Genomic DNA, 52,395 nt, shown 5'->3' with positions numbered 1-52,395 from the left:
CGAATCGATGTAGACGATGTCGATGGCGAAGTCCATCTCCCGCATCACGAACGTCAGGTTCCGCTCGCCGCTGAAGACGAACAGCATCCCGCGGTCCTCCGGCAGCGACTCGGTGTTGCTCAACCCGGTGTATTGGAGCGACCCGTTGTCGGCGATGGCGGCCTCGACGGCCCCCAGTTCGGCGTCGCTGTCGCCGTCCAGTACCGTCACCGTCGTCTGCTCGTAACTGCTGTGGACCGGCGTGGCCGTCGGCGTCGGGTCGTCCGTCGCCGTCGGTTCAGCCGTCGACTGCTCGCCGCCGTCGAACGGGCCGACACAGCCGCCGAGGGCCGCAGCGATGACTACCACGACGAGCGCCCACGTCCGGTGTCGCGTCATTTCCACTCCCTCGGGACGGAACGTGCCTAAACGTTCCGTCACCGACGATGACCGGTTGACCCGGAAGGCAAGCGTTAACTCTACGGGGCGGTTTCGGCCGAGTGCGGGCGCGTGGTCTAGTGGCTATGACGCGTCCCTTACAAGGACGAGAAGATGGTTCGATTCCATCCGTGCCCACTTTTCGGCGGTCCTCACCCGCGAAAAGCCTATGCGCGGCGACGACTCACTTCGTAGTATGTCAGGACGTGCCGGTTCGGACTGCCCGGAGTGTGGCGGACGACTGGAATCCATCGATGGGATGGAGTACGAATGCGGCGACTGTGGCCGAACGTTCGACTCCGCAGACGTGTTCCTCATCTAGCCCCCGATTCAGTCTCATCGCCGCGCCGGCTTTCGAAACCCTTTTTGATAGCGTCGGCGTCGTTGCGTCTGCAAGCCGCCTTAGCTCAGACTGGGAGAGCACTCGACTGAAGATCGAGCTGTCCCCGGTTCAAATCCGGGAGGCGGCATTTTCCTGCGAACGAAGTGAGCAGTGAAAATGCTCCTGAGCGCGATTTGAACCCTAGAAGACACGCACAACGAGCGAAGCGAGTGAGTATGTCTTCCTCCGGTTCACAATCCGGGAGGCGGCATCCCTGCGACCAACGTAAATACCGGTCAGTCAGTGGGCTCGGTCGCCCTCGATGAACTCCTCGGCGGTCCGATCGCCGGCCGCGAACGCGGCTGCTCGAGTGTCGATTGCGTCGGGGTCGAGGATAGCATGAGAGACGAGCAACCGTTCGAGTGCCGTATGCCACTGGTCGTAGTAGATGCGTTCGGTTGCCGCGGCGTCGGTCCCGGTGTCGCGGTTGCCGTCGGTAGCGTATGCGTCGGTGGGTGTCGCCTCGATCGCCTCGATCAACCGCCGCTGGAAGGCCGACCAGTCGAAACTGTCGCCCCCGTCGTACAGGGTGACAGTTACGCCGAAGGCGCGTGCCTGCCACGGCTCCGAGAACGTCGGCTCCGCGTCGACGCCGAGGAGGTCCGCGAAGGCGCCGTCGGGATCCGCGTGTCCACCATCAGCTGTCGATTCCGCGTCCGTCGTCTCGTGGTCGAGCCGTTCGACGCCGATCATCGAGTCGCGGGTGACGAGATTCGCGAGTTCGTCCTCGTCGTATCCGTCCGTCCCCTCGGGGCGTCTCGGCAGGACCATGTACCTGATTTCGGAGCTGGAATCCCAGACATTGATGTCGATTCCATCGTCGATTCCGAGGCCGAACTCCTCGAGGACGGCTCGCGGCTCGCGGACCATTCGGGACCGATAGGACGGCGTCTTGTACCACGTCGGGGGCAACCCGAGCAGCGACCACGGGTAGCACGAACACAGCGTACAGACGACGGCGTTGTGGACATCGGCGGTGTTTTTCTTCACGTCGATATGCTGGATGCCGACGTCGAAATCGAACTCGTCGATCGCGGCGGGGGCGTCCTCGAGGAGTCGCTCCTCGAAGGCGGGATCGGTCCACGCCCGGGCGACGACCCGAGCTCCGTTCTGTGGGCCGATATCGCGTTCGTAGGCGGCTATCGCATCGTCAACCGCGTCCGTCGAGATGATTCCTTTCTCGACGAGCAGCGATTGAATCGCTCGAACGCGGGGACGCGGATCGGCGGCCGTTTCGTCGTGGTCGTGTCCGGAATCGTGCTCGTGTTCGTCAGTCATCGTTCGTCCTCCGCGGGTCGCAGATACGGTTCCCAGAGATCGACGTGAATCGTATCGTCGGGATCTTCGGCATCGGGGCCCCACACATCCTCGGCGTCGAAGGCGACGGTGTACAGCGGCTCGTCCCGTTCCTCGCCGTGGGCGCTGGCGTCGGGGAAGACATGGTTCCCGTGGACGGATCGGATTTCACCGGCCGTTCGCCGGACGTAGCGCGGACAGCGAGTGTGGCCCTCGGGGTGGTTGTTGCGAACTCGAACCGCGTCTCCTTCAGCGAACTGGGGCTTGTCGTTCGGCCGATTGAACGATGCTGGCCGCTCGAACGCCGCTCTCACTCGCTCTGCAAGGTCGGGATCCCGTCGCTGGGGAACCAGTTCCGCGGGGTCCTCGAGGTCACGTGCTCGCTGGTAGGCAGCCTCGATCTCGTCCACGGTGAGGTGGCCCTTCTCCACGAGGTTCCGCTCGAGGCTCGCCAGCCAGCGTTCGAAGTACGATGCCGCGAGGTAGTCCGCCGGATCCATCCGCTCGATTCCGTGGCGACTCTCGTCGATGTTATAGATGCCCTGCGGTCTTATTGTGCGCACTAGTGCGAAGACGACCCGTTCCCAGTCCGCGTGGAACTGGGCGTCGTCGTCGACGGGGACGGCCCCGAATCCGTGCATCCCGCCCATGTCGTGGATGCCGTTCATGCCAACCATGTTCGCCGCGTCCGCGCAAATAGCTTTGGACGATAGGAACGCCGACTGTGCGGGCCTCACCTCGCCTTTCCCTCATCTGACGTTGAATTGTCGCTTTCCTGTGAGCGAAACGACCGGGCAGCCAAAAGGATCGGTCGGACTCGTTCTTCAGAAGTGTACGAGTCAGGTGGCAAGACCGCTCTGTAGTTAGCACTCTCGACGGATAGTGTGGAGGGACCGGAAGCGGCCTCAGACCATCACGCGAGCGCCTCGAGACAGGCCTCGTGGACGGTCTCGTCGTTTTCGTTCGGCCTCCGGCCTTGTCCCGTGACGATGGGTTCCTCGCAGATTGCACAGTACAGTTTATCGGCCTCGCTCGTTGGTTCGGTCCCGAGACTCTCCGAGAGCTGCTCCACCACGTCATCGGATTCGGTCGACGCGCTGTAGCCGAGCGCAACAGCACCAACCCCCGCCAGCACACCGCGCGGTCGCTTGCCTCTCCGGAACGACCAGAGGGCGAATACTGCCAGGCCGACGGCGATGAGTTTTCGAGGAAGCCGGTTACGTTCGTCAAGGTTCTCTGTCAGTCCCATACCCTTCCCTTCGTGCTCCGTACCCTTGTACTCGCCCGTGCCTCGGGACAGGATCCGATGTCCCCATCTAGGGGGGCGACCGAGAGAGCATTCGACTGAAAATCGAGTTGTCCCGTCCCCGCGAACGGAGCGGACGCTTGAGTCCGTACTCTCAAGTGTCAGCCACGCCCCTCCTTCTCGGCCACAACCCACAGCAAGCGGCGGTGTTCGCCGCCAGTAAGACAGGGTTACGGACGCGCGTTCGCTGGCAGGCCGATTCAGCGGGACATAACAATAGTCGAATGTGGGCAACGTGTGGTCGATGGGAGACCAGATTACGAGCGTACCGTTATCCGGATCACGGTTCCAGGTGACGAGGCTGTGCTCGAACGCAACCGGACGTAGCGCCACTCGATTACAATGAAACGCCCGTCACTCAAAGACAGGTTTGGGGAGCGCAACTCCAGTATGGACGATCAGATAACGGAAGCGATAGTCGATGCCCTCTCGGCGAACGACAAGGTCATCGAAATCAGGCCCGCGAGACGGTCGAAAGGGATCGGACTGAAAAGACTCCTGCTGTTGGGCGCGGGTGCGGTCGGCTTCGCCTACTGGGTCCAGAACTCCCAGCGGCCGGACGACCTTATCGAGAGTGTGAAAGAAAAGACGGCCAACCGGACCCACCAGGCCGCAGAGGCGATCGAAGAGGGAAGCGAGACCGCCTCCAAACGGATCGAGGACGGCTCAGAGCGGGCCGGCGAGGCGGTCCAAGAGGCCGGCGAGAAGGCAGCGGAGCGGACGGAGGATGCTGGCGAGAAGGCAGCGGAGGGGACCGACAGCGACGCCGGGGGTTCGAGGACGTAATCCCTCCGCGACGCCGAGACCGCTCCTAACCAGTACACCGTCCCGAACACCCCGAACCTCCCGCCACGTCTTCGTACCACGTTCCAGCAAATCCGAGATTTCGACATCCGACGTTGAGGGAGGTCGCGATACCGAACGTGCCCCGACGGGCGGTCCTCCCTCGAAGTAATCGCCCCCGGTCTGATTGGTCGCCTCTGGGAAGACGGCCAAGAGAAACTGTTTCGGTTTGACTCTCGGGAGCAATCCCTACGAACCCACCAAATGACCGCAGCGTCGTATCGTCTCCGGTTTTCGAACTCACCGGAGGTCATCTGGTTCGAATAAATATCAGATTTATTTTATTTTTGGAGGTTCGGGAGATGAGAAAAATAGCGAGAAAGAGGTAGGCCGAGTGTACGAGCGAACGGGTGTGATTCTCGGAATCGCCGTCTTCAATCGTTATAACACAGTTCGGCGATGGAGTTGATGAGCACTCCGCCGGCGACGTACGTTCCGACTTCGCCCGGGATGTGGACCTCAGGATCGCCGTACGGTGGAAGTAACACGACCTCAAGCTGATTGTACGTCGGCCGGACGAGTGGGCGTGCATCGGCGAGCTGCTGGTAAGCTTCGACAACTGGGCGGTACATTTGCTGGTCGAGGGGAGATAGCGAAGTCAACGATAAAAACCCCTACCTAAAAAGTCAGAACGTCGATATCTAGCAGAGGGAATCACAGATGGGTAGTCGCCCTCGGCGGAAAGAACGAATTAAAAACGAGGTCCAGCGGGTTGTGGAAGTCAGTACCATATAACAATACACGGACGAACCCAACGGGCCGTTGATGGAGAAACAGAGAGAGAAAGGAGCGGCCAAAGAGATCGGGAAGCGAACAGGCTACGATCCAATAATCTTAGCGGCGGTTGGGTCCGTACTGCTGTCGTGGTACCAGTTCTACGTGCGTGGAAACAAAGAACACGGCTTGTTCATCGGTCTGTGGCCACCGACGCTGTTGGCGTTCTCGAACGCGACCCGTATCAACGATATCAGCGAAAAAGTCGAGAGCAAGGCGACGAGGCTGTTCGACCGCTTGATGTAAACGAGAGGTCCACAGTACGGCATGTACGATTAGCTTCGTTTTTCAGTAGGTTCAACTAGTCAATCTCGCGGAGGCCCGAACTGAACCGTTCTCGTATGCAGCGAAGTGCGGTTACCAGAGTTCCTGTAGATGCTTCCCACCGGAGAACACACTGCCGAGTAGGCTTATTGTGTCCGTCACCGTACATCCAACATGGTTCGGAAGCGCACAATCGCCCTCGGGGTCGTCGGTGGTGTCATCGCTGGGTTCGGGGCGGCGAAGCTCTATCAGCGCGCCGCCACGGAGACGGTTCCCTACACCGTCGTCGCGCGCCTCGACGACGTGGAACTGCGGCGGTATCCGGAGTCGGTCGTCGTCGAAACGGTCGCGGATTCGCGGCCGGCCGCATTCCGACGGCTGTTCAAGTACATCACGGGGGAGAACGCAGGTACGACTGAAATTGAGATGACTGCGCCGGTCGAACTGTCCGCGAACGGAGCGACGATTTCGATGACCGCACCGGTCGAAATCGGTGGCGAGGACGGCAGTCGGATGCGGTTTTATCTCCCGGCGGAGTACGACATCGAGAGCGCGCCTCGGCCGACCGAGGATTCCGTCGAACTTCTCGAAATCCCGGAGCGAACCGTAGCTGTCCGTCGGTTTTCGTGGCGGCCGACCGAGGCACGCATCGACAGCGAGACCGAGGCGTTACTCGATAAACTCGAGGCGGCGAACGTTCCGCTCGCGGGTGAGCCGTTTTTCATGGGTTACGACGCGCCGTGGACGCTCCCGTTCCTGCGCCGAAACGAGGTCGCTGTCGAGGTCGAAAGCTCGTTTTGAGCGGCGATGGCCGGCTCACTCCTCGCTTTCACCGTTTTCCGACGTTGTGTTCAGTTCAAGATCCATCCACTCGACGGTGCCGTGCTCGACGATTGCCTCCGGTTGGAGGTTCGGGTCCGTCAGCACCTGCCGGGCGAGGCCGACCGGACCGGCCCGCGGTGGAGGCAACTGTGAAGCGTCGGACGTTTCGAAGGCGGTTTCGGTTTCCTCGCCGACGACGACGCGCATCGCCATCCCGAACGCCTCGTGTGGGGCACACTCCAGGTCGTAGACGCCCGGCGTCTCGAAGGCGTAGAGCCACGTACTCGGTTGGGGTGGGCCGTGTCGCTCGTCGTCGGTGCCGTTTTCATCACCGGCGTCGTCTTCGCCGTTCTCGTCGTCCGCCTCGGTGTTCTCGGAGTCGGCTCCGTCGCTCTGCTCCTCGCCGCCGTTCTCGGCCGGTGGCATGACGATGTCGTCCGGAAGCGAGTTCGGGTCCCAACCGAGCAGCGGCGACGAGATGGGCTGGACGCCGAGGGGGAGTCGACGCTGCATCCCGAATGCGGGGTGATACGACGTGACCGTGTGGTCGGGCGTCTCGAAGACGAACTTTACCACGTCACCGGGGTCGACGTGGAGCCCTGTCGGCTGATAGAAGAAGTCCGCGGGTCGCTCGGGGTTCGTCGACGGTCGGATGAGCGTGCGAACGACGTGGACCGTGTTTCCGACGACCGCACTGTCGTCTTCCTCGCCGTCGTCGGATTCGTGTTCGTCTGCGGCAGCGACGCCTCCGACGCCCCCGACGACGCCAAGGGCGGTTCCGGCGCCGACGAGCTTCATCACGTCACGTCTGTAGGTTCCGCGACCCGTCGTCGGTGTCTGTGCGTACTGGTCGTGTTGGTGGTGCTGCGGTCCCATGCGAGGGGTACTGCAACCGAGAAGTTAGTTATAAACCAGAATCCGGAACACCGGCGAAACGTATGTTCGCGCTTATTTTCTGCCCCCATCGAAGTCGGCACGGCGTACCGCGAACGGTGTCGACCTTACTGACGATACGTTTGCCTTACGCGCACAGCGAATGTTGGACACTGCGGCGGTGTGGTTGCGTAATATTACTCTGCTCGTTCGGCGACGATTCTGTTCGACCCATCGACGCGGAGGCTCCGGCTCCGAAAGCCGGCGTCTTCCAGCACTGTCTCGATGGTGGCCTCGTTGTCGTGCGGTTCAACGACGAGCAGTCGACATTCCGGACGGGCGAGGGTAGCGTCCATCCCCTCGAGCACGGCTGGAGCGGCTCCTTCGACGTCTATCTTGACGACGTTCGGCGGTGGGTAGATGTCCGCTTCGACCACCCGGTCGGCGGTCGTCGTCTCGACGGTGATGGTCCGGACCGCGTCGGTGGCCGCCGCATAGCTGTCCTCGATGGAGCCTTCCCTGCTTCCGGCTTCCTCGGTTCCCATCACGAAGAACGTCCGTTCGTCGTCGGTATCAGACAGTGCCCGGGGCTCTATGGCGTATGGAACGCCGTTGCGCTGGAGGTTTCGCTCCAACTGCTCGACGTTCGGCGGGTACGGTTCGAAGGCAACGACGGTGCCTGTCTCGAGTACGTCACCGGCGATACACGAGAAAGTGCCGACGTTCGCGCCGACGTCCCAGAACACCTCGTCTTCGTTCAGTTCCTCGACGATGGTTCTGGCTACGGGGCGTTCCTTCCCGGAGATGCTGACGATGTTGTCCAATTCGGCGGCGCTTCCGATTCCGATGTCCGCCGTGGCGGGGCCGATTTCGACGGTAATCGCCTCTCCGTATCGGAGTCGGTACAGCGCCACGTACAGCGTTCTCAGGTGGGCGTCGATGCCGATCCGGCGAACGATGTCTTTCAGCCTCGGTCGATACAGCCACGACTGGACCGAATCGAGGAGCGAATGTCCGCTCATACTGCCCGAAACTCAACTGGAAATAAAGTTATGCGTCGGATAGCCCGGCCGGAATGCGGTGTCAGTTTCCCTCTAGGGCGTCGATAGCGATGGCAGCGGCGACGAGGCTCTCTTTCGGTGCGTCCCCGGAGTCGCCGACGTGGAGGTCATGGGTATCCCAAAGCGAGAAGCGGCCTTCGAGTCGACCAAACGCCTCGCCGTTCGGGCCGGTGATGGTGTACTCGCGTGGCCGCCAGCCGATGACTTCGACGACGTTCCGTGCGGCGTCCAACAGCGTGCGCTGTGATTCGATGACCGCCCAGAGGTCGCCGTCGGGCGAGCGGACCCGCCAGACGTGTTTGAACGAGGTACAATCCCTTTCGAGGACGGCGATGACGTCGTCGGTGCCGGCCTCCGTGAGCGTGTAGTCGCCGGCGAACTCGAAGACGCTCCCGGCTTCGACGTCGTACGCCGGCCGGCCCGATGAGTCGAGAAGCGGGAACGTCTCTCTCATCTCGAACCGCTTCCGTCTCGTCTTCAACACGAGGGTCCCCGAATCGTCGTAGACGCGGAACTCGGTTCGAAACAGACTCCGTTTGATGACGTAGTCGCTACCCGTCAAATCGACGTTAGCGATGGGGTCGGTGTCCGTCACGTTCGACTTACTCGATGTCGAGGTCCGCAGGCAGTAGGAGCCAGTTCTCGGCGTCCAGTAGCCCCACCCCGTCGATATCGAACTCCCGGTCGGTGGTCGGGTCCCCTTGCTGGGGGCCTCCCAGTGGACGCACGACGTGCGTCGAAGGGGCGGTCACGCGGGAGAGCGGAAACGCGGCGTCGGACAGGAACCCGTATCGACGGAGCAGTTCCGGTGATGCTGTCGTCGGCGCTCTCAACACGTCGACGCTCCGGTGGTCGGCAATGACCTCGGAGACGAGCGCCTCGAAGGCGTCGGACGACGCTCCGGGACCGAAGTCGTCCATCGGTTGGATATCGAGGAGGTTCGTTCGAGTACAGGAACCCAACTGCTCGGTCGCGGTCACGATGCTCCCGACGGGGGTGCCATCTCGGACAGCGACGTAGGTCGTCGTCTCCCAGCAGGGGTTCCCGAAGCGCCACTCCAGGAACGCTTCGTCTCGGGGGATGTGAACCCGCTCGGGAACCGCCGACGCGTACAGTTCGGCGAGGGTCTCGACGGGAAGCTCGGAGTGCCGTTCGACCGTCACATCACCCGGTGGCGTGGTGATGCGGTCGAGGAGCGCAAGTCCCCCGTTTGCGGCTATATCGAGGGGGGCCGACAGCACGTCCGCGAGAGCACCGTCGGCTCCGGTCCACGAGAGGAGTTTGGACGGACGCTGGACCCGGTGGCTCATCGAGACCTCGCCGGCCACGGTCCAGTCGAATTTCTCCAGTCCGGGACGGAGGGCATCGCTCGGGAAGTTGAACAGCAAATCGGTGTCGTCGTACTGTTCGAGGAGGAAGGTCGTCATCCGGCTAAAGATTCCCTTTCGTTGGTGGTCCGGATGGACGATCCAATCGACCGGCTGGTCGGCATCGAGCGTCCGCGAGCCGACGCGCAGACGGAACGGGAGCAACGGCTCGGCACCCACCATCTCGCCGTCCACCTCGGCGATCACCATCCGGATATCGTCCCCATAAGGGTTCGCCGAGAAGCGCCAGTCGAACCACTCCCGTCCCTTTCGACGCCCCCAGACCGTCTCGTACAGTGAGAGGAACTGCTCTCTGTCCGCCGGTACGTACGGTCGAACGACCACGTCAGACGACTTCGTGGGAGTGGCCAACCGCTGTCGGGAAGCCATACCGACCCCGAGTGGTGACCCCTGCTTCGTTATCTAGCGCCTACTGGATGGTTCACTGCAACTACATGCAAACAAAACGAATCCATCCACGCGTTCCCTGCGAGGACCCTCGGGACCAACGGGAACCGCCCAACTGTGTCGCCGTCGGCCACCGTCATCGTCGGTCGAACGGGCCGGTAGGTGGTTCGTAATCGATGGCTTTCCGTGCGACCGCTGAAACTAATGGTCGTCCGCGGAAGTACGTTTCACGGTACCACGAACCAAGAACTGAAGTACGTCTCCCTCGTCGGCTCGGATATGGAGACGACCGAGCGGCCGACGTTCGAAACGGAGGCCGGAGAGGAAATTTACCAGTACGTCGAACGGCACGGCACCGCGGCGCGGCATCGGGTTCGAGAGGTCACGTCGCTGCCGCCCGAGGAGTTCAGCGAGGCGCTCGAACAGCTGGAATCGAGGGGGTATCTCGAAGACGACGGCGGGACGCTACAGGTCGCTCTCGACGTGGGGTCGGTGGAGTCCTACACCGCCGGCGACATCGAGTACACGATTCGGCCGGCCAAGCAGTCGGATTTCGACGGGCTCATCGACACTATCCGCGACGTGACGGCGAAAGATACCTACGTCGTCGCCGAATCCATCGCCGAGCAACTGCTGTACGAGGACGCCGTGACGCGGCACAACAGCGTCGAATCGCGGGTGTTCTTCGTCGCCACCGTCGACGGCGACGTCATCGGGTGGGCACACCTCGATTTGCCGCAGGTCGATAAACTCCAGAGCACCGCCCAACTCACCGTCGGCGTCCGTGGGGACTACCAGGACAACGGCATCGGGAGCCGACTGCTCGAACGCGCCCTCGATTGGGCGGAGGCCAACGGCTACCGGAAGGTGTACAACAGCGTCCCGACGACCAACGACGAGGCCATCGTCTTCCTCGAAAACCACGGCTGGGACACCGAAGGCATCCGCAAGGACCACTACACCATCGACGGCGACCACGTCGACGAAGTGATGCTGGCGTACACGTTCTGAGCGCCGCGCGTTCGATGTACCTCTTGAATGGACCTTCAGTGCGGGGTGTAACCTCTATACTGGTTCGTGTGAAACGTCATGGAGACTCATGAATATAGATAGCACACGACACCTCCAACTCGACCGAGAGAGTCGGGGGACGCGCTACTACCGCAACGCCGTCGAACGACACTGGGACCCCTTCGACATCGACCTCGAGGCCGACCGCGAGGCGCTGGTCGAGTCCCTGGAGTCCGAACCCGACGCCGAAGCGCGATTCGACAACTTCCGGATGGGTGTGGCCCGCTTCGGTGCCGGCGAGCAGGCGGTCACCGAGGACCTCGCGCCGCTTGCGACGGCGCTCGACGACATCGACGACCAACTGTTCATCACGACGCAGTTGTACGAGGAGGGCAAACACACCGACCACTTCGACCGCTACTGGCGGGAGGTCATCCACCCCGTCGAGGAGGAGCTCGGCTTCGAGACCTCCTCGCCGACCGACGAGAAGTGGTTCAACGAGGAGTACAACGACCTCTTCGAGCGCAACGAGGAAGCGATGCACCGGCTGCTCGATGAGCCGACGCCGGACAACTTCGCACGCGCGTACTGTCACTATCACCTCGTCATCGAGGGCATCCTCGCTCAGACCGGCTACTACGGGCTTCAACAGGCGTACTCGAAGGACAACCATCCCGACCTTCCGCACCTGCCCGGGCTGTACGAGGGCTTTACGCTCATCCGACAGGACGAGGGGCGACACGTCGGCTTCGGGATGGCGAAACTCAAAGAACTCGTCTCCGAGGGCGACGTCGACCCCTCGCTGCTCGACGAGACGGTCAACGAACTCCTGCCGTTGGTCGACGGCATCGCCGCCAACCCCGACGAGGAGTACCGCGAGGACATCGGGCCCAGTCCCGAGGAACTCCAGCAGTTCGCCACCGAAAAACACCTCCAGCGAATGGAGCAAATCAAAGACGCCGCCGAGGAGGTGCCCGACCTCGAATCGCTCACCGAACTGGAGGGCGTCGGCGACTAACTCGACTCAGTACCGATAGACGGCATCGGCGATTCCCGCGGTTTGACCGACGCCGACGAGTGCGAGTGACGCCGCGAGCGCGGGGTCGGTTCCGGTGGCGACGCCGAGCGCGTAGCCGACCGCACCGAGACCGCATAGCACCGCCCCGCCGAAATAAATCCACGCGCCCTCCTGTACGCGTCGACCGGTGTAGACGAATCCGGCGGCGGGCAGGAGCATCCAGCCGTACAGCGCGACCGAAAACAGCACTCTCGCGGACTCCTCAACGCGGAAACCGACCGTTCCGGCCACCGTAATGAGGAACCCCACTGCGATGACGGTTCGCCACGCCCACAGCACCCCCTCGCTCATCTCCCGCCAGGAGGTGACGGCGAAGGCCGCGAGCAGGACGCTCATCACGACGTGGGCGACGAAGAGGGTATACGAGTCGACGATACCGATGTGGGCGGCGGTGACGAACGCCCACGCCAGCGGGACCAACACGACCGGTCCCGTCTCTCTCGCGTTTCGGAACACACTACCGCTTCGTGTCGAACCGACAAATAGCTCCGCTCACGTCGGCTCGATTCTGAGGATTCGGTCGTCGGAGTCGACTGGAAAATCGGTGAGCGTCCGACCGTCGCGGTTCGAGGTGAGCAGGTACAGTGCGCCGTCGGGGCCTTCCTCGACGTGGCGTAGGCGGCCGAACTCGCCGTCGTACAGTCGGTGTGCGGTCGCCGTGTAGCGGTCGTCGAGCCAGTCTGCGTCGAAGCGTCTCCCCCCGTCGGGGCCGGCGCCGTCGGCGTCGAGCGTCATACAGAACAGCGTCTGGGAACGCAGGCCGGCGACGAACAGTCGGTTGTGCCACGCCGATATTGCGTCCCCCGTGTAGAACGTGCTGCCGGAGGGCGCCCACGTCGTGTCGGCGCCGGTGTTGAGAAGCGGCGGCGTGAACGCCTCGTCCTCGCCGTAGGCGTTGTACTGGACCCCGCCGGGGCCACCGCGGGCGACGTTCCAGCCGTAATTGGCGCCGGGGCGAAGCGCCGACACCTCGTCGCGGTTCAGCGGCCCGTGTTCGGCGACAAGTGGCTCCCCGTCCGGCGTGAACGCGAGGCCCTGAGGGTTCCGGTGGCCGAGCGTGTACGTTCGGGGGTCGCCGCCCGCCCCGAAGTCGGGGTTGTTGGGTGCGGGGTCGCCGTCGAGGGTCACTCGAAGTACCGCACCGCCGAGGGAATCGGGGTCCTGTGCGATGTCGGCGCCTTCCTGTGCGTCTCCGGCCAGTATCCAGAGGTGGCCGTTGGGGCCGACTTCGATGCGGCCGCCGTTGTGCCAGTCGTTGGCCGGAATCCCGTCGACGACGACCGAGACCTCGTCGGCATCGATGTCGTAGCGGACGACTCGGTTCCGGAGGTCGTCGGCGGCGGTGTAGTAGACGAACAGCGCCCGCGGGTCCGGGTATTCGGGGTGGGTGGCGAGACCGAGGGTGCCGCCCTCGCCGGGGCCGGTTCGGTCGGGGAGGTCACTCGCCGAGAGCACGGCCCTCGCGTCGTCGGGCTGTAAGCCCGTCTCCGTCGCCAGTGTTTCGGCCTCGAACAGCCGGACACCGCCGGTCCGTTCGGTGAAAAGTGCCTCGCCGCCGGCGAAGGTCAAATCCCACGGAATCGAGAGGTTCTCGACGGCGGTCGTCGCCGTCACCTCGGCGTCCAGTGGCGACCCCTCGGCCGGGCCCCACGTCGGCGTCGCCGGCCACGTCGCTTCGCCCTCGCCGGTGGGGAACTCGTCGGCCTCGCCCGCGAAACAGCCGGCGGTCGTCGTCAGGCCGGCAACACCACAGGCGAGCAACGTCCGTCGCGTCGGCCGATGCATACCCGCCATCGGGGGTCGAGACGGATACGTTCTCTCCCACCGGCGAACGTTCCTACTCCCGAGGGCTCAGAACACGGAGTCGGCGGTCGCGGCGCCGACGACGCTGAACACCGCGCCGACGGCGATGGCGCGAAGGGTGACGACGACCATCTCGACGCCGGCGAGGTCATCGAGGAAGGTGCCGGGGGCGCCGAACGCCATCGCGAGAATCGCGACCGAACCGTAGGAGACGAGCATCAACGAGACGAATCGGGCGGGAACACCCGCGAGCTCCGTATCGTCGTCGGGGTCGCGTCCGGCGGCTTTGTACAGCGCCGCGTAGCCGATAGCGAAAACGATGGTGACCGTCAGCAGCGACTGGAGCAGGTTCATGTGGCGTGCCAGCGTCCACACCTCCTCGGTGACGACGAACGGCCCGGCGAGCAGGAACCCGCCAACGACTTGCTGGGCCGAGTCGGCGAGCCGGAACCGCCGTTGAGGCCGGATTCGGCGCATACTCGCCCCGTCGGCAGCGATAAGTAAAACGGCACCGTTGTCCGAGGCGATGGTCGACCGAGCGGGAATTCGGGCCGCCCTGTCGGAAACGCGGGGGTATCTCCTCGCGCATCACGGCCCCGACGAGCACTACCGGTGTTACGCACCGGTCGTCTTCGGCCGTCGCGTCCGCCTGTGTGCGCGGTGTTTCGGGATTTACCCCGGTATCGCACTGGGTGTCCTCGCGGCGCTTCTCGGGCCGACGGTGCTCGGCAGCCTCGCCGTCGTCGCTTTCCTCCCGATTCCGGCGCTGCTCGACTGGGCGGCGACGACGTTCACCGACAGACGGGGGCACAACGTCATTCGGACCTCCAGTGGCGGCCTCCTCGGGTTCGCCTACGGCGTCGGGCTCGTGGGCCTCCTCGTCGACGGCGACACTCGGATACTCGCGGTCGGCGTCGTCTACGCCGCCGTCGCGGGCGTACTTCTCGCGGTTTCCCGCCGTGCCGATGGTTGATTTCGGGGGTCAGTTATATACGGTCGCGCGGAGCAACTCCGAGTATGTCGACCGAACCTGGAGACGCTGGCGGCCCGGCAGAGGACGAACAGTACTGTTCGAGTTGTGGCGAGATAATCAAGATGGAAGCCGAAATCTGCCCGGAGTGCGGCGTCAGACAGAAATCCCCCGCACAGGACTACGATAAGGACCGCGTCACGGCGGGCGTTCTCGCCATCCTGCTCGGCGGTCTCGGCGTCCACAAGTTCTACCTCGGCGAGACGGGGATGGGTGTGCTGTATCTCTGTTTCTTCTGGACGGCCATCCCGGCCCTCGTCGGTCTCATCGAGGGCATCCTGTATCTCACGAAGACCGACGAGGAGTTCCAGCGGAAGTACGTCAATTAGGTCGGTCGTCGCTTTTCAGCAGAACAGTTGCGTGACGTAGACGGCGTCCTCGCCCAGTGCGACGCCGACGCCCTGTCTCGTGTAGCGGTCTCGCAATAGCGTCCGGCGGTGCCCCGGCGAATCGAGCCACGACCGGACGACGTGGTCGGCGACGGCGCGCTCGGAGGTGGCGATGCCGCCACGGGGCGTCTGGTAGATGTTCTCGCCGACTCGACAGTCGAGCCCGGCAGCGTCGACTCTGTCTTGCGGACTCTCACCGTCGGGGTTCGTGTGGTTGACGAACCCTCGGTCGCGCATGTCGCGGCTGTGTGCGCGGGCGACCGCGGCGAGTGATTCGTCGTGTTCGGTCGTTCCCACGCCAGCGTCAGCCCGCGCAGCGTCGCTTCCGTCCTCGATGTGGGTTTCGACCGCGTCGGCGTCGAGTCCGCCACTGTCGAAGGGGCCGACGGCGGCGACGGCACCTAACGCGAGGCCGACGACGACGAGCGTCAACACGGCGAGGCCGACGCCCGGCCGGAACAGCGACGACAGCGATGGTGTCTCGCGGTCGGTGTCTTCTCGCCCCCTAGCTGCCCCGTCGAGGTCGAGTCGCCATCCGGTCGTCGTTCCGGCGGCCGTCCCCGGACAGTCGTGGGCGTCGGGCGGGCGGTGGTCGGGACAGTACGCTCCACCGCAGTGCGGGCAGGCGTCGCTGACCGTCGCGTCGTCGCCACAGACGGCACACTCGGAGGCCACGGTCGGCCTACGGTCCGGTCCCTCAAAACTGCGGTGTCGAACTACAGCGTCAACTCGGCGTTCGGCATCTGGAGGAATGCCGTCTCGTAGCCCTCGTGGCGGGCCACCTGCGGGTGCGTGACGACTTCGAGCGTGAGTTCGTCGCCCGCCTGCACGTCGTCGATGGCCGCGCCGTAGTGGTAATCGAGGCCGTCGTCGAAGGTGCGTTCGAGCGCCCCCTCGAAGACGGTCTCGCCGTCGCGTTCGATTGTCGCGTCCAGGGCCATCCCCGGCAACACGAGTTCGTTGTACGGCGTTCGGGCAGATATCGCGAGGTAACCGCCGTCACCGTCGACGCCCTCTGGTCGCTCCGAAAGCGAAAGGACTGCCAGTTTCGCCTCGTCGCTCTCGGTGGTTCCGTGATGGGTTCCGGGTAGTTCCTCCGGGTCAGGTGCGACGCCGAGGGGGTGGTTCATCTCCATGACCGACGGGACGGCGGCCTCGCCGGCCCGGTCGCCCGCCCGCTCGATGCCGAGTTCGTCGCGCTTCTCGGTGGTGAACTCGAAGGGGACCGTGACGCTGGCCGGGTCGTCGAAGCGGCCCACGTACTCGCCCGTCCGGCGGACGTTCGTGCCGCCGACCGACATCGTCACGTCGTAGGTGCCCTCGCCGTCGAGTTTGAAGTTGGCGCCGTAGTGAAAGCCCATCCGCGCCGACAGCATCGGGTAGATGACCTGTTCGTCCAGTGCGTCGCCGTCGCGGGCGATGTCGACGCTCATACCCGTATCCGGGAGGACCCGGCCCGTCTGAGGGTCCCAGACGACCGCCATGAGGTGGATGTCGTTGCTCCCGTCGACGTCGTGGAGGTTGGCCTCATCAGGTTGGGTCGTCGTCGCGTCGACCCGCCAGAAGCGGTGCGGGTAGGTGTACATCAGCGCGAAGGCGTACTCGCCGTCGTCGGTTTCGGCCATGTCGACCATCGCCATCCCGTCGACGTGCGTCGGGTAGTACACGCGGTCGGGTCGGTCCTCGAGAATCGGTGGCGTGGAGGTGACTTCCCGCGTCCGGATGAGGTCCGAACAGCCGGCCACTCCGACGGCACCGGCACCGAGGCAAGCACGAACGTAGTCGCGGCGTTGCATTACGTGTGCGTCGGTTCGGGACCCGTATTTGGATTCTGGTCCGACCGTCGAATCATGCGGACTGTCGTCGTCCGTTATTCCAACAGCGCGTCGACGAGTCGCGTAAAGCGGTCGACGAGTCGCTCGGGGAGCCGCGGGTCGGCGGTGTCCAGCAGTTCGGCGGTCCGGTCGGCGTCGACGACGGCGAGTTGGTGGCCGTCGTAGCGCTTCTCGAGTAAGCCGGCCTCGGCGAGTCGCTCGGTGTGCCACGAGAGCGTGCTGCGAGCGATACCGACCGATTCGGCGATGTCGACGGGCCGGCTCGGTCCCTCGTCGAGCAGCGCCGCGACGATTTCGGCGCTCGTCTCCCGGCGCAGCAGTGCCAGTGCCGCCCGCTCCCACTCGTCGTACTCCGGCGGGTAGTAGTGGGTCCGACCGAACAGTTCGTCGGTGACGACGGCGCTTCGACGCCGGAGCTTTCGGACGTGATACTGGACCTGTCCCGGCGCGAGGTCCAGCGTCCGGACCAACTCGTTGAAGTGGACGCCCGGGTCCTCCCGGATGTGTCGCTCGATGCTGTCGCGGGTGTCGCTCACCGTATCTCACCTCCGATGCGGTCACCGAGAGTGTGGGCCGACAGCACGGCGGCGATGACGAGGGCGGCCATCACGATGTCGAGTCCGTGTTCCAAGAGGTGGTGTGCTTCCAGCGAGAGTCCGCCGGTCATGTATCCGACGCCCGTCACTGCGCGGACGAAAAGCGCCGCGAGCGCGAGGGCGACCAGCAGATACGGCCACGAGCGTCGCTGGACGAACGCGGCGAGGCCGACGCCGAGGATGCCGGCGGCACTCACCGTCCCGAACGCCAGCAGAACGCCGAGTATCAGTGTGTAAGCCATGGTTTGAGTGTGGCTTCCACCGTTCGTCTCACGGTGAAAGCGAGTCGTCGCCCGTCGCTAGGGATTCGAGTCGAATATGGGTTCCGTCGCGAGTCACCGTCCGACCGTAGCGGTGGCTCTCCAGTTCGAGTAATAATCAGAATCAGCCGTCACCAACCGCTCACAGCTCGATTTCCTGTTCCTCGTACAGTTCCTCGAAGTCCCGCTCGCGCTCTTGCGCCTCGAGTTCCCGCTCGATTTCGTATTCGCGGCGCTGCTCTCGCTTCTTCCGACCCTTCTGTTCGCGGCCTCGCTTCGTATCCGGCATGGCTATGTGTGGGTATAACACGCATACATATATGCGTAACGCCACCGGCGGCGTCTGCGCTCGGGAGAACGGAGGTCGACGATTTCAGACCGGGGATTCGCCGGCGAGGGCGTCGCGGTCGTGCGGTGCTTCGAAGTCGGGGTTCGGCCCCTTCGGCACGATTCGTTTGGGGCTCACGTCCGGGTGAGTGGTGTAGTAGTGTTCCTTGATGTGGTCCATGTGGGTCGTCTCGCCGAATCCCGGTGTCTGATACAGGTCTCGCAGGTACGGCCAGAGGTTGTCGTACTCGCGAATGAGTTCGTGGTTGCACATGAAGTGGGTGTGGTACACCTCGTCGAAGCGGACGAGAGTTGTGTACATCGCGATGTCGGCCTCGGTGAGGCGGTCACCGACGAGATACCGCTGGTCGGCTAATACTGAATCCCAGCGGTCGAGGGCCTCGAACAGTTCGGTGACGGCCTCGTCGTAGGCCGACTGCGTCTCGGCGAACCCGGTCCGGTAGACGCCGTTGTTGATGGGTTCGTAGATGTCGTCGAGAACCGAGTCGATGTCCGCTCTGCGGTCCGCGGGCGCGAGGTCGACGCCGTTGCCCAACTCGGCGAACGCCGTCGTCAGGTTCCGCATTATCTCCCGAGATTCGTTGTTGACGATGGTCTCCTCGTTTTTGTCCCACAGCACCGGCACCGTGACGCGGCCGGTGTAGTCGGGGTCGGCCTCGACGTACACCTCCCGGAGGTAGTCGGCGTCGTTGACGGAGTCCTCGGTGGCGCCGTCCTTATCGGGGGTGAACTGCCAGCCCCCGTCGTCGCGGTAGGGGTCGACCACGTCGACGGAGATAGCGTCCTCCAACCCGAGCAGTTTCCGGGTGACGAGCGTTCGGTGCGCCCACGGACACGCATAGCAGACGTAGAGGTGATAGCGACCTGCTTCGACGTTTTCGGCGTCGACGCGGTCTCGGAACGTCGTGGGTTGGCGCTGGAACGAGCCGTCGTCAGCGGTTGGGTCGTACTCGGTTACCCACTCGCCGTCGATGAACTGATTGACCATACCCACCCTTGGTGTTCTCGGGGGATATGCTCCCGGGCGATGACGGGGGTTGCCGGAATCGGTGACGGTAGGATCGATGTCGCGTAATTTCGTGGTAGTGGGCAGGTATCCAGGTCACTCCGTTGCGGTACGCGGAGGCGGCCGGAGGCCGCCGGAGCGCTTTTTCATCGACGTTTTTCGAGTTGAGCGGGACCCCCGGTCCCGCTGACCATGCGAACGGCGACGAAGTCGCCGTGAGCAGAGAGTGGTTCCCGCAGCGAACGAAGTGAGCGAGGAAACCCGACGATGAAAAAGGTCGAATCACAACGCTATTGAAGGGCCTTTACTAACATCGAATATGGTCACGACAGTGGGTATCGTTGGCGGGGCGGTGCTGACACTCGCCGCGGTCGTCCTGCACTTCTCGAAGGGCTCGGAATGGACGCCCCGAGAGGACATCTCCGACGAGGTCGTCGAACAGCGGGCCTCGGCGGTCCCGGAGACGGAGTTCCCCGAACCGGGCAACCGCAGTATCGGCGGTGGCGGTGCGGCCGCCGCGGCGGTCGCTGCCGGTGAGGGTGAGAGCGAGGGCGAACTCGAAGACGGCGAGGCGGGCGACGACAGTCCAGCCGCCATCCCCGACGACGAAGCGGAAGTGTTCGAAATCGAGTACGTGAAGGAAGGTACCACCATCGAGGTCAAAGAGAACGAGACCGTCCTCGAAGCGGGCGAAGACGAGGGCTGGGACCTCCCCTACGCCTGCCGGGAGGGCCAGTGTATCTCCTGTGCCGGCCACATCACCGACGGCGGCAACGCCGAAGATTACGTCGAACACCACACCAACCAGATGCTCGGCGAACCCGAACTCGACGACGGCTACACGCTCACCTGCGTCGCCTACCCCATCTCGGACTTCTCCATCGAGACCGGCGAATCGCCGTAACGCTCGACTTTCTTTGGCCGTCTGTAGTTCCGTTCACAATAGTTACATCGCGGCTTCGACTACTTGCGAACAAGAGTCCGTAGCTCAGTGGACAGAGTGCTTGGCTCCGGACCAAGATGTCGCAGGTTCAAATCCCGTCGGACTCGTTACGAATCGTAACGGTGGGGGTCTACCGTACGGCGCGGTGGTGTTTATAAACACCCAACCGATTTTGCCCTTCGAGGCTGTTTTCCCACACCTGCTGGCCTGCCTCGTCCCACGCTGCGCCGTGTTTGAGGCGGCTCAGTGATTTCATCGTCATCCGGCCGATGTCGAACGGGTCACTCTCGTACCACGTGAGGGAGCGGTCTGCGATATCAGCCGGTGCGAACGCCTGCTGTTCAGCAAGGCTTCGCGCGATACACAGTCACAGTGCCTGTTCGGTGTCGTCGGTAATCGTCCCAGCGGGCTGATTCCACGTTCCGTTCCCGACCATTTCGTCGAGCCGCCCGTGTTCAGCAGCAATCTCGGAGGCAGTCGCGAACTTCACAGGCCGTCCGAGTGCATCGCCACACGCAAGCCTCAGTAGGACCTCACGAGCCTGATCCAGCTCCATGCGTGGGTCAACGACGACCGCTGGAAAAAATGTAGGGTGGCAGTCACTCGCCGGGTTTCGTCCCCGTTCGGAGGTTCTCTCGATACGCTGCCAACGCTTGGTACATCTCGACTCGTTCTTCTTTCGTCATCGTGTCGTGTTCGTCCGCATCGTAGAACGGGAGTTCGTCTTTTTCGGGCATTGCCATTACTCTCCCGAGTGGGTAGAGTTGCTCGTAGTAGTACTCCAGTACCCACTCTTCGCCGTGCTCGTCGACGGCTCGCTGGATGTACGGGGTGGCCTCTGGGTACTCTTCGGCAAGGGTTTCGAGTGTTTCAGTCATCGAGAGTCACGCATTGCTCGGTTTGTCTGGTCCGTCGTTCGCGAATCAGTGCTCAGGCGTCCGTGAATTCGGTGAGCGAGTGGTTCGGGCTGTCACTGTTCCACTTACCGATTTGAATGAGGTCGAACACCTCGATGGATGCGTCAATCTCGTCGGCGATTCGTGCTCGGACTGCAGTAGAGAGACTGTCGACTGGGATTACGGTGAGCGTGTGCTGGGTGAGGAGGTAACTCGTTGCGAAGCTCGTCGGGGCAACGACGATGACGTCGGACCCATCGACATCGGCGAGTGCGAGTTGGGCATCTCGATGCTGGAGCACAGTCGCTTCGAGTTCCTCGACGGGAAAGAGGAACCCAACATCCCCGTATTCGACACTCGTCCCCGCCGACTCGAAATGCCCATTGAGCATAATTAATATTCTATTTATGCTCTATATGTATTACATTTGCGGTGGATCGAGTGCCACGACCTCCCCTCAAACGGCAGATGCGAGCAGGGTGGCTCCAAACCATTACGGGGGTTCGGTTCGAGCGGACGGTAGCGATGATTCGAGACGAGCCGGAACTACTGGCACTCGTCTCTCGACTCCAACACGCCGAACAGGCGGGAGCGGACTTCTTTGCGAATCATTCGCTCCCGGAGTACACGGTCGTCGAGGAGTTGGACCTCACGACGACCGAGGCCGCTCGGTTCCTGACGCTGTCGCTCGTCCCGTTTCACGCCCATCCATCCGGCCGGCCAAAACCGCAGATTGGGCGGGTAGGGTTCTGGCGCGTCTGCAAGACCCTCTGGCAACAGCATCAGTGGGTGTACGACCCACACCGGCTGGTCGCCACCGAAGGGGAACAGGAACTCGAGGCGTTCTTCAATCGGCTCGATATCATGGACGCCTACGACGCTCACTGGTGGTTCACCTCCGCCGTCACGCTGTACGAGCGCTTCGATGGGGGCCCAGAGGGACTCCTGCGGCAGGCCGACTATGTCGCACCCCATGCGGCGCGACTGGTCCGCGGCGCTGATTTGCCGGGCATCGCGGACGCCGTCAGTACGCCGCTCTGGGTGCGGTTGATGCACGACCGCGTTGCGTCGCTGGCGGGGATGGGGTGGGTCTCGCTACCGGTCGACCACACGCTGTTCGCTGTGACGGAAGCCCTCGGCGACCTCGATGTCGACATCGGGAATCGCGAGGACCGCGAGATGGTCCAAACGTTCTGGGAGGTGTTCTGCGAGAAGCACGGACTGGTCCCATATCGCGTCGAGAAATCGCTCCGGGTGGTCGGCCTGTACTGGCACCGTGGCGGCCGGGACTACGTGGCGTCGGTGATTGAAGATTACCGGTAGGGCGAACACTCGAATGCACGCCCTCCCGTGAGACATGAGGTGTCGTCTCCCACTGCTTGCGGTACGCGGTTGATTCGTCCCTTTGTGCCAGATGGGGTTTCTTTCGCCGCACCCCATTCGTGCACTCCCGCCGGCCTCGTTTTCCGACTCTCGTCAGTGTCACATCCACCTCAATTAGGTCTCGGAGGAATCCGGGTCCATCTCCGGTGGGGTTCCGGCGTGTCTGATTCCCGTCTGGGTCTGTATCTCGAACCGATACACAGCGACCTCCTCCGATTCGCTCGCGTCGTCCAGCGCCTCGGGGCGCTGGAGTGGTTCGAGAGCGTCTCCGAGCGAATCCCATTCCCGTTCCGGGACCCGACTGATGATGCCCTCGAGGCTGACGCTGCTCCACATGTACTCGGTATCGGCGGAGTACACAAGGAAACTGGCCGCGGCGGTTTCCTCGGTCAACAGCGCCTTCTGGCTTACGTTCCCGACGACGTAGGTGAAATAGAGGTTCGTTTCGCCGTCGAACCCGTAGGACAGCGGCACCATGTACGGCAGGCGCTCGGTCGGGAGGCCGAGTACGCCGGTGGCCTGCGTTTCGAGGAACTCCCGAATCGTCTCCTCGTCCATGCGTTCGACGCCGTGGTCGGCGAGTTCGTCGATTGTCATGGGGCGTATACGACTCCGTCCTCATTAAATTGGACGGGCGAAACGGGGTCTGGACACCACGCTGTTCGTGCAGCGGGCCAGCGTTCGCATCGGTCCTTTTGGCCCCGTCAGACGCGTGGCCGACTGGTCTTTTTATACGATGCCGTCCAAGCCGATACTCCACAGCATGCCTCGTGATACGGATGACGGCGAGCGTCCGACATCGGGAACCGACGGTCACGTTCCAGTCGAGGTCAGCGTCGGCGCCGACACGGACGAACAGCCGCCCGTCGAGTCGAACACGCGCATCGACATCATCGTCGACCGGGAGTCGTATCCGACGGCGCGACTCGACGACGGTCGGTACGTCGCGTGGTGGTTCACCACCGACGCTCCCGAACCCGATGCGGCGGTGACAAGCGAGTGGGTGACTGCACCCACGCGCTTTCTCGCGGCCGGCACGTTACACGAACTCTGGGAGAACCCCACGGCCTTCGATTCGCTGACCGCACAGGGGTAACAGCGGGCGTTTCGACCCTTCGGTCGGTCACTCTTCAGTTGTCTCTTTTTGGCTCTCGGGGTCGACTAACCCCAATCCGTCGAGCAGTCGGTCGGTGACGACGGCGGCGACGATGTCGACGAGCGTAGTGTCGTCGCTGGTGTAGCCGGCGAAGATGCCGAGCGGAATCTCCCCGCCGGCCATCTCGCGGTGGCCGCCGGCGCTTCCGACCTCATCGAAGGTCGTCGAGAGGACGTCACCGATGTTGACTCGTGCGTCCGTCGAACGGGCGCTGATGTGAATCGACTCGTCGATGATGCCGAAGACGATGGCAGTTTCGACGCCCTCCAGCGTGGCGAGGTAGTCGGCGGCCTGCGGAAGGGCGTCCCGCTCGGTCGTCCGGCCGACGTGGGTGATGAGGACGGCGCCGCGGACGGTTCGGTTGTCGATGGCGTCGGCGATGGCGTCAACCGTCGCCCCGGTGACCGACGGCGAGGAGAGTTCTCGGAGGAGTCCGCGGTCGGCGTGGTCGTGCAGTCCGGCGGCGGCTTCGTACTCGGCGGGTGTCGTCCCTCGGAGAAAGCCCAGCGTCTCGCGTCGTATCGCGAACAGCAGCGCGGTCGCGAGGGGCGTGTCGAGTTCCACGTCGAGTTCTTCGACGTACTCCGCGAGGATGGTCGCCGTCGCTCCGAGTTCCTCGCGGTGGTCGACGAACGTCGCGTCGATGTCGTCGTTCGGGTGGTGGTCGATGACGATGTCGACGTGTGTCCCCTCGGGCACCTCGTTGTTCGCCCCCGGAACCGCGTGGTCGACGAACGCGAGCAACGAGTCCTCGGGGCGTTCGGTGATGGCGGCGGCATCGAACGGCTTGAGGTCGATTTCGAGAAGATTGACGAACGCGCGGTTCTGCTGGTGGCTGATTCGGCCGCTGTAGACGATGCGACGCTCGTCGATGCCCACCTTGGCGGCGATTCGTCCCAACGCTAACGCGCTCGCGAGACAGTCCGGGTCGGGGTTGTTGTGACAGACGATGGTGAGTTCGGAGGCTCCCGACAGCAGTTCCTGAAGTGATGCTGCGTTGCTCATTCGTCTTGTCTATCGGGCCGTCGCTACAAGCCTCTGACCCCTGTCCGTGCCCCCACGTCGCCAGTTGGTAGGTGAATAATACCGTTCTTTGGTATTGAGTGGTATTTGGTGGTAAGACTTATATGGTCAGGACGCGTTAGTTCAATTACAATGAGCCAAAACGACTCCGCGGTCAGCACGATGTTCAGTTTCCAGCGCAGCACCCTCGAACAGACCCAGAACGCCATCGAATCCGGCGTCGAGTTCCAGCAGAACGTCAACGAGCGTCTCGTCGAGAGCTTCGACACGACCCGAGAGTTCTCGGAACGCAGCAGCGACCTCGTTCGCACGGGCATGGACGCCTACTTCGACGCCGTCGAAGCGGCCGTCCCCGGCGACCAGGACGTTCTCGTGGACATCCGCGAGACCCTCGACGAGCAGCTCGACGAACTCGAAGCCAACCAGTCCGACGCCTTCGACACCATCGAGGAGAACCTCGACGACGGCCACGAGTCTGTCGACGAACTCCTCGAGGACTTCCTCGAAACCCTCGACGAGCAAGTCGCCCAACTGCTCGAGGCCAGCGAGGACCTCGAAGACCAGACCGTCGACGCCCTCGAGAACCTCCAGGAGTCCATCGAGGACCTCCAGGAGCAACTCGACGAGCGCTCCGAGGAGTTCCAAAACCAACTCGACGAGCAACTCGACAGCATCCAGGAACAACTCGAAGAGCAGGCTGACACCGTCCAACAGCAGATCGAGGACGTCTCCGAGCAGGTCGAGGACGCGACCGAGAACACCGACCTCACGGCGTAACTCGGATACACACCGCCGAATAATCCTTTCGACGTTGTCCCGTTTTCACTTGGCTACCGTCAGGTCTGTTCGCCACGCCGCCCTAACGGCGCGTGACGGCCCTGCTCGGCTACTCTCACGTTTTCAGTCCGCCCGACCCTTTATACCGAAGAACGGCACAACGTACACACCGAAGCGGTCCCCGAACGCGAAAATAGGGTCTACGGATGAACGACGACGCGCCGTCCCCGGAGAGCACGGACGACACCACCAGCACCGCACAGGTCGGTCTCGTCGTCCTCGCTGCGGTCGCACTCGTCGTCGCCGCCTTCCTCGTCCCCGTCGTCGCGCCGTCGGGCGGCGCCGGCTCCGGGGACGACCCGGGCGAGAGCGACTCGACGGGTCAAAACCCCGGTACCGGTGGTTCGGGAGAAGCCCCTGACGGCACCTTCCATTTGTACGAACTCCTGGAGTGGTTCCTCCCGGAGAACGACGGCGAATCCACGCGCACCGAGCCGCGCTGTTCTATCGGCCTCGACCGCCAACCGGAGCCCGGCGGCGAGGTCACGGCGCAGGTCACCTACGAGGGCGAGCCGCTCGCCGACGCGCCCGTGTGGTTCAACGGCGAGCGCGTCGGCACCACGAACGCCGACGGCGAGGTGGCCGGAACGGTCCCCTACGAGCGCGAACTCACGATTCGAGTCGACGTTCCGGGGCGTCCCGACTGCCGCGCGAGTACCGGAAGCGCCCGCCGAAGTGGCGCCCCCGGCCTGTCGTCGCCCGCAGGGTTCCCGGCCCTCTCGGTCGCTGCGGTGGCCCAGGGGACCGCCACGCCGAACGCGAGCGTCACCTACCCGGTCGATGGCACCGTCACAGTCGACGTTCGTGGCCAGCCCTATCCCGGCGACACGCTCACCGTCGAGTCGGAAATCGACGGCCGGCCCTTCCGCGGCGCCGAGGTCTTCGTTGACGGCAGGTCGGTCGGCGAAACCGACGCCGACGGCACCGCGACCGTCGCGGTCCCCGAAGACGGAACGGAGCAGTTCCGTGTCCGCGTCGTCCGCGGTGACTTCGCGGGGTCCGAACGGGTCGACGTGCTCCTGCTGTCGGCGTCGCTCCGCTCGGAGAACCTCCTCGCGCTCCCGGGAGCCGAGGGCGACGTACTCGCTCGACTGGGGGAGGAACCGACCGAAGCCGCCGTCTTCGTCGGCGGGGAACGCCGCGGGACGACCGGTGCCGACGGTCGACTCACGGTCGACTTACCGTTGAATCCGACCACAACGATAGTGGTCGAGACTGCGGACCAGCGGGCGACGACAAGCGTCGCGTCCCACTACGCCGTTCCGGCGGGCGTCTTCGCCCTCGTCGTCGCGCTTCTCGCAGTCGCCGCCTACCGCATCCGCGATCGCCGCGGCGTGGCAACCGTCGCTGCCGGTGTCGCCACCGTCGCTGCAGTCGTCGTCGCGGACGGCCTCTACGGACCGACCGGTCGATACGTCGCGCTCGCTGCGGTGATTGCCGCCGTCGTCGGTATCGGCCTCTTCCGGTGGCGACAGTCGCTCGCGAGCGGTGCCACCTCGGCCCGCGGGACGCTCCACTGGCTGATTGCTGCCGTCGTTCGCACGCTCACGAACGTCCGTCGCCTTCCCGGCCTGCTCCGACACCTGTGGTCGTCGCTCGTCGAATCGGCGTACCGCAACGTACTCCGTCTGGCCGACGACATCGGGCGCCTCGCGTCGGCTGCCGCGGCGACCGTGCGGACCGCAGCAGCACGTCTCCGGTCGTTCCCACGGTCGGCGTCCGAGTTCTTCGAGCGTTTGCGCGACGCCCTCCGCTCGGCGGCTAGTGGCATCCGACGGGCTACACGGAACCCAATCGTCCTCGCCCTCGCGGTGGCGGGCGTGGGAGCGACGGCCGTCGGCTACCGCGTCGGCGACGGCCTCGGTGCGGTTCTCGGAGCGACGGCCACGCTCGTTGTCGCCCTCGCTCTCGCGCTCCGTCGCCGTTCTGTCGACGATTCGAACGCTGACGGCCCCGCCGCCAGCGAGAGTGCCTCGGCCGCGCCGGGTCACGTGACCGACGACGGCCGCTCGATTCGCACGCTGTGGCGTGGGTTTGCCCGTCTCGTCGCTCCGAACCGGTGGCGTTCGAGTACTCCCGAGGAGATAGCGGCCGCCGCGGTCGAACAGGGGTTCCCCCGCCGACCGGTCGCGGAACTGACGCGACTGTTCCGGGAGGTGGAATACGGCGACCGGCCGCTGTCGGCGGCCGTGCGCTCGCGTGCGACCGACGCCTACGAAGCCATCCGACGACGCGACCGGGGTGAAGAGCAGTGAGACGCCAACTCCTCGTCGCCGTCGCCGGGTTCGTTCTCGTGTTGGGTGGCGTCGCACTCGCCGTACTTGCCGAGTGGCCGAGTTCCTCGACGGTCGAAACCGGGTTGCTCGTCGCCGTCGCGCTCTTCGCACTGCTGTTGGCCGCGCTGAAAATCAGGACGCCTCCCGATTCGACCGCCGACGAAAGGCGGTCGTCTACGGAACCCTTCGCTTCGCCCCCACCCGAAGAAGTCGCAAGCGAATATCCACTCTCGAGTGTCGCACTCGCCCGCATCCTCGACGGTGCGGGCGAGACGGCACGCCGTGAGGGGACCGTCGAGGACGGCATCGACGTCGTCCGGCCGGCGCTCCGTGATACGCTCGTCGGCGCGCTCACACAGGGTGGGACCGCCGCCGAATCCGTCGATGACCTGCTGGAATCGGGCGAGTGGACGGACGACCCTGTCGCCGCCAGCGTCCTCTCCGAGCACGTCGACCCACCGGACCGGTCGATTCGTGCCCGCGTCGAAGCGTGGCTGTTTCCCGAACGGGTCGTTCGCCGGCGCGCACGCCGTGCGACGGAAGCAGTCGCGGTCGCCGCCGAAGCGGCGCTGCCGACCGTCCCCGGACAGACGGCCCCCCGAACCGTCCCCACCGTCACTACGTCGCTGTCGGAACTCCAGCGCGGCGTCGACGGGCGACTTCAGCGCGCGAGCGACCCGATGGCGATTGCCCGTGGCCCATCGCCGCCGGAGGCGTCCACCGACGAGGAGGGCAGCGAATGACCCGCCGACAGCGACGCTGGGGTGGCGGCCTCGCGGCGAGCGTCTTCCTCGCCGCTGTCGGCGTCTTCGATGGCAACGGCGCGTTACTCCTCGCCGCCGCCGTTCCGCTTGCGTACGTCGCGGCCGACGCCATCTCGGACGTCACCGTTCCCGACGCCATCTCGATAACCCGACACGTTGACCCGACACCGGCCCCGCCCGGCCGCCCGGTCACTGTCTCGCTCACCGTCCGGAACGACTCCGAGCGGACGGTTCCCGACCTCAGGGTCGTCGACGGTGTTCCGGCGGACCTCGCGGTCGTCGACGGGACACCGCGAGGCGGGACCTCGTTGGCGCCCGACGAGGAACTCACGCTCGAATACGCCGTCGCGGCACGGCGCGGCACCTACGAGTTCGAATCGCCACAACTCCGGGCCCGTGGGTTCGGCGCGGGCACCGTCGAGACGACACGGCGCATCGCCGACGGCGACAGGCGTCTCGTCTGCCGTCTCGATGCCGACGCCCCACCCATCGAGGAACACGGCGACGCACGGCCGGGCCGACTGGAAAGCGACGCTGCCGGTGCCGGCGTCACGTTCCACTCCACGCGGGAGTACTACGCTGGCGACCCCGCCGAACGAATCAACTGGCGTCACTACGCGAAACGGGGCGACCTCGCGACCACCAACTACGAGCGAACCGTCGCCGCGACGACGATTCTCGTCATCGACGCCCGGATTCGGAACCGGGTCGTCGCCGGCCCCGGTCGCCCGACGGCAGTGGAGTTGGGTACCTACGCGGCGACACACGCGCTCACGGACCTCCTCAGACGCGGCCACGACGTTGGCGTCGTCGTCTTGGGTCTCGACGGCCCCGGGCCGGCTGGGCTCTACTGGCTGCCGCCGGCCGCGAGCAGACAGCAGCGCGCGAAAGCCCTCGAGTTGTTCCGGACGGCCAACGACGCTGCGGGCCGTCCGGCGAACGAATCGGCGCAGGTCAGACGCGTCATCGAGTTGCTCCCGCCGGGTGGACAACTCCTCGCGTTCTCGCCGGTCCTCGACGACCGGGCCGTCGAGTCGATCGAGACGTGGCGAGCGGCCGACGTTCCCATCGTCGTTCTCTCGCCCGACATTGTCCCGGAGAACACCGTCAGCGGACAGTACGTCCAGGTTCGACGGCGGACCAGACTCGCCCGGTGTCAGCGAGTCGGTGCCCGAACGGTCGATTGGCGCCGCGGGACGCCGCTTCCGGCGGTCTTGGCCGAGGCCTTCGCCGCCGACGCACGCCTCGCCCCGAACCGACGCCGGGGCCGCGCTGCCGGGGGTGACGGCCGGTGACGATACCGATTCCGCTCCTCGACCGCTCGTCGGCCGTCGGCGACGAGGGCCGCCCCCGCGCGGCCAGCCTCGCGGTCGCCTCCTTCGTCGTCGCGTTGCTCGTCGTCGCAGGGGGGTTCGTTATCGGCCAACCCGACCTCCTGGTTTCGCTCGGTTCGGTGACGGGACTGGCCGGGGCCGGCCTCGCGCTGCTGGACCGCGAGCGGTTCGTCCACCTGCTGGCCGGCCACTGCCTGTTCGTCTGGTTCGGCGCGCCGCTTTCGCTTCTCGTCGTCTTCGCACCACTCGTCGGCCGCGTCGGCGTCGCCGTCGACGGGTTCGCGCTGGCGCTGTTCGGCCTCGCGATGACCTGGGGCAACGCCGGCACGCGAACGCATCTCGGCGACGGCCTCTCGGCGAGTACGCTCGCCTTCGCGGCGACGATACTGTGGCTCGTCGGGTTCGCTGCCGTCGCCGGCGGTCTCGCGCTCGCGGAACTATCGGTCGAAGGCCTCGTCGGCCAGTCGACCGCCGCCGGCGGGCTGGCGAGTCTGTTCGTGGTCGTCGCCTATGCGGGGGCGGGGATCGCCGCCGCGATTCGGTGGCTCCCGATTCGGCAGTTGACGCCGCGTTCGCGGCGTCCGGCCGTCGAGAGACGGGTCGCCGTCATCCGACGGTATGCTCTCGGAACGATTGCCGTCGCCGTGCTTTCGCTTTTGGCCGTCTCCCTGATTCGGGCGTCGGGCGGCTTCGAGCGCCTCGAGGGGACGGCGCTTGCGACCGGGTTCGGCGCGCTGTCGTCGCCGTTGGTGGTCTGGCCCGCCGTCACCGTCGGAACGGTCGGCATCCTCGCCGGCGCCGTCGCGCTCACGCTCCGCCGACTGGCCCGCGACAGCGACCCGGCGTCGGCCGAGCGACTCGCCGCGGTCATCGCTGGCTTCGTTCTCGCCGTGGCCGCCGTCGTTGCGGCCGCCCTCGTCGCCGTCTCCCCGCTCGTCGGCGCGATTGTGTTCCTCGGGGTGCTCGCCGCTCCGCTGGCGCTCGTCGTCTGTATCGCGATACTCGTCCTTGGTATCGACATCGGAATCCTCCCCGACCGAGCAAGCGGTGCGGCGATGGCGGCGTTCGGACTGGTCGTCTCGGCCGTGGGCTTCGCTCGTATCTCGATGCCGGTGACGTTCGCCTGCGTCGCCGTCGCGCTACTCGTGTGGGATCTCTCGTCGTTCGGACTCGGCGTCACCGCCGAACTCGGTCGAATCCCCGAAACGCGGCGTCTCGAACTGGTTCACGCCGTCGTCGGTGTCGGCATCACGGTCGCCGTCGTCGTCGCTCTCGTTGCCGTCGACGCGCTCCGAACGGGCGTCTTCGCCGGCGTCGGCGGGACCGTCCCCGCCGTCGTCGCCTGTCTCGGCGCGCTCGCGCTGCTCGGAACGCTCCGTGGATGAGGGCCGGACATTCTTGTAGCCGCCCGCCGAACGACGGCCATGAACGAACCGGACGCAACCGTCGATGACCCCGAGGCGACGGTGCAGTCCGTCGTCGAACGCATCGAGTCTGCCGCCGTCGTCGACCGGCGCGTCCTCCGAGGCATCCTCTCAGCGGTCGTCGCCCGCGGCCACGTCCTCATCGAGGACGTTCCTGGAACGGGCAAGACCGTCACCGCCCGCGTGCTGGCGGAGTCGCTCGGTCTCGATTTCAACCGCATCCAGTTCACGCCAGACCTCCTGCCTGCCGACATCACCGGCTCGACGGTGTACGACGAACACGAGGGTACCTTCGAGTTCGCCGAGGGTCCGGTGTTCACAAACGTTGTGTTGGCCGACGAAATCAACCGCGCGCCGCCGAAGACCCAGGCCGCCCTCCTCGAGGCGATGGAAGAACGACAGGTCAGCGTCGACGGGACGACCTACCCCCTTCCGGAGCCGTTTCTCGTCATCGCGACGCAGAACCCCGTCGAACAGGAAGGGACGTTCCGACTCCCCGAAGCCCAACGCGACCGCTTCAGCGTCAAGACCTCCTTCGGCTACCCCGACATCGAGGGCGAAATGGGATTGTTGGCCCGCCGTGACGACCGTCGGGAACTCTCACCTTCCGTCGAAGCCGTCGTCTCCCCGGAGACGGTTCGAGCCTTGCAGTCGCTGGCCGAGGACGTCCACGTCGACCCGAAGATTCGCCGATATATAATCGACCTCGCGCGGACCACTCGACGGGACGACCGGATCGAAATCGGCGTCTCACCCCGTGGCGTCCAGCGTATCTTCGAAATCGCACGCGCCAGCGCGGTCATCGACGGTCGCGAGTACGCCACCCCGAGCGACGTGAAGGGCCTCGCGGCAGCGACGATGGCCCACCGCCTCCTGTTGACGACTGAGGCCACCGTCGAGGGCGTCGACGAGCGTGCAGTCGTCCGGTCGGCGCTCGAAGACGTCGACATCCCCGCGGTGTCACCGGACGCCAACGACCCGATGGCGGAGGGCGACCGGGAGTCGACGGAACCGGAGTTCGAAGCCGAAATCGACGACTCGACGGCCGAGCCCTTCGAGTTCGATTCGGACGCGACGCCGAACGCGGCCGCTGACGGACGCGACTCTGATTCGTCATCCTGAAGCGGGGAACACAGAACTCAGTCCGCGCCGCCGGCGATGGCACCGCCGGGTTCGCCCGGTTTGGGAACCGTCTCGGGTTCGAGTGCCGTCCGGGCCTCCACGGAGAGTTTGTTCATCACGGCGCGTCCCTCCCGCTCGCGGGAGATGATGCCGTCCTCTTCGAGTCGCTGGAGGTGGTGGGTGATCGTACTGGGGTCGCGCCCGAGTTCCCCCGCGAGGTCGCTGACCGACGCCGACCCGAGGCGGGCGATGGCGTCGATGATGCTCGCCGTCGAGTCGTCGTTGAGCGCGGCGGCCAACTCGACTCCCTCCGCGTACGCCGGGTAGAACCGACGCTTGCCGCGGAGTTTCGCCCCCGAGACGAGGTCTTCGCGTTCGAGAACCCGCACGTGGTGTCGCGTCGTCGACAGCGGGAGGTCGGCCTCCTCGGAGACCTCCGAAAGATACGACCCCGGCGACTCGTTGACGATTTCGTAGACGCGCTCGCGTGCCTCGTGTTCCAGCGGGTCCGAATCGTCGTAGCGACTGTATCGGAGGGGGAAGAAGAACGGTCGGAGTTTCTCGACCAGCGAGGCGAGGGTGAACCGGGGCATCGCCGCGAAGGCGCCCACCGCCGACGCGCCGACGCCGGCGCTGCCGGAGAGGAACGCGCTCCCACGGAGGGCGGCGACCGCCGCGACGGCACCGAGGCTGACTGCGGCCCCGCTTGCCGGGCCGGCGGGGAGGGGCTGTCCGCCGGTACCACCGGCGCCGCCGGCACTCATCGCTGCACCGGCCGGGGCGTCGTCCCCGTCGTCGAGGACGATTTCGTCGAACTCGCTATCGGAGTTCGACGCCGTCGATGTACCGACGGCGCCGACCAGCACCTCGTCGCTCCCGGATGTCAGCGTCCCGCCGACGGTCCCCAACGTGTCCGTGGTGGTCGTTACTGTTGTTTCGACGGTTTCGTCGGATTCGATTCCGGTGTCGGCCTCCAGCGTCTCGACGGCCATTCCCGAGTCGATTCGCGTGTCGATATAGCGCCCCTCGAAGCGGTACTCGTCGGCTGATTCGGCGTTCTCGAGGTCGTCGATATAATCGAGCGCTTCTGTCTGCCAGTCGGTGTCCTCTGTCGAGTCTTCGGCCGTGTCACCGACCTCATCCGTCGCGTTCTCGGCCGTGTCGTTGATTCCACCGGCCGTGTCGTTGACACGATTTCGCACGTCCGTACTCGAGTCGTCGTGCTCTTCTCGGTCATCCGCGATGGAGTCATCCGTCGAGCCGTCCGTCGTATCAGCCGTCGATTCGTCCGAACTCGACGCGCCGTCGGAATCGTCACTCGCGTCGTCGTCCGTACTATCGCTCGTGCTGTCGCCCGAATCGCTGTCGGTATCGTCGCTCGTGTCGCCGTCGGTATCCTCTTCACCGTCGCTCGTGTCGTCCGAAGGGCCGTCTCCGTCCTCGCTGTCGCCGGAGCCGAACGTGCCGTTCAGTCCGTCTTCGAAGGTCGACGTACTCGCAGCCGCGACGGGCGCTCCCACCGCCGAGCAAACGACGAGCAGCGCCGCCAGCACAGCGAGGAGTAGTCGCGTGTGAGTATTTGACATGGTTGAGGGCCCCGAAACCGAGTTAGCGAACGTATCGACTGTCTATTTAAATCGATTCTGCAGGTGATGTATGGGTGTATAAGTGAGGTATCGACCCAAAACCGCAAGGAGCGGACCGAACGCGAACGCCGACTCGGAAGTGTCTTTTGTTTCTAAACACCCATATAAATACACTAGCAAAAACGTCCAAAAGTGACAATATTTGCACCGACGTTGTTCGTGAATATCCAACCCCGTTCCGCCGTGCCCGGTCAGAGGTTTTCGCGCTGATAGCTCCCGTCGTAGGTTCCCTCGTGGTCGGCCTCCGCGAGGACGAACTGTGCGATTCGGGCGCCGGCCTCGATTTCGATGTCGTGGTGGACTTCGAGCAGCCCCTCGCCTTTCCCCTCGTAGCCGGCGTCCCAGACGGCGGTGTCGAGCATACAGGAGTTCCGCAACAGCGACGACCGCGGGTAGATGAAGCCGATGTGGTCGTCGGGTATCGAGACGATTTCGGCGTACTGGACGATGTAGCCGCCCGGTGGGAGGTAGTACGTCTCGTTTTCGTCGGTCACCTCGTCGATGGATTCGCCCTCCACGACGGGGTCTGCTGGACGACGATGCCGCGTCCCGATTTCCTTACCGTCGCGGCCGATACGTCCCGGTTCCCGCTGTTCGTACACCGCCTGTAGCGTCACATCGACCCCGTTCGGCTGGACCTGCTCGTCTGTCGTCGGCGTGACGTGGTCGGCGACGAAGGCACCGCTTCGGTACATACGACCGGCCACTCCGGCCGCGAACAAGTCGCTTGCGCTCGCCTATCGCGAGGGTTCGACCGGCTTTTAGGGCCGCGCAACGAACGGCCCGCCATGGACGCAGACACCTTCGAGGAACAGAAGTACGTCGACTACTTCCCACAGCTCCAGCAGGCGTACAAGAACGCGTTCAACCGCGTCAACGAGACGTACGACTCCACGTTGGTCCACGGCATCGACCAGCAGATTCTCAACGAATCCGAGCCGTTCTACGACGACGAGGAGGGGTTCTATCTCGAGTTGCCCGAGGACCCTTACGACCGACTGACGGGCGTGCTCGTCGATGAGGAGAAGTTCGAGGCGGTACTGGCGGAGTACGTCGAGGAAATCGAACGGGAGTTAGAGCGGGTTTTCGACGCCTGAATCAGCTCTCACAGCCGGCGCCGTTCCACACCGCGAGCGCTCCTTCGTTGTCGACACGGACGAGCACGCGGACACACTCGGCGCCCTCGCCGACGCCGTCGGTCACGCTTGCCGTCCGTATCTCCCCGTCGTCGAGGCGGGCGTGGATGCGGTAGGCGCCCGGTTCGTCGTTCCACTCTCCCTCGATGGTGGTGCTCGACCCACCGGCTTCGAGCTGGTAGGTTCCAAGATGGAGCATCCCGTCGTCGGCCTCGACGGCCAGTTGCACCTGGTGGCTCTCCTCGTGGTTGTTCTGGACGGAGAGTTCGCCGAGTTCGACCGTTAGGCTGTCATCGTCGTCGTCATCGGCCGCGTCGGCGATGTTCCCTTCGGCGTTCGTCTCCCCATCGTCTCCTAAGACGCCCAGACAGCCCGCACTGGCGGTTGCGACGCCGGCAGCCGCGAGCAGATGGCGACGAGTTGGCATACCTGCTAGCGGGTCTGAACCGACATAAACTCCCGTCAGACGCCCGTCTCCCGCGTGTCACACCATCCAATAGCGGTGTCGGTTCGGCGGGCGGCCCGACCGGAGCCAAATCTTCATACGGCTGCGCTGCATACGCTGGCACATGAGTACCGAATCCGCCGACGCCGACGAGGACCTTCGCGAGCGCATCAGCAACTTCCTCCGCCGGAACTTCCCGCAAATTCAGATGCACGGTGGCAGTGCCGCCGTCCGGAACCTCGACCGCGAGGCGGGCGAGGTCACCATCATGCTCGGCGGCGCCTGCTCGGGCTGTGGTATCTCCCCGATGACGATTCAGGCCATCAAGTCCCGCATGACACAGGAAATCCCCGAAATCGATACCGTCCACGCCGACACCGGCATGGACGGCGGCAGCGAGGGAATGGCCGGCGGCCAGATGTCCCCCTCCTTCCCGGGCCACGAGGGCGGCGACGACGAGGCCGACGAAGGCCCCGAAGCCCCGTTCTAAACTCTTCTCACGGCTAATCGGTTCGACCGCGACGACACACCAGTCGTTTTAAGCCCGAAACACCCCGACCACCGGTATGGACACCGACGGTCGGAACGTGCTGTTCGTCGTCATGGACACCGTCCGGAAGGACCACCTGACGCCGTACGGCTACGACCGCGAGACGACGCCGACGTTGGAGGCTTTCGCCGAGGAGGCACTCGTCTACGAAGAGGCCGTCGCACAGGCGCCGTGGACGCTGCCCGTCCACGCCTCGATGTTTACGGGGCTGTACCCCGGCGAACACGGCGCCTCCCAAGAGGCACCGTATCTCGCCGACGGAACGGCGACGCTCGCCGAAGCGATGTCGGACGCCGGATACGCCACCGCCTGTTACTCCTCGAACGCGTGGATTACCCCCTACACCCGGCTGACGAGTGGCTTCGACGAACAGGACAACTTCTTCAAGGCGCTTCCCGGCGACACGTTCTCGGGTGCGCTCGCGAACCTCTGGCAGCGCGTCAACGACAGCGACCGCCTCCGCGGCGTCGCCGACCGCCTCGTCGAGTTGGGCAACGAGGTCCACGAATACCTCGCAAGCGGCGAGGGCGAGGACTCGAAGACGCCACAGATAATCGACGACACGATCGACTTCGTCGACGACAACGACGAGTGGTTCGCGTTCATCAACCTGATGGACGCACACCTGCCGTACTACCCACCCGAGCAGTACCGCGAGGCGTTCGCCCCCGGCGTCGACCCCCACTCGGTGTGCCAGAACTCCAAGGAGTACAACTCCGGCGCCCGCGAGATAACTGATGAGGAGTTCGACGACATCCGCGGCCTGTACGACGCCGAAATCAAACACATCGATTCGGAACTCGACCGGCTGTTCTCGCATCTGAAGGCCACCGGCCAGTGGGAGGAGACCGTCGTCGTCGTCTGTGCCGACCACGGGGAACTCCACGGCGAACACGGCCTCTACGGCCACGAGTTCTGCATCTACGACCCGCTGGTGAACGTCCCGCTGATGGTGAAACACCCCGACCTCTCGACCGGCCGAACCGACGAGCAGGTCGAACTGCTGGACCTCTATGACACCGTCTTGGAGTCGGCCGAAGCCACGGCGGCCGCCGACCGCGTCGGGGCACGCCCCTTCGATGCGGGTCGGTCGCTGCTCTCCGAAGAGCGAGACATCACGGACGGCGAGTTCGCCTTCGTCGACTACCACCGCCCGGTCGTCGAGTTGAACCAACTGGAGACGAAGGCCGCCGAGGGAGGTATCGAACTCGACGAGGAGTCACGGTTCTACTCCCGGATGCGTGCCGCACGCCGCCCCGACGGGAAGTACATCCGCAACGAGCGCATCGCCGACGAGGCCTACCGACTCGATTCCGACCCCGACGAGCGTGAGTCGGTCGACCAAGAGGACCCCGTCATCGGGGAGGTGCTGGCGGCGCTGGAACGCTTCGAGGAACGGGCCGGAAGCGAGTGGGACGACTCCGCGGCTGACGCCGACGGCTCACTCGAGGAGATGGACGAGGAGGCCAAACAGCGGCTACAGGACCTCGGCTACGTGGAGTGAGGCCGTCGGCTGGGTGGAAACTGTGACGTTCGAAAAAGTCGGTCGGAAGGGCGCGACGGCACTCAGGCCGCGGCCATCCGCTCGCTTTCGGCGAGTTCCGCTTCGATGAGTTCCTTGGAACTCTCGAGGCTGTGGCGGAACTGTCGTTCGTTGTACCGTTTGGCAACCGGCTCCATGATGCGGTCGAGCAGCGAGTCGCCGAACTCGTAGTCGACGAACTCGACGATGGTCGTCACGCCGTCGGATTCGGAGTATCGGTAGTCGGCCGTGCCACTGAGGCCGGGGCTCTCGAAGGAGACCGTCACGTGAGAGTCGGGTTCGAGGATACGCTGGACCATCTCGCCCTCGTTGCCGATGCCGAGGACGCGGAAGGTCGCGTCCATCCGCATCTCGTCGTCGCTGGATTCGATAATCTCCAGTTGGGAGATGCTCGCGTGCGTTCGCGGCCAGTTCGTGGGGTCCGTCATGAACTCGGAGACGCGTTCTACGGGCGCTGCAACGTCGATTGTGTGTTCGAAGGTAGGCATTGCTATCAACTCTGTCGTCACTCCGACCGTCGTACTCGTCCCGGTTGGGAGAATCGTAAGGTGTACCGGGTGACTGCCTCTCTATACGCGCTCTGAGATGATAAAGCAGTAGTGAGCAGTGCTGACAGCCGTTCGATGGCTGCTATCGCTGGCTCAGCATCCCTCGACGTGGTCGGCCTCCCACGCATACAGCAATCCGGCGAGCGTCGCGTTGACCGGCACGTCGACGCCCAGTTCCCCGCCGCGGTCGACGACGTAGCCGTTGATGGCGTTGACCTCTGTCCGCCGGCCGGCGAGGACGTCCTGCCGCATCGAGGAGGTGTTCTCGGCGGTGGCTTCGGCGACCTCTTCGAGGGCCCTGACAGCTTCCTCGGGTGAGAAGTCGACCCCTTCGGCGCGTGCGACGGCTGCGACCTCGCGGGCGGCGGTGGTCGCTACGGCGTTGGCGTCGCCGCCCAGTAGCGCGCCGTTGTCGGTGTCGGCCAGCGCCGTCGTCGCGTTGATACCGGCGTTGACGGCCAGTTTCTCCCAGAGTCGACGCGGCATGTCCACTGCAACCGTGGTAACGATGCCGGCGTCTTCGAAGGCGGCCCCGACGCGGTCGGCCACCTCCGAGTGTCCTCCTTTGCGTGGCCCCAGAACCGTCTCGCCGACGCCGGTACAGCGGACGACGCCCGGTGATTCCAGCATCGCACCGTAGGTGCAGGTGCCGGCCAGCACCGTCGCGTCGAGGCGGTCGGCCAGCAGTTCCTCGTTGCCCATGCCGTTCTGTAGCGATAGACACCACTCGATGTCGGTTTCGGCCAGCGCCGCGGCCGCCTCGTCGGTGTCGAAGGACTTCACGCAGACGACGGCGAGGTCGGCTTCGGCTGGCGGTTCGGTGTCGGCGTCCGGGAACACCGTCGTCTCGATGGCACCCTCGATACGGAGGCCCTTCTCGCGGACTCGGCTGACGTGTGGGTCACGGCCGACGAGCGTGACGGCGTGTTCGCGGGCCAACAGCCCGCCAAGCAAACTGCCGAGGCTGCCCGCACCGAAGACGACGACATCCATACCGCTGGAACGGGGCGCTGCGGTAGAAAAACGGTCGGTTCCCGCTCAATCCTCCTGCCAGTAGTATATTTCCTCACTTTCGGCGCCACAGGAGGGACACGTGTCGGGGATATCGTCGATGTTGCCCATCTCGCCACACTCCCAGCAGCGCCACATCAGCGTCTTCTCGCCGGCCTTGCTCTCGGCCTGGGTCATCGTCGAGACGCCCTCGGCGCTGGAGACGTAGAACCCGGAGTCGTCGAAGGCACGGACCCGTCCCAACTCCTCGCCGTCGGCGTCGTAGACGGTCTGTCCGAACTGTACCTGTCGCTGTCGTTGCTCGGTTGCCATACTCTTTGGTATGTCATCACACACCAAAAAACCGCCGGCGGTTCGCCGCCTACTCCGTGGTCGTCTCTTCGAGGTCCTTGTCGCCTTGGTGGATGGCGATGCCGTCCTTTGCGACTTTCTCGGCGAGGACGGCGCACTTGACCCGCATCGGGCTGAGGTCGACGCCGAGCATCTCCTCGATGTCCTCGCGTTCCATCCCGCGGACCTCCTCGAGGCTCTTGCCCCGGAGTTTCCCCGAGAGCATGCTCGCGGAGGCCTGACTGATGGCACAGCCGTCGCCGATGAAACTGACGCCCGCTATCGTGTCGCCGTCGTCGGCCAGCTTCAGGAACATCTTGATGGTGTCGCCACACATCGGGTTCTCGCCGACGTGTTCGATGTCCGCATCCTCGAGTTCCCCGTAGTTGCGGGGGTTCTTGTAGTGGTCGAGGATTTGCTGCCGATACATATCGGTGCCGGGTCCCATTGTTGTCGAACACGAGGGGAATGACGAGTAAAAGCCCACCGGTCGTGTGAGTCCGTGCCGATGTCGAGAGCGCAAGGTCGAATACCCCCGGGCGTCCACACCGCGACATGAGCGACGATTCCGAGTCGGCGGTCGACGACGCTCCCGAGGCCGATTCGGACCCCGATGAATCGGCGTCGGACCCTCGCTTCTCCGACGACGGCGTCATCCTCGCGTTGGCCGGCGCCGCGTGCCTGCTCGCCGCCGGAACGGCCTACTCGCTGGACCAACCCAGTCCAGTCGTCGTCTTCGCGGTGCTGGCCGGGATTCCCGCCGTCGTCGCGGTCGGCGGGGACCTCCTCACCGACTACACCCCGGGACTCCGACCGCATCTCCTCCTCGGCGTCGCCGCCCTCGTCGGGGCCGTCGCCGCCGTTCCCGGCGAACACTACGTCAACGTCGCCACGCTCGGCGTCGCCTCGCTGATGGGTCTCGGACGGGTGTTCGAGGTGGAAGTGCGGGGAAAAGGACGGTGAGTTCGGGCCCGTTTAGCTGAACAGTTCCCGAGCCTCGTCGACGGCGTCGACCAGTTCGTCGACCTCGTCTTTCGTGTTGTAGAGGTAAAACGAGGCGCGCGCCGAGGCGGTCGCGCCCAACACGTCGTGCAGCGGTTGCGTACAGTGGTCGCCGGCGCGGATGGCGACGCCGTAGTCGTTGAGGATACTGGAGAGGTCGTGAGCGTGGAGTCCCTCGACGTTGAACGCGACGAGGCCGCCGCGGTCGTCGGCCGGCGGGCCGTACACCTCCACGTCGTCCCATTCGGTGAGGCGGTCGTAAGCGTACTCGGCGAGTTCGGCTTCGTGGCGCTGAATCGCCTCCATCCCGATGTCCTCGAGGTAGTCACAGGCCGCCGCGAGCGCGATGCCCTCACAGATGTTCGGCGTGCCGGCTTCGAACTTCCAGGGCAGTTCGTTCCACGTCGCGTCCTCGAAGGTGACCTTCAGTATCATGTCGCCGCCGTAGAGGTACGGCTCCATCCCCTCGAGGATGTGTTCTTTTCCGTAGAGGACGCCGATGCCGGTGGGTCCGGCCATCTTGTGTCCGGAGAAGGCGAGGAAGTCGGCGTCCAACTCCTCGACGTCGACGGAGCGGTTCGGAACCGACTGGGCGGCGTCGACGAACATGTAGGCGCCGTGGTCGTGGGCGATGTCGGCCAGTTCGGAGACCGGATTGATGGTGCCGAGGGTGTTGGAAACGTGGACCGCGGAGACCATCGCCGTATCGTCGGTGATGAGTTCGCGGGCCGCGTCCATATCCAGTCGCCCCTCGTCGGTGATGGGGATGTACTTGCAGTCGGCGCCCGTGCGCTTGGCTATCTGTTGCCACGTCACGAGCGAGGCGTGGTGTTCCATCTCCGTGAGCACCACCTCGTCGCCGGGGCCGAGTTCGTTCAGGCCCCACGCGTAGGCGACGAGGTTCATCGATTCGGTGGTGTTCTTCGTGAACACGATTTCCTCGCGGCCGGCCGCCCCGATGAACTCCGCGACGCGGTCGTGGGCCTCCTCGTAGGCGATGGACGCCTCCTGGCTCAGTTGGTGGATGCCCCGGTGGACGTTCGCGTTGTAGTTGCGGTAGTAGTCGGTGATGGCCCCGATGACCTGTTCGGGGGTTTGTGTCGTCGCCGCGTTGTCGAGATAGACGAGGTCCGTCCCGTTGACCTCCCGCTGCAGAATCGGGAAGTCCTCGCGGAGGGCCTCGACGTCGAGTGGCTCGACCTGTTGGCTCATTACCGGGTAAAGGGGTTGGAGGCTGGTTACTCCTTCGGTCCTACGGGCCGCTATGTGGGGATTGAAGAGACAGGGGGCGAATACTGTGGTGGATGCGTCTCTCGCTCTCCGGCCGGACATCGACGGCCCTCGTCTTCGGATTCGGGGCCTTCCTCTCGGTCGTCCACGCCTATCACGCCCTCTCACACGAGACGCTGGCCACCGGAACCATCCTCGGCGCCGTCGTCCCGTTCGGTCTCGCGGTCGCGATTGCGGCGGTCCCCATCGCGCTGTATCGGGGCGACCGCGACGTGGTCCCGGTTATCGCGGCGTGGGTCCTCCTCGGTGCGGCCACGCTCGGCGTCGTCTCGACCGCCGTCGTCGCCCACCAGTTCGTCGAGGGCGTCCTCGTCGCGGAGGCGCTGTTCGTCGTCGCGGCGGCGGCGACGGGCGGCGGGCTCTTGGGCTCTCTCGCCGGGTGGTACGACGCACAGACCCGGCGGCGTGCCGACCTCGTCGAATCGCTCCAGCAGGCGACGACGGACCTCTCGGCGGCGACGACACAACAGGAGGTGTGTGAACGGGCGGTCGAAATCGCCAATCAGGTCCTCGATCTGCCCGTCACCGGGGTGTGGCTCTACGACGACGAGACCGACGCGCTCGTCCCCGCGGCCGTCGCCAACCCCGGTCAGGAACTGTTCGAGAACCCCCCGAGGTACGCTTCTGGAGAGAGCCTCTCGTGGCAGGCCTTCGAATCCGGCGAGATGACGGTTTACGACGACGTTCAGTCCGTCGACGGGGTTCACAACCCCGACACCGTGATTCGTTCGGAGATAGTTATTCCGTTGGGAGCGTACGGTGTGATGAATCTCGGCGCGACGGAACCGAACGCCTTCGACGACCTCGACGTGACGGTGGCGAAACTGCTCGCGACGGCGACGAGGGCCGCGCTGGGCCGCGCCGACCGCGAGGAGGTCCTCCGCAGACAGCGCCGCGAACTCAGTCGACAGAACGAGCGGTTAGAGGAGTTCACCTCCGTCGTCAGCCACGACCTCCGGAGTCCGCTGTCGGTCGCCAAGGGTCGGCTCGACCTCGCCCGCGAGCAGTACGACGACGAGGACCTCCAAGCGACCGCCGACGCGCTCGACCGGATGGACTCGCTCATCGAGAACCTGCTCGCACTCGCCAAACAGGGCCGGACGGTCGGTGACGTCCGGACGGTCTCGCTGGCCGACGTCGCCGAGACGGCGTGGGAGAACGTCGAAACCGCCGAGGCGACGCTCTCGACCGAGGATGAGGCCATCGACGCCGACCCCGGTCGTCTCCGACAACTCCTCGAGAACCTCTTCACCAACGCCGTCATCCACGGTGGCGAGACGGTGTCGGTCCGCGTCGAACCGACCGAGTTCGGCTTCGTCGTCGCCGACGACGGCCCCGGCATTCCCGCCTCGGAACGCGAACGGGTGTTCGAGGTCGGTTACACCGACCACGAGTCGGGAACCGGGTTCGGACTCCCCATCGTCCGCCGCATCGCCGTCGCCCACGGCTGGTCGGTCGCTGTCGAGGAAAGCGAGTCGGGCGGCGCACGGTTCGAGTTCCGATTCGACGGCGACGCGGCGGAGTGAGCTACTCGGCGTCGGCCAACACGCCGTCGGGAATCTCGATGCCGAGGCCGGGTTTCTCGGGTGCGCGAATCGTCCCGTCGTCGTGTTCGAAGCCGTCTTCGAGCATGAACGACCACACGTCGGGCGTCCACGGCGGCTCCATCGGGTACTCACACCACGGACTGCCGACGGCGGTCATCACCTGCAGGTTCGCCGCGAAGCCGACGGCGTTCGTCCAGGTGTGGGGCACGAACTGGAGGCCGTGTTCCTGTCCCATCCGCGCAACGTCGACTGCCCGCCGAATCCCCGTCGCCAGCGCCGCGTCGGGCTGGAGGATGTCCAGGGACCCCTGCCGGACGAACTCCCGGAAGTGATGGGTGCCGTTGTTGAACTCCCCGCCGGCGATGTTGACGTCCACGGCGTCTCGGAGCCGACTGTACCCCTCGTAGTCGTGGCGATGCAGCGGCTCTTCGAGCCACGCAACGCCGCCGACCTCGTCGAGACCGCGGGCGAACTCCAAGGCGTCGGCGAAGGACCACTCGATTGGGTCTTCCATCACGCGAACGGCCCACCCCTTGTTCGCGTCGACCATCAGCGTCAACTCGGGGAAGGCCTCTCGCACTCGCCGAACCGTCTCGATGTGGTCGACTTCCGTCACCCGGAGTTTGACGGCCTCGAAGCCCTCATCGACGCGTTTTTCGACGTAGTCGATTCGCTCCTCGGCGTCCATCACCTCGCCCGTCGAGGCGTACACCGGGATGTCCCGGGCCTGTGCACCGAACAGTTCGTAGACGGGCTTGTCGGCGTCCTTGCCGATGATGTCCCACAGCGCCATCTCGACGTGCCACGGTCGCGGGCCGACGAGGTTGACCGTCTCCAGTTTGCCGAGAATCCCCTCGACGTTGTGGGGGTCCTCGCCGGTCAGAAACAGCTCCAGCGGCGTTTCGTAGTCGAGGCCGCCCGCGAACGACGGCGAGGCACCGTAGCCGGTGATGCCCTCGTCGGTTTCGATTTCGAACAACTCGAGTTCGTGAGTCGACTGCGGGTAGCCGGGAATCCACGTCGGGTAGAACGGCTCCTCCAGGGTGTGGTCGAGGTGGTACTGATTGACGCCTGTTATCTGCATGGGCCCACCCCATCGGGAAACGGCTTCAAACTTCGGCCACGGGTTGCCGGTTACTTATTTCGTCCGGCCCCACGGGGTGTCGACGTCCGGTCGCTCCCGTTGCGGGCCGGCGTGCAGTTGGACGCTCCGGAACTCGAAGCGGGCTCCGCCGGTATCCGAGTCGGTCACCGACACCTCCCACCCGTGGGCGACGGCGATACTCCGGACGACGGGAAGGCCGAGTCCGGTCCCGCCGTGTGTCGAATAGCCGTAATCGAACACGTCGGCCCGGGCGTCGGTCGGGATGCCGATGCCGTCGTCGGCGACGAAAAAGCCGTCCGAGAGCATCCCAATGCGAACGGTGACGCTGTCGTCGTCGCCGGGGGCGTGTTCGACGCAGTTCCGGAACAGTTTCTCGAGCAGGTTCGTCAGTCGCGTCTCGTCGGCGAGTATCCACCCGTCGTCGACCGCCTGAAGCGTCGCGTCGTCCGTCTCGACGTTCGCCCAGGCTCGCTCTGCGACCTCCGCGACCGGAACCGGCTCGGTCTCCTCGACGACCTGTCCCTCCTCGCCGAGGGTCAGCAAGTCGTCGACGAGCGTCTCCATGCGGTCGGTCGCCGGGTCGACCTGTTCGAGATACGAAACCTCTCCCGTCTCGCGGGCGAGCTCGGTGTACCCCGTTATCGCGTTCAGCGGGTTCCGGAGGTCGTGGGCGGCGACGCGGGTGAACTCCTCTAAGCGCTCGTTTTGCTCGCGAAGCTGTCGCCGTCGGCGCATCCGTTCGGTCACGTCGCTGACCAGCAGAACCGAACCGATTCCTTCGATGGGGACCTCCCGGGAGCGATACCACCGCTCCGTGCCGCTGGTGTCGAGCGGCGTCGCATCGCCGTCGGCGTCGGAGAGCGCCGCCGGAAGGAGGTCGGATATCTCTTCGCCGACCGGGTCGTCGGCGTCGAGCAGCGACGCCGCAGCGGTATTGAAGTCGACGAGGCGCCGGCGGTCGTCGAGGACGAACACCGCGTCGTCGATGGCGTCGACGACCGACGACCGGGCAATCGGCGTCAGGTCGGTCAACCGGGCGCGGAACACCGCATACGCGATGAACACGCCGCCGAGAGCGAACCCGACCGGCGTCGGGTCGACGGGGAAGCCACCGACGGGTCCGAACACGTAGGCGACGTTCGTCCCCCACGGCAGGGCGACGCCGAAGAGCAACGGGAGCGCCTGTCGCCGGTAGTGACTCCGGTTCCCCGCGGCGAACCGAACGAGGAGGAGGGTCCCGCCACCCAACAGCGCGTAACTGTACAGCGAGTGGACCCAGAACCACGGTCCGGCAGTCGTCTCGAAGACGACCGTTCCGGCCATCGTCGACCGCTCGACGCCGGCGAAGAACAGGCCATGCACCGGATTTGTCGCCAACAGGAGCAACGAGAGGGCCGGAACGACGAACAGGCCGGCGAGTTGCCGTCCCGTCACCCGTGGCTTCGACCCGGTGTAGCGGACCGTGAAAACGAAAAACAGGGCCGTCGACCCCACGACGCCGGCGTACATCACGAGCGTCAGGGCGTACCAGGCGGCCTCCGTCGAGACCGCCGTCCGACCGAGCGCGCCGACGGACCACGAAAACACCGCGACCATCGTGAGGCCGAACGCCCTCGAAACCCGGCCGGAGCGCCGGTACAAACAGTACCCCGACAGCCCGCCGGCGACCACCATGGCGGCCACGTACCCGATGAGAAACGGCAGTGAGACGGGTGTGGCCAGTGGCATTTACTCGCACACTCACTACCGACTCAAATAATTCTACCGGGCCATCTCGCCGCCGTCATGATGTTTGTTCTATATTTCTTAGATATTCGGCCCGGAACTCAGAGCCGGAGGTACTGGGCGTGGACCGTCTCCTCGAACTCGAGGACGTTCTCGCTGTCGACGAAGCCGTGTTCGACGGCGATTTGGACCGCCTGGTCGCCGACGAGGTTCGCCACCGCCGCCCCCGAGAGGCTGGCGACGACCTCCTCGGCGGTCGCCTCCTCGCCGTCGTAAAAGTCCCGCTCGACGGTCAGCGACACCTCGCCGTTCTCGAAGGTTTCCCCGAGTACGTCGGCGTCACAGACGGAGACGAGCGTTCCCTCCTGTGTCGGCCGCTCCCGCAGTAACATCATTTCTCCCGTGACTCGACGAGTTTCTCCTCGGCGTTCTGTCTGAGTTCCTCTGCCTCTTCGGCGACTTCCTCGGCGCGGTCGTCTTCACCCATCGCCTCGAGTGCGCGGGCTTTCTCCTCCAGCACGTCGGGATTGCGGTGGCCCAGTCGGAGTGCGTTGTCGAAACAGGAGACGGCGTCCTCGGCCAGTCCCCGTTCGAGCAGGAAGAATCCACGGTTGTACCACCCTTGCGGGAACCGGGGGTCCAACTCGACGGCGCGTTCGGCGTGTTCGAGCGCCTGTTCGCTCTGGCCGGACTCCCACAGCGCGTACGCGAGATTCGTCTCCGCCGAGGCGGCGTGTTCGGAGTCGTCGTCGATGGCGAGTGCCTCTCGGTAGGATTCGATGGCTCGCTGGAACTCCTGTAACTCGGCGTGGGCGGCGCCCTTGTTCACCCACGCCTCCTGTTCGATGCCGTCGTCGTCGGCGAAGTTCGCGACGCGCTCGAACGCCTCGGTCGCCTGCTCGTGGCGGTTGATGCGCATGTACTCCAGTCCCACGTCGAGGAGGCTCTCGGCGTCGACCTGGTCCGCCGGTATCTGCCGGCGGTCGAGCGTGTCGGCGACGACACGGGAGTCCACCGGGTCTACCATCCCCGGGTCGATGTCCAACTCCGGCGGGTCGAGGTCGAACCCATCGTAGGGGTCGCCGAACCCCTGGCCCTCGGAGAACTCGTGTGAGTCGTCGGGTTCCTCGTCAGTCATAGCCGGGAGTTGGCCGCGAGCGCGGTTAAGGCCTACGGGCCCGCCTCGTGACGGCGGCCGTACCCTGTTCGGTGTTTTATGCTCGCTCGAAACGTATCGCCCCGTATGCGACTGTTCGTGAGTGTCGACCTCGATGGCCTCGGCGAGGGGGTCGCTGAGGCCCAAGCGCCGTTCGCCGACCGCCCCGGATTGAACCCGACCGACCCCGAGAGCGCCCATATCACGATGAAGTTCCTCGGAGACGGTCCCGCCGGCGGTCACGACCTCGATGCGCTGTCGACGGCTATCGAGACGGCCGTCGAAACGGCCGACGTGGGCCCGTTCGACGCTCGATTCGAAGGATTGGGCGTCTTCCCCTCGCTGGAGTACATCAGCGTCGTCTGGTTGGGTATCGAAGACGGAAGCGCCGAACTCACCGCGCTTCACGAAGCGCTGGAGGCCGAAACGACTGCACTCGGCTACGACGCCGAATCCCACGAGTTTACCCCCCACGTCACCCTGGCGCGGATGGACCACGCCGCCGCAAAGGAGACTGTCCAAGAGACAGTCGAGGAGACCCATCCCGAGGCCGGGACGCTTCACGTCGAAGAGCTGCGGCTCACCGAGAGTACGCTGACGCCGGCGGGACCGGAATACGAGACTCTCGAGCGGTTTCCGCTGTGACCGTTCGTTCTTCGAAGCCCCTCGCTCACCTTCACGAGGCCCCTCACTCCGTTCGAGCCCTCTCCCCGCGGTCGGGCTCTCGCGCCCAACTCACGGCTCACTACGTTCGCCGTTCGTCTTTCCGAGGCCCCTCGCTACGCTCGGCGCCTCGCACCCAAAGGAACAAGAATTTAAACACCGCGAGGGAACACAGCGACACTATGAGCAAGAAGTCGAAGGCCAAAAAGAAGCGGCTGGCCAAACTGGAGAACCAGAACAGCCGCGTCCCCGCGTGGGTCATCATGAAGACCGACCGCGACACGCTGCGCAACCACAAGCGCCGCAACTGGCGTCGGAGTGACACGGACGAATGAGCGCCGAATTCGACGAGCGCGTCATGACGGTCCCGCTCCGAGACATCCTCGCGGAGTCGAAGGGCCAGCGCGCCGATAAGGCGATGAGCCTCGTTCGCTCCCATCTCGCACAGCACTTCAACGTCGAGGAAGACGCCGTCCGTCTGGACCCCTCCATCAACGAGGAAATCTGGTCGCGCGGCCGCTCGAAACCGCCGAAGAAAGTCCGCGTCCGGGCCGCCCGCTTCGAGGAAGAGGGCGAGGCCGTCGTGGAAGCCGAAACCGCATAACGTGCTCCGCGCGGCCCTCTCCGGCTCTTCCTACGTCGGCGTCTTCGCGCGGGCCACGGACGACTGTCTGCTCGTTCGTCCAGACCTCGAGGAGTCGCTACGCGAGGACTTCGAGGACGAACTCGACGTTCCCGCAGTGCCGACCACCGTCGCCGGGTCCTCGACGGTCGGCGCCCTCGCCGTCGGCAACGAGAACGGCCTGCTCGTCAGCCAGCGGGCCACCGACCGCGAGTGCGACCGCATCGAGGAGGCGACGGACCTCCCGGTCGTCGAACTCCCGGGCCGCATCAACGCCGCCGGCAACGTCGTGTTGGCGAACGACACGGGCGCGTACGTCCATCCCGACCTCTCGCGGAAGGCGATACGGGCCGTCGAGGACGCACTCGACGTGCCGGTCGAACGCGGGATGCTCGCGGACGTGCGAACGGTCGGCACCGCCGCCGTCGTCACCAACGAGGGCGTGCTGTGTCATCCGAAAACGACCGACGAGGAACTCGACGCCCTAGAGGACGTCTTCGGCGTCTACGCCGACATCGGGACGGTCAACTACGGCGGACCGCTGGTCGGTTCGGGCCTCATCGCCAACTCCTCCGGCTACATCGTCGGCGAGGACACCACCGGGCCGGAGTTGGGCCGCATCGACGACGCCCTCGGCTTCATCGACTGACGCCGGGATTCAGAACTCCGACCCGAGCGTCGACTCGTTTTCCAGTTCCGGCACGACACCCTCCAGCATCGACTCCCGGTAGAAGTACGCGAACAGCAAAAACGGGATGAAGACGACGAACGGCTGGACGAGGATGAGAAGCGGGAACGCCAGCAGAATCCCGACGACGGTGATGAGCAGGACGAGGAACACCAACATCATCGCGAGGGTGATTCCGAACGTCCCGAGGAAGCCGAAGAGGAGTGCCTTCAGGTAGTTCGTCGTCTTGACGAACTCCAGAAACCGGAGGCCGCTGTAGGTTCGGGTGACGCTTCCGGTCGCCATGAACGTCGGCAGGACGCCGCCGCCGACGTACAGCGTCGCCAGATACAGCGGTATCGCCAGCAGCATCACCGACGGCGCATCGAGGGCGGTCGACAGACCGACCGGAACCGCGATTGCGATGAGCATCGCGATGAACACCGGTATCCCGACGACCGAAATCAGTAAGCCGTCGACGAACAGTCCGCCCCAGTCGCCGTACTCCGGCGGTCGATGGTCGCCACGGATGGCCGCCCGCCCGAGTCGGTAGGCGTAGCCGTAGACGAACACGAACGGGAAGATGACCAGTCCCGCCAGAAACAGCAGTCCGGCGCTTATGAGCATCTGCTCCCAGCCGTCGGCGATGGGGTAGGTGAGCGCGAACCCCAACGGGCCCTTTTTGAAGTAATCCTCCCCGTCGTCGGTTTCTGCGGGCCGTGCCGTTTGCGGCTCCGAGTGCTCCCCGGCCGTTTCGGCGGGTTCGCCCCATCCGGAGGCGTCGGCGCCGCTACCCGTCTCTCGCTCCGTTCCCCACTGGTTGCGGTCCGCCGACGGCTGGACGAGTTCCGACCCACAATCGGGGCAGTACCGCCCGTCGTCGACAGTTCTGTCGCACTGTTGGCAGTATGGCATGGGTGACACTGTCGGACGAGGATGTTAACCGTTCGGGTGGTTTCGAGCAGCCGACCGCAGGAGGGCGGCGTAATTTGGTGGCTGGAGGCTGCGAACACTCGGAGGGAAGATGAGGAAGATACTTCCCGCTCGCGCGTCGTATCACGTAGTATGAGTGAGTTTACTGTTACGGGAACGTTCCCTGCTCGGTTCGGCGAGCAGGCCTTCGAGAAGACACTGGACGCGCCGAACGAAAACGTCGCGGTCGAGCACGTGTACACCCAGTTCGGCTCCCAACACGGTCTGAAGCGCACGCAGATTTCCATCGACGAGGTGTCGGCATGAGCCTCGGTGGTGGCGGTGGCGGCGGCGCGATGCAGCAGCTCCAACAGCAACTGCAGGCACTCGAGCAGGAGAAAGAGGCTATCGAGGCCGAAATCGAGGACGTCCGCGACGAGCAGTCCGAAATCGACGAGGCCATCGAGGCCATCGAGACGCTCGACAGCGACTCGACGGTCCAGGTCCCGCTCGGCGGCGGCGCCTACGTCCGTGCCGAAATCGCCGACATCGACGAGATCGTCGTCAGCCTCGGCGGCGGCTACGCGGCCGAACGAGACAGCGAGGGTGCAGTCGAATCGCTGGAACGGAAGAAGGACACCCTCGACGAGCGCATCGAGGAACTCGAAGCGGAAATCGAGGAAGTCGAATCCGAATCCGAGAACCTCGAAGAGCGCGCCCAGCAGATGCAGCAACAGCAGATGCAGCAGATGCAGCAGCAGATGTCCCAGCAGGACGACGAGTAAGGCCACATGTTCGACGGACTGAAGGACAAACTCGGCCGCTTCAAAGACGACGTCGAAGAGGAGGCCGAGGACGGAGATGCCGACGCCGCCGAGGAAGCGGCTGCTGAGGCCGATTCTGGCGCCGAAACATCCGAAACGCCGGACGTCGTGGGTAATTCCGACGCCGAGAGCGACTCGACGGAGGCCGACGACGACGACGGCCCCGGACTGGCGAAGAAGGCGGCACTGGCGGCCACCGGCAAGACGATTATCACCGAGGAGGAACTCGAAGAGCCCCTCGAACAGCTTGAACTGGAACTCCTGCAGGGCGACGTCGAGATGAGCGTCGCCAGCGAAATCACCGACCGCATCCGCGAGCAGTTGGTCGGGGAGACCCGCAAACAGGTCGAATCCGGCGAGCAGGTCGTCGAACGAGCTATCGCCGACGCCCTGCGCGAGGTCATCGGTGTCGGACAGTTCGACTTCGAAGGTCGCATCGCCGAGACGGAGAAACCGGTCGTCATCGTCTTCACCGGTGTCAACGGGGTCGGCAAGACCACGACCATCGCCAAACTCTCCGAGTGGCTCGAAGAGCGCGGCCTCTCGTCGGTGATGGCCAACGGCGACACCTACCGCGCCGGGGCCAACGAGCAGATTCGCGAGCACGCCGAGAACCTCGACCGGAAGCTCATCGCCCACGAACAGGGCGGGGACCCGGCGGCGGTCATCTACGACGCCGTCGAGTACGCCGAGGCCCACGACATCGACGTGGTGTTGGGTGATACCGCCGGTCGACTGCACACCTCCAACGACCTGATGGCGCAACTGGAGAAAATCGACCGCGTCGTCGACCCCGACATGACGCTGTTCGTCGACGAAGCGGTCGCCGGACAGGACGCGACCAACCGCGCCCGGGAGTTCAACGACGCCGCAGCAATCGACGGTGCGGTGCTCACGAAAGCCGACGCGGACTCACAGGGCGGTGCCGCAATCTCCATCGCTCACGTCACCGGGAAGCCGATTCTCTTCCTCGGCACCGGCCAGGGATACGGGGACCTCGAACGGTTCGACCCCGATGTCATCGTCGACCGGCTGCTCCGCGAAGAGGAGTAGGTGGTCAGGCGGTGGCTTCGTTGTACGGCACTTCTAGCAGCCTATCGCCACAGTCCTCACAGCCGACGGCGACGACGGTGTGGGAACGACAGCAGGATTCGACGGTTTCGGTGTCGGCGGTGACGAGGCCGCCGCAACTCGGACAGGTTTCGACGAACACCCGCAGCCCGCTGAGCAATTGGCTCCGCGCCCGGGAATCGAGGCGGTCCCACTCGACCCACTCGGGGAGTTCCGTCGCCGCGGCGAGGTCGGCCAGCAGCGCCGACCGCGACTCCCACTGGCCGATTCGAGTC

At 64.9% G+C, this 52,395-nt stretch carries 65 protein-coding genes, 3 tRNA genes and 1 pseudogene (2 of these 69 running past the window's edge); 32 read left to right on the top strand and 37 right to left on the bottom strand.

What is annotated here, in order from left to right:
- Positions 1-378: the 5' portion of a DUF192 domain-containing protein gene (locus HWX69_RS00645; RefSeq protein WP_178915147.1), read on the bottom strand. Its footprint begins 171 nt before the window's first position; only the first 378 of its 549 coding nucleotides appear in the window; its start codon is at positions 376-378; its stop codon lies beyond the left edge, outside the window.
- Between the two features lie 105 nt (positions 379-483).
- Between HWX69_RS00645 and HWX69_RS00640 the strand changes: the two genes are divergently transcribed.
- The 3 genes from HWX69_RS00640 to HWX69_RS00635 all read left to right on the top strand — a co-directional run bounded on the left by HWX69_RS00640 (position 484) and on the right by HWX69_RS00635 (position 887).
- A tRNA-Val gene (locus HWX69_RS00640) sits at positions 484-555 on the top strand.
- A 58-nt stretch (positions 556-613) separates the two neighbouring features.
- Complete coding sequence (locus HWX69_RS18240) at positions 614-739, top strand: hypothetical protein (RefSeq protein ID WP_255453959.1); 126 nt, start codon at positions 614-616, stop codon at positions 737-739.
- Between the two features lie 74 nt (positions 740-813).
- Positions 814-887 (top strand) — tRNA-Phe (locus HWX69_RS00635).
- A 152-nt stretch (positions 888-1,039) separates the two neighbouring features.
- Here HWX69_RS00635 and nthA read toward each other — a convergent pair.
- The 3 genes from nthA to HWX69_RS00620 all read right to left on the bottom strand — a co-directional run bounded on the left by nthA (position 1,040) and on the right by HWX69_RS00620 (position 3,344).
- Entirely contained in the window at positions 1,040-2,077 is a 1,038-nt protein-coding gene (gene nthA, locus HWX69_RS00630; RefSeq protein WP_178915146.1) for a nitrile hydratase subunit alpha, read from the bottom strand.
- Complete coding sequence (nthB, locus tag HWX69_RS00625; protein ID WP_178915145.1) at positions 2,074-2,763, bottom strand: nitrile hydratase subunit beta; 690 nt, start codon at positions 2,761-2,763, stop codon at positions 2,074-2,076. Before nthB ends, nthA begins: the two co-directional genes overlap by 4 nt.
- A gap of 245 nt (positions 2,764-3,008) precedes the next feature.
- Positions 3,009-3,344 carry a DUF2892 domain-containing protein gene (locus HWX69_RS00620; protein WP_178915144.1) on the bottom strand — a complete coding sequence of 112 codons (336 nt, stop codon included), beginning with the start codon at positions 3,342-3,344 and terminating at the stop codon, positions 3,009-3,011.
- Positions 3,345-3,791: 447 nt separating this feature from the next.
- On the opposite strand from HWX69_RS00620, the gene HWX69_RS00615 reads away from it, so the two are divergent.
- A complete protein-coding gene (locus HWX69_RS00615; RefSeq protein ID WP_178915143.1) occupies positions 3,792-4,187 on the top strand; it encodes a hypothetical protein in 396 nt (131 codons plus the stop codon).
- 431 nt (positions 4,188-4,618) lie between these two features.
- Here HWX69_RS00615 and HWX69_RS00610 read toward each other — a convergent pair whose 3' ends face one another.
- Complete coding sequence (locus HWX69_RS00610; RefSeq protein WP_178915142.1) at positions 4,619-4,816, bottom strand: hypothetical protein; 198 nt, start codon at positions 4,814-4,816, stop codon at positions 4,619-4,621.
- Positions 4,817-5,009: 193 nt separating this feature from the next.
- Between HWX69_RS00610 and HWX69_RS00605 the strand changes: the two genes are divergently transcribed.
- Together HWX69_RS00605 and HWX69_RS00600 are read left to right on the top strand one after the other, a co-directional pair.
- Complete coding sequence (locus tag HWX69_RS00605) at positions 5,010-5,264, top strand: hypothetical protein (RefSeq protein WP_178915032.1); 255 nt, start codon at positions 5,010-5,012, stop codon at positions 5,262-5,264.
- Between the two features lie 192 nt (positions 5,265-5,456).
- Entirely contained in the window at positions 5,457-6,083 is a 627-nt protein-coding gene (locus tag HWX69_RS00600; protein ID WP_178915141.1) for an SOUL family heme-binding protein, read from the top strand.
- A 15-nt stretch (positions 6,084-6,098) separates the two neighbouring features.
- Here HWX69_RS00600 and HWX69_RS00595 read toward each other — a convergent pair whose 3' ends face one another.
- From HWX69_RS00595 to HWX69_RS00580, 4 genes are all read right to left on the bottom strand, one after another.
- Entirely contained in the window at positions 6,099-6,980 is an 882-nt protein-coding gene (locus HWX69_RS00595) for a cupredoxin domain-containing protein (protein ID WP_178915140.1), read from the bottom strand.
- A 194-nt stretch (positions 6,981-7,174) separates the two neighbouring features.
- On the bottom strand, positions 7,175-7,999 hold the full coding sequence (locus HWX69_RS00590; RefSeq protein WP_178915139.1) for an FkbM family methyltransferase: 825 nt from the start codon (positions 7,997-7,999) through the stop codon (positions 7,175-7,177).
- 61 nt (positions 8,000-8,060) lie between these two features.
- Positions 8,061-8,633 carry an LURP-one-related/scramblase family protein gene (locus HWX69_RS00585; RefSeq protein ID WP_178915138.1) on the bottom strand — a complete coding sequence of 191 codons (573 nt, stop codon included), beginning with the start codon at positions 8,631-8,633 and terminating at the stop codon, positions 8,061-8,063.
- 7 nt (positions 8,634-8,640) lie between these two features.
- Positions 8,641-9,795, bottom strand: coding sequence for a GNAT family N-acetyltransferase (locus HWX69_RS00580; protein ID WP_178915137.1), 1,155 nt, complete (start codon positions 9,793-9,795; stop codon positions 8,641-8,643).
- Positions 9,796-10,092: 297 nt separating this feature from the next.
- Between HWX69_RS00580 and HWX69_RS00575 the strand changes: the two genes are divergently transcribed.
- The gene (locus tag HWX69_RS00575) at positions 10,093-10,824 is read left to right on the top strand and encodes a GNAT family N-acetyltransferase (RefSeq protein ID WP_178916572.1); all 732 of its coding nucleotides are present in this window, start codon (positions 10,093-10,095) and stop codon (positions 10,822-10,824) included.
- Positions 10,825-10,912: 88 nt separating this feature from the next.
- Positions 10,913-11,842, top strand: coding sequence for a ferritin family protein (locus HWX69_RS00570; RefSeq protein WP_178915136.1), 930 nt, complete (start codon positions 10,913-10,915; stop codon positions 11,840-11,842).
- A 6-nt stretch (positions 11,843-11,848) separates the two neighbouring features.
- Here the strand turns inward: HWX69_RS00570 and HWX69_RS00565 are convergent, their stop codons facing one another.
- The 3 genes from HWX69_RS00565 to HWX69_RS00555 form a co-directional block, all read right to left on the bottom strand.
- Positions 11,849-12,358 carry a hypothetical protein gene (locus HWX69_RS00565; RefSeq protein WP_178915135.1) on the bottom strand — a complete coding sequence of 170 codons (510 nt, stop codon included), beginning with the start codon at positions 12,356-12,358 and terminating at the stop codon, positions 11,849-11,851.
- A gap of 36 nt (positions 12,359-12,394) precedes the next feature.
- Complete coding sequence (locus HWX69_RS00560; protein WP_178915134.1) at positions 12,395-13,687, bottom strand: PQQ-dependent sugar dehydrogenase; 1,293 nt, start codon at positions 13,685-13,687, stop codon at positions 12,395-12,397.
- 66 nt (positions 13,688-13,753) lie between these two features.
- Positions 13,754-14,182 carry a DUF2391 family protein gene (locus tag HWX69_RS00555; protein WP_178915133.1) on the bottom strand — a complete coding sequence of 143 codons (429 nt, stop codon included), beginning with the start codon at positions 14,180-14,182 and terminating at the stop codon, positions 13,754-13,756.
- A gap of 49 nt (positions 14,183-14,231) precedes the next feature.
- Between HWX69_RS00555 and HWX69_RS00550 the strand changes: the two genes are divergently transcribed.
- A complete protein-coding gene (locus HWX69_RS00550; RefSeq protein ID WP_178915132.1) occupies positions 14,232-14,678 on the top strand; it encodes a DUF2085 domain-containing protein in 447 nt (148 codons plus the stop codon).
- A 44-nt stretch (positions 14,679-14,722) separates the two neighbouring features.
- Positions 14,723-15,064 carry a TM2 domain-containing protein gene (locus HWX69_RS00545; RefSeq protein WP_178915131.1) on the top strand — a complete coding sequence of 114 codons (342 nt, stop codon included), beginning with the start codon at positions 14,723-14,725 and terminating at the stop codon, positions 15,062-15,064.
- 15 nt (positions 15,065-15,079) lie between these two features.
- Here HWX69_RS00545 and HWX69_RS00540 read toward each other — a convergent pair whose 3' ends face one another.
- From HWX69_RS00540 to HWX69_RS00515, 6 genes are all read right to left on the bottom strand, one after another.
- Positions 15,080-15,799 carry a CAP domain-containing protein gene (locus tag HWX69_RS00540; protein WP_178915130.1) on the bottom strand — a complete coding sequence of 240 codons (720 nt, stop codon included), beginning with the start codon at positions 15,797-15,799 and terminating at the stop codon, positions 15,080-15,082.
- 41 nt (positions 15,800-15,840) lie between these two features.
- Complete coding sequence (locus HWX69_RS00535; RefSeq protein ID WP_178915129.1) at positions 15,841-16,920, bottom strand: iron transporter; 1,080 nt, start codon at positions 16,918-16,920, stop codon at positions 15,841-15,843.
- Positions 16,921-16,994: 74 nt separating this feature from the next.
- A complete protein-coding gene (locus HWX69_RS00530; RefSeq protein ID WP_178915128.1) occupies positions 16,995-17,495 on the bottom strand; it encodes a winged helix-turn-helix transcriptional regulator in 501 nt (166 codons plus the stop codon).
- Positions 17,492-17,797, bottom strand: a complete 306-nt coding sequence (locus tag HWX69_RS00525; RefSeq protein ID WP_178915127.1) for a DUF7471 family protein — start codon at positions 17,795-17,797, stop codon at positions 17,492-17,494. The genes HWX69_RS00530 and HWX69_RS00525 overlap by 4 nt, the downstream gene beginning before the upstream one ends.
- Before the next feature lie 160 nt (positions 17,798-17,957).
- A complete protein-coding gene (locus tag HWX69_RS00520) occupies positions 17,958-18,104 on the bottom strand; it encodes a hypothetical protein (RefSeq protein WP_178915126.1) in 147 nt (48 codons plus the stop codon).
- 84 nt (positions 18,105-18,188) lie between these two features.
- Positions 18,189-19,151 carry a glutathione S-transferase family protein gene (locus HWX69_RS00515; RefSeq protein ID WP_178915125.1) on the bottom strand — a complete coding sequence of 321 codons (963 nt, stop codon included), beginning with the start codon at positions 19,149-19,151 and terminating at the stop codon, positions 18,189-18,191.
- A 337-nt stretch (positions 19,152-19,488) separates the two neighbouring features.
- Here HWX69_RS00515 and HWX69_RS00510 point away from each other — a divergent pair, with 337 nt between their 5' ends.
- On the top strand, positions 19,489-20,073 hold the full coding sequence (locus tag HWX69_RS00510; RefSeq protein WP_178915124.1) for a 2Fe-2S iron-sulfur cluster-binding protein: 585 nt from the start codon (positions 19,489-19,491) through the stop codon (positions 20,071-20,073).
- A 73-nt stretch (positions 20,074-20,146) separates the two neighbouring features.
- Positions 20,147-20,219, top strand: a tRNA-Arg gene (locus HWX69_RS00505).
- Between the two features lie 62 nt (positions 20,220-20,281).
- On the opposite strand, the pseudogene HWX69_RS00500 reads toward HWX69_RS00505, so the two are convergent.
- The 3 genes and pseudogenes from HWX69_RS00500 to HWX69_RS00490 form a co-directional block, all read right to left on the bottom strand.
- Positions 20,282-20,668: pseudogene (locus tag HWX69_RS00500) on the bottom strand (ADP-ribosylglycohydrolase family protein); the annotation flags it as partial.
- A gap of 43 nt (positions 20,669-20,711) precedes the next feature.
- The gene (locus HWX69_RS00495) at positions 20,712-20,990 is read right to left on the bottom strand and encodes a hypothetical protein (RefSeq protein WP_178915123.1); all 279 of its coding nucleotides are present in this window, start codon (positions 20,988-20,990) and stop codon (positions 20,712-20,714) included.
- Between the two features lie 52 nt (positions 20,991-21,042).
- Positions 21,043-21,399 (bottom strand): hypothetical protein, encoded by a 357-nt coding sequence (locus HWX69_RS00490; RefSeq protein ID WP_178915122.1) that lies wholly within the window; start codon positions 21,397-21,399, stop codon positions 21,043-21,045.
- 50 nt (positions 21,400-21,449) lie between these two features.
- Between HWX69_RS00490 and HWX69_RS00485 the strand changes: the two genes are divergently transcribed.
- Entirely contained in the window at positions 21,450-22,331 is an 882-nt protein-coding gene (locus HWX69_RS00485; protein WP_178915121.1) for a hypothetical protein, read from the top strand.
- Positions 22,332-22,505: 174 nt separating this feature from the next.
- On the opposite strand, the gene HWX69_RS00480 is transcribed toward HWX69_RS00485, so the two are convergent.
- Entirely contained in the window at positions 22,506-22,988 is a 483-nt protein-coding gene (locus tag HWX69_RS00480) for a pyridoxamine 5'-phosphate oxidase family protein (protein WP_178915120.1), read from the bottom strand.
- A 166-nt stretch (positions 22,989-23,154) separates the two neighbouring features.
- On the opposite strand from HWX69_RS00480, the gene HWX69_RS00475 reads away from it, so the two are divergent.
- Positions 23,155-23,487 (top strand): hypothetical protein, encoded by a 333-nt coding sequence (locus tag HWX69_RS00475; RefSeq protein ID WP_178915119.1) that lies wholly within the window; start codon positions 23,155-23,157, stop codon positions 23,485-23,487.
- A gap of 27 nt (positions 23,488-23,514) precedes the next feature.
- On the opposite strand, the gene HWX69_RS00470 is transcribed toward HWX69_RS00475, so the two are convergent.
- Entirely contained in the window at positions 23,515-24,552 is a 1,038-nt protein-coding gene (locus tag HWX69_RS00470; RefSeq protein ID WP_178915118.1) for a DHH family phosphoesterase, read from the bottom strand.
- 150 nt (positions 24,553-24,702) lie between these two features.
- Here HWX69_RS00470 and HWX69_RS00465 point away from each other — a divergent pair, with 150 nt between their 5' ends.
- From HWX69_RS00465 to HWX69_RS00440, 6 genes are all read left to right on the top strand, one after another.
- Positions 24,703-25,347, top strand: coding sequence for a hypothetical protein (locus HWX69_RS00465; protein WP_178915117.1), 645 nt, complete (start codon positions 24,703-24,705; stop codon positions 25,345-25,347).
- Between the two features lie 206 nt (positions 25,348-25,553).
- Complete coding sequence (locus HWX69_RS00460) at positions 25,554-27,662, top strand: DUF4129 domain-containing protein (RefSeq protein WP_178915116.1); 2,109 nt, start codon at positions 25,554-25,556, stop codon at positions 27,660-27,662.
- Positions 27,659-28,426: a DUF7269 family protein gene (locus tag HWX69_RS00455; protein ID WP_178915115.1), complete on the top strand. Its 768-nt coding sequence runs from the start codon at positions 27,659-27,661 to the stop codon at positions 28,424-28,426. Before HWX69_RS00460 ends, HWX69_RS00455 begins: the two co-directional genes overlap by 4 nt.
- Positions 28,423-29,742 (top strand): DUF58 domain-containing protein, encoded by a 1,320-nt coding sequence (locus tag HWX69_RS00450; protein ID WP_178915114.1) that lies wholly within the window; start codon positions 28,423-28,425, stop codon positions 29,740-29,742. Before HWX69_RS00455 ends, HWX69_RS00450 begins: the two co-directional genes overlap by 4 nt.
- Positions 29,739-31,166 (top strand): hypothetical protein, encoded by a 1,428-nt coding sequence (locus HWX69_RS00445; RefSeq protein ID WP_178915113.1) that lies wholly within the window; start codon positions 29,739-29,741, stop codon positions 31,164-31,166. Before HWX69_RS00450 ends, HWX69_RS00445 begins: the two co-directional genes overlap by 4 nt.
- A gap of 39 nt (positions 31,167-31,205) precedes the next feature.
- Positions 31,206-32,327, top strand: coding sequence for an AAA family ATPase (locus HWX69_RS00440; RefSeq protein ID WP_178915112.1), 1,122 nt, complete (start codon positions 31,206-31,208; stop codon positions 32,325-32,327).
- 17 nt (positions 32,328-32,344) lie between these two features.
- Here the strand turns inward: HWX69_RS00440 and HWX69_RS00435 are convergent, their stop codons facing one another.
- On the bottom strand, positions 32,345-33,913 hold the full coding sequence (locus HWX69_RS00435) for a winged helix-turn-helix transcriptional regulator (protein WP_178915111.1): 1,569 nt from the start codon (positions 33,911-33,913) through the stop codon (positions 32,345-32,347).
- Positions 33,914-34,164: 251 nt separating this feature from the next.
- Positions 34,165-34,668 carry a deoxyuridine 5'-triphosphate nucleotidohydrolase gene (locus HWX69_RS00430; protein ID WP_178915110.1) on the bottom strand — a complete coding sequence of 168 codons (504 nt, stop codon included), beginning with the start codon at positions 34,666-34,668 and terminating at the stop codon, positions 34,165-34,167.
- A gap of 93 nt (positions 34,669-34,761) precedes the next feature.
- Here HWX69_RS00430 and HWX69_RS00425 point away from each other — a divergent pair, with 93 nt between their 5' ends.
- Positions 34,762-35,070, top strand: a complete 309-nt coding sequence (locus tag HWX69_RS00425; RefSeq protein WP_178915109.1) for a DUF5783 family protein — start codon at positions 34,762-34,764, stop codon at positions 35,068-35,070.
- Between the two features lies 1 nt (position 35,071).
- Here the strand turns inward: HWX69_RS00425 and HWX69_RS00420 are convergent, their stop codons facing one another.
- Positions 35,072-35,536, bottom strand: coding sequence for a hypothetical protein (locus HWX69_RS00420; RefSeq protein WP_178915108.1), 465 nt, complete (start codon positions 35,534-35,536; stop codon positions 35,072-35,074).
- A 142-nt stretch (positions 35,537-35,678) separates the two neighbouring features.
- Here HWX69_RS00420 and HWX69_RS00415 point away from each other — a divergent pair, with 142 nt between their 5' ends.
- Positions 35,679-36,044 carry a NifU family protein gene (locus tag HWX69_RS00415; RefSeq protein WP_178915107.1) on the top strand — a complete coding sequence of 122 codons (366 nt, stop codon included), beginning with the start codon at positions 35,679-35,681 and terminating at the stop codon, positions 36,042-36,044.
- A 76-nt stretch (positions 36,045-36,120) separates the two neighbouring features.
- The gene (locus HWX69_RS00410; protein WP_178915106.1) at positions 36,121-37,608 is read left to right on the top strand and encodes a sulfatase; all 1,488 of its coding nucleotides are present in this window, start codon (positions 36,121-36,123) and stop codon (positions 37,606-37,608) included.
- A gap of 62 nt (positions 37,609-37,670) precedes the next feature.
- Here HWX69_RS00410 and HWX69_RS00405 read toward each other — a convergent pair whose 3' ends face one another.
- The 4 genes from HWX69_RS00405 to sufU all read right to left on the bottom strand — a co-directional run bounded on the left by HWX69_RS00405 (position 37,671) and on the right by sufU (position 39,984).
- Positions 37,671-38,135 carry an SRPBCC family protein gene (locus HWX69_RS00405; protein ID WP_178915105.1) on the bottom strand — a complete coding sequence of 155 codons (465 nt, stop codon included), beginning with the start codon at positions 38,133-38,135 and terminating at the stop codon, positions 37,671-37,673.
- A gap of 153 nt (positions 38,136-38,288) precedes the next feature.
- Positions 38,289-39,188, bottom strand: a complete 900-nt coding sequence (locus tag HWX69_RS00400; RefSeq protein WP_178915104.1) for a ketopantoate reductase family protein — start codon at positions 39,186-39,188, stop codon at positions 38,289-38,291.
- Positions 39,189-39,233: 45 nt separating this feature from the next.
- The gene (locus HWX69_RS00395) at positions 39,234-39,518 is read right to left on the bottom strand and encodes a DUF7130 family rubredoxin-like protein (protein ID WP_178915103.1); all 285 of its coding nucleotides are present in this window, start codon (positions 39,516-39,518) and stop codon (positions 39,234-39,236) included.
- Positions 39,519-39,567: 49 nt separating this feature from the next.
- Entirely contained in the window at positions 39,568-39,984 is a 417-nt protein-coding gene (gene sufU, locus HWX69_RS00390) for a Fe-S cluster assembly sulfur transfer protein SufU (protein ID WP_178915102.1), read from the bottom strand.
- A gap of 107 nt (positions 39,985-40,091) precedes the next feature.
- Here sufU and HWX69_RS00385 point away from each other — a divergent pair, with 107 nt between their 5' ends.
- A complete protein-coding gene (locus HWX69_RS00385; RefSeq protein WP_178915101.1) occupies positions 40,092-40,499 on the top strand; it encodes a hypothetical protein in 408 nt (135 codons plus the stop codon).
- 12 nt (positions 40,500-40,511) lie between these two features.
- Here the strand turns inward: HWX69_RS00385 and HWX69_RS00380 are convergent, their stop codons facing one another.
- Positions 40,512-41,750, bottom strand: a complete 1,239-nt coding sequence (locus HWX69_RS00380) for an aminotransferase class V-fold PLP-dependent enzyme (RefSeq protein WP_178915100.1) — start codon at positions 41,748-41,750, stop codon at positions 40,512-40,514.
- A 92-nt stretch (positions 41,751-41,842) separates the two neighbouring features.
- On the opposite strand from HWX69_RS00380, the gene HWX69_RS00375 reads away from it, so the two are divergent.
- Positions 41,843-43,354: a sensor histidine kinase gene (locus tag HWX69_RS00375; protein ID WP_178915099.1), complete on the top strand. Its 1,512-nt coding sequence runs from the start codon at positions 41,843-41,845 to the stop codon at positions 43,352-43,354.
- 1 nt (position 43,355) lies between these two features.
- On the opposite strand, the gene HWX69_RS00370 is transcribed toward HWX69_RS00375, so the two are convergent.
- From HWX69_RS00370 to HWX69_RS00355, 4 genes are all read right to left on the bottom strand, one after another.
- On the bottom strand, positions 43,356-44,459 hold the full coding sequence (locus tag HWX69_RS00370; RefSeq protein WP_178915098.1) for a mandelate racemase/muconate lactonizing enzyme family protein: 1,104 nt from the start codon (positions 44,457-44,459) through the stop codon (positions 43,356-43,358).
- A 54-nt stretch (positions 44,460-44,513) separates the two neighbouring features.
- Positions 44,514-46,208: a sensor histidine kinase gene (locus HWX69_RS00365; RefSeq protein WP_178915097.1), complete on the bottom strand. Its 1,695-nt coding sequence runs from the start codon at positions 46,206-46,208 to the stop codon at positions 44,514-44,516.
- A gap of 98 nt (positions 46,209-46,306) precedes the next feature.
- On the bottom strand, positions 46,307-46,597 hold the full coding sequence (locus HWX69_RS00360) for a DUF424 domain-containing protein (RefSeq protein WP_156709620.1): 291 nt from the start codon (positions 46,595-46,597) through the stop codon (positions 46,307-46,309).
- On the bottom strand, positions 46,597-47,343 hold the full coding sequence (locus HWX69_RS00355) for a tetratricopeptide repeat protein (RefSeq protein WP_178915096.1): 747 nt from the start codon (positions 47,341-47,343) through the stop codon (positions 46,597-46,599). The genes HWX69_RS00360 and HWX69_RS00355 overlap by 1 nt, the downstream gene beginning before the upstream one ends.
- Positions 47,344-47,448: 105 nt before the next feature.
- Here HWX69_RS00355 and thpR point away from each other — a divergent pair, with 105 nt between their 5' ends.
- From thpR to HWX69_RS00335, 4 genes are all read left to right on the top strand, one after another.
- Positions 47,449-48,006: an RNA 2',3'-cyclic phosphodiesterase gene (gene thpR, locus HWX69_RS00350; RefSeq protein WP_178915095.1), complete on the top strand. Its 558-nt coding sequence runs from the start codon at positions 47,449-47,451 to the stop codon at positions 48,004-48,006.
- A gap of 200 nt (positions 48,007-48,206) precedes the next feature.
- Positions 48,207-48,359, top strand: coding sequence for a 50S ribosomal protein L39e (locus HWX69_RS00345; RefSeq protein ID WP_156709617.1), 153 nt, complete (start codon positions 48,207-48,209; stop codon positions 48,357-48,359).
- Entirely contained in the window at positions 48,356-48,628 is a 273-nt protein-coding gene (locus tag HWX69_RS00340) for a 50S ribosomal protein L31e (protein ID WP_156709616.1), read from the top strand. The genes HWX69_RS00345 and HWX69_RS00340 overlap by 4 nt, the downstream gene beginning before the upstream one ends.
- A 1-nt stretch (position 48,629) precedes the next feature.
- Positions 48,630-49,295: a translation initiation factor IF-6 gene (locus HWX69_RS00335; RefSeq protein WP_178915094.1), complete on the top strand. Its 666-nt coding sequence runs from the start codon at positions 48,630-48,632 to the stop codon at positions 49,293-49,295.
- A gap of 9 nt (positions 49,296-49,304) precedes the next feature.
- Here the strand turns inward: HWX69_RS00335 and HWX69_RS00330 are convergent, their stop codons facing one another.
- Positions 49,305-50,228: a DUF4013 domain-containing protein gene (locus HWX69_RS00330; RefSeq protein WP_178915093.1), complete on the bottom strand. Its 924-nt coding sequence runs from the start codon at positions 50,226-50,228 to the stop codon at positions 49,305-49,307.
- Between the two features lie 150 nt (positions 50,229-50,378).
- Here HWX69_RS00330 and rpl18a point away from each other — a divergent pair, with 150 nt between their 5' ends.
- From rpl18a to ftsY, 3 genes are read left to right on the top strand one after another with little or no spacing between them, the layout of a single operon-like run.
- Complete coding sequence (gene rpl18a / locus HWX69_RS00325; RefSeq protein ID WP_156709614.1) at positions 50,379-50,552, top strand: 50S ribosomal protein L18Ae; 174 nt, start codon at positions 50,379-50,381, stop codon at positions 50,550-50,552.
- Positions 50,549-51,010, top strand: coding sequence for a prefoldin subunit alpha (gene pfdA, locus HWX69_RS00320; protein ID WP_178915092.1), 462 nt, complete (start codon positions 50,549-50,551; stop codon positions 51,008-51,010). The genes rpl18a and pfdA overlap by 4 nt, the downstream gene beginning before the upstream one ends.
- Before the next feature lie 6 nt (positions 51,011-51,016).
- A complete protein-coding gene (gene ftsY, locus HWX69_RS00315; RefSeq protein WP_178915091.1) occupies positions 51,017-52,102 on the top strand; it encodes a signal recognition particle-docking protein FtsY in 1,086 nt (361 codons plus the stop codon).
- 4 nt (positions 52,103-52,106) lie between these two features.
- On the opposite strand, the gene HWX69_RS00310 is transcribed toward ftsY, so the two are convergent.
- Positions 52,107-52,395 carry the 3' portion of a hypothetical protein gene (locus HWX69_RS00310; RefSeq protein ID WP_178915090.1) on the bottom strand. It continues 515 nt past the right edge of the window, so only the last 289 of its 804 coding nucleotides appear in the window; its start codon lies beyond the right edge, outside the window — the gene reads right to left on this strand; the stop codon is at positions 52,107-52,109.

The sequence above is a fragment of the Natronomonas gomsonensis genome, assembly GCF_013391635.1.
Lineage (GTDB): Archaea > Halobacteriota > Halobacteria > Halobacteriales > Haloarculaceae > Natronomonas > Natronomonas gomsonensis_A.
Note: the sequence above shows the minus strand (reverse complement) of the source record. Positions and strands in the feature narration are given on the sequence as shown.

What these genes read in the sequence shown, in the direction of transcription:
- HWX69_RS00600 (WP_178915141.1), top strand. Translation starts at nt 5,457, where the DNA reads ATGGTTCGGAAGCGCACAATCGCCCTCGGGGTCGTCGGTGGTGTCATC.
- HWX69_RS00555 (WP_178915133.1), bottom strand. Translation starts at nt 14,182, where the DNA reads ATGCGCCGAATCCGGCCTCAACGGCGGTTCCGGCTCGCCGACTCGGCC.
- HWX69_RS00620 (WP_178915144.1), bottom strand. Translation starts at nt 3,344, where the DNA reads ATGGGACTGACAGAGAACCTTGACGAACGTAACCGGCTTCCTCGAAAA.
- nthA (WP_178915146.1), bottom strand. Translation starts at nt 2,077, where the DNA reads ATGACTGACGAACACGAGCACGATTCCGGACACGACCACGACGAAACG.
- HWX69_RS00340 (WP_156709616.1), top strand. Translation starts at nt 48,356, where the DNA reads ATGAGCGCCGAATTCGACGAGCGCGTCATGACGGTCCCGCTCCGAGAC.
- HWX69_RS00520 (WP_178915126.1), bottom strand. Translation starts at nt 18,104, where the DNA reads ATGCCGGATACGAAGCGAGGCCGCGAACAGAAGGGTCGGAAGAAGCGA.
- HWX69_RS00380 (WP_178915100.1), bottom strand. Translation starts at nt 41,750, where the DNA reads ATGAGCCAACAGGTCGAGCCACTCGACGTCGAGGCCCTCCGCGAGGAC.
- HWX69_RS00535 (WP_178915129.1), bottom strand. Translation starts at nt 16,920, where the DNA reads ATGCAACGCCGCGACTACGTTCGTGCTTGCCTCGGTGCCGGTGCCGTC.
- HWX69_RS00345 (WP_156709617.1), top strand. Translation starts at nt 48,207, where the DNA reads ATGAGCAAGAAGTCGAAGGCCAAAAAGAAGCGGCTGGCCAAACTGGAG.
- HWX69_RS00360 (WP_156709620.1), bottom strand. Translation starts at nt 46,597, where the DNA reads ATGTTACTGCGGGAGCGGCCGACACAGGAGGGAACGCTCGTCTCCGTC.
- sufU (WP_178915102.1), bottom strand. Translation starts at nt 39,984, where the DNA reads ATGGGACCCGGCACCGATATGTATCGGCAGCAAATCCTCGACCACTAC.
- HWX69_RS00580 (WP_178915137.1), bottom strand. Translation starts at nt 9,795, where the DNA reads ATGGCTTCCCGACAGCGGTTGGCCACTCCCACGAAGTCGTCTGACGTG.
- HWX69_RS00395 (WP_178915103.1), bottom strand. Translation starts at nt 39,518, where the DNA reads ATGGCAACCGAGCAACGACAGCGACAGGTACAGTTCGGACAGACCGTC.
- HWX69_RS00550 (WP_178915132.1), top strand. Translation starts at nt 14,232, where the DNA reads ATGGTCGACCGAGCGGGAATTCGGGCCGCCCTGTCGGAAACGCGGGGG.
- HWX69_RS00460 (WP_178915116.1), top strand. Translation starts at nt 25,554, where the DNA reads ATGAACGACGACGCGCCGTCCCCGGAGAGCACGGACGACACCACCAGC.
- HWX69_RS00595 (WP_178915140.1), bottom strand. Translation starts at nt 6,980, where the DNA reads ATGGGACCGCAGCACCACCAACACGACCAGTACGCACAGACACCGACG.
- HWX69_RS00510 (WP_178915124.1), top strand. Translation starts at nt 19,489, where the DNA reads ATGGTCACGACAGTGGGTATCGTTGGCGGGGCGGTGCTGACACTCGCC.
- thpR (WP_178915095.1), top strand. Translation starts at nt 47,449, where the DNA reads ATGCGACTGTTCGTGAGTGTCGACCTCGATGGCCTCGGCGAGGGGGTC.
- HWX69_RS00480 (WP_178915120.1), bottom strand. Translation starts at nt 22,988, where the DNA reads ATGACAATCGACGAACTCGCCGACCACGGCGTCGAACGCATGGACGAG.
- HWX69_RS00470 (WP_178915118.1), bottom strand. Translation starts at nt 24,552, where the DNA reads ATGAGCAACGCAGCATCACTTCAGGAACTGCTGTCGGGAGCCTCCGAA.
- ftsY (WP_178915091.1), top strand. Translation starts at nt 51,017, where the DNA reads ATGTTCGACGGACTGAAGGACAAACTCGGCCGCTTCAAAGACGACGTC.
- HWX69_RS00560 (WP_178915134.1), bottom strand. Translation starts at nt 13,687, where the DNA reads ATGCATCGGCCGACGCGACGGACGTTGCTCGCCTGTGGTGTTGCCGGC.
- HWX69_RS00385 (WP_178915101.1), top strand. Translation starts at nt 40,092, where the DNA reads ATGAGCGACGATTCCGAGTCGGCGGTCGACGACGCTCCCGAGGCCGAT.
- HWX69_RS00450 (WP_178915114.1), top strand. Translation starts at nt 28,423, where the DNA reads ATGACCCGCCGACAGCGACGCTGGGGTGGCGGCCTCGCGGCGAGCGTC.
- HWX69_RS00575 (WP_178916572.1), top strand. Translation starts at nt 10,093, where the DNA reads ATGGAGACGACCGAGCGGCCGACGTTCGAAACGGAGGCCGGAGAGGAA.
- HWX69_RS00525 (WP_178915127.1), bottom strand. Translation starts at nt 17,797, where the DNA reads ATGGCTTACACACTGATACTCGGCGTTCTGCTGGCGTTCGGGACGGTG.
- HWX69_RS00465 (WP_178915117.1), top strand. Translation starts at nt 24,703, where the DNA reads ATGAGCCAAAACGACTCCGCGGTCAGCACGATGTTCAGTTTCCAGCGC.
- HWX69_RS00490 (WP_178915122.1), bottom strand. Translation starts at nt 21,399, where the DNA reads ATGCTCAATGGGCATTTCGAGTCGGCGGGGACGAGTGTCGAATACGGG.
- HWX69_RS00475 (WP_178915119.1), top strand. Translation starts at nt 23,155, where the DNA reads ATGCCTCGTGATACGGATGACGGCGAGCGTCCGACATCGGGAACCGAC.
- HWX69_RS00400 (WP_178915104.1), bottom strand. Translation starts at nt 39,188, where the DNA reads ATGGATGTCGTCGTCTTCGGTGCGGGCAGCCTCGGCAGTTTGCTTGGC.
- HWX69_RS00425 (WP_178915109.1), top strand. Translation starts at nt 34,762, where the DNA reads ATGGACGCAGACACCTTCGAGGAACAGAAGTACGTCGACTACTTCCCA.
- HWX69_RS00365 (WP_178915097.1), bottom strand. Translation starts at nt 46,208, where the DNA reads ATGCCACTGGCCACACCCGTCTCACTGCCGTTTCTCATCGGGTACGTG.
- HWX69_RS00440 (WP_178915112.1), top strand. Translation starts at nt 31,206, where the DNA reads ATGAACGAACCGGACGCAACCGTCGATGACCCCGAGGCGACGGTGCAG.
- HWX69_RS00420 (WP_178915108.1), bottom strand. Translation starts at nt 35,536, where the DNA reads ATGCCAACTCGTCGCCATCTGCTCGCGGCTGCCGGCGTCGCAACCGCC.
- HWX69_RS00355 (WP_178915096.1), bottom strand. Translation starts at nt 47,343, where the DNA reads ATGACTGACGAGGAACCCGACGACTCACACGAGTTCTCCGAGGGCCAG.
- HWX69_RS00415 (WP_178915107.1), top strand. Translation starts at nt 35,679, where the DNA reads ATGAGTACCGAATCCGCCGACGCCGACGAGGACCTTCGCGAGCGCATC.
- HWX69_RS00435 (WP_178915111.1), bottom strand. Translation starts at nt 33,913, where the DNA reads ATGTCAAATACTCACACGCGACTACTCCTCGCTGTGCTGGCGGCGCTG.
- HWX69_RS00605 (WP_178915032.1), top strand. Translation starts at nt 5,010, where the DNA reads ATGGAGAAACAGAGAGAGAAAGGAGCGGCCAAAGAGATCGGGAAGCGA.
- HWX69_RS00570 (WP_178915136.1), top strand. Translation starts at nt 10,913, where the DNA reads ATGAATATAGATAGCACACGACACCTCCAACTCGACCGAGAGAGTCGG.
- HWX69_RS00495 (WP_178915123.1), bottom strand. Translation starts at nt 20,990, where the DNA reads ATGACTGAAACACTCGAAACCCTTGCCGAAGAGTACCCAGAGGCCACC.
- HWX69_RS00410 (WP_178915106.1), top strand. Translation starts at nt 36,121, where the DNA reads ATGGACACCGACGGTCGGAACGTGCTGTTCGTCGTCATGGACACCGTC.
- HWX69_RS00370 (WP_178915098.1), bottom strand. Translation starts at nt 44,459, where the DNA reads ATGCAGATAACAGGCGTCAATCAGTACCACCTCGACCACACCCTGGAG.
- HWX69_RS00545 (WP_178915131.1), top strand. Translation starts at nt 14,723, where the DNA reads ATGTCGACCGAACCTGGAGACGCTGGCGGCCCGGCAGAGGACGAACAG.
- HWX69_RS00590 (WP_178915139.1), bottom strand. Translation starts at nt 7,999, where the DNA reads ATGAGCGGACATTCGCTCCTCGATTCGGTCCAGTCGTGGCTGTATCGA.
- HWX69_RS00330 (WP_178915093.1), bottom strand. Translation starts at nt 50,228, where the DNA reads ATGCCATACTGCCAACAGTGCGACAGAACTGTCGACGACGGGCGGTAC.
- HWX69_RS00405 (WP_178915105.1), bottom strand. Translation starts at nt 38,135, where the DNA reads ATGCCTACCTTCGAACACACAATCGACGTTGCAGCGCCCGTAGAACGC.
- rpl18a (WP_156709614.1), top strand. Translation starts at nt 50,379, where the DNA reads ATGAGTGAGTTTACTGTTACGGGAACGTTCCCTGCTCGGTTCGGCGAG.
- nthB (WP_178915145.1), bottom strand. Translation starts at nt 2,763, where the DNA reads ATGAACGGCATCCACGACATGGGCGGGATGCACGGATTCGGGGCCGTC.
- HWX69_RS00615 (WP_178915143.1), top strand. Translation starts at nt 3,792, where the DNA reads ATGGACGATCAGATAACGGAAGCGATAGTCGATGCCCTCTCGGCGAAC.
- HWX69_RS00610 (WP_178915142.1), bottom strand. Translation starts at nt 4,816, where the DNA reads ATGTACCGCCCAGTTGTCGAAGCTTACCAGCAGCTCGCCGATGCACGC.
- HWX69_RS18240 (WP_255453959.1), top strand. Translation starts at nt 614, where the DNA reads ATGTCAGGACGTGCCGGTTCGGACTGCCCGGAGTGTGGCGGACGACTG.
- pfdA (WP_178915092.1), top strand. Translation starts at nt 50,549, where the DNA reads ATGAGCCTCGGTGGTGGCGGTGGCGGCGGCGCGATGCAGCAGCTCCAA.
- HWX69_RS00430 (WP_178915110.1), bottom strand. Translation starts at nt 34,668, where the DNA reads ATGTACCGAAGCGGTGCCTTCGTCGCCGACCACGTCACGCCGACGACA.
- HWX69_RS00375 (WP_178915099.1), top strand. Translation starts at nt 41,843, where the DNA reads ATGCGTCTCTCGCTCTCCGGCCGGACATCGACGGCCCTCGTCTTCGGA.
- HWX69_RS00515 (WP_178915125.1), bottom strand. Translation starts at nt 19,151, where the DNA reads ATGGTCAATCAGTTCATCGACGGCGAGTGGGTAACCGAGTACGACCCA.